The sequence below is a fragment of the Ectothiorhodospira shaposhnikovii genome, assembly GCF_016584105.1.
Taxonomy (GTDB): domain Bacteria; phylum Pseudomonadota; class Gammaproteobacteria; order Ectothiorhodospirales; family Ectothiorhodospiraceae; genus Ectothiorhodospira; species Ectothiorhodospira shaposhnikovii.
In genome coordinates, this window is record NZ_NRSM01000018.1 from 1 (window position 1) to 57223 (window position 57223).

At 63.2% G+C, this 57223-nt stretch carries 54 protein-coding genes (1 of these 54 cut by a window edge); 33 read left to right on the top strand and 21 right to left on the bottom strand.

Going from position 1 to position 57223, the window contains the following annotated elements:
- The first annotated feature begins 75 nt into the window (after window positions 1-75).
- The 4 genes from CKO35_RS11095 to CKO35_RS11110 are packed head-to-tail and all read left to right on the top strand — an operon-like array spanning window position 76 to window position 4537.
- The gene (locus CKO35_RS11095) at window positions 76-585 is read left to right on the top strand and encodes a GNAT family N-acetyltransferase (protein ID WP_338031787.1); all 510 of its coding nucleotides are present in this window, start codon (window positions 76-78) and stop codon (window positions 583-585) included.
- Window positions 586-621: 36 nt separating this feature from the next.
- On the top strand, window positions 622-1563 hold the full coding sequence (locus CKO35_RS11100; RefSeq protein WP_200176045.1) for an AAA family ATPase: 942 nt from the start codon (window positions 622-624) through the stop codon (window positions 1561-1563).
- Window positions 1563-2552 carry a DUF58 domain-containing protein gene (locus CKO35_RS11105; protein WP_200176047.1) on the top strand — a complete coding sequence of 330 codons (990 nt, stop codon included), beginning with the start codon at window positions 1563-1565 and terminating at the stop codon, window positions 2550-2552. Before CKO35_RS11100 ends, CKO35_RS11105 begins: the two co-directional genes overlap by 1 nt.
- Window positions 2549-4537, top strand: a complete 1989-nt coding sequence (locus tag CKO35_RS11110) for a transglutaminase TgpA family protein (RefSeq protein WP_242467150.1) — start codon at window positions 2549-2551, stop codon at window positions 4535-4537. The genes CKO35_RS11105 and CKO35_RS11110 overlap by 4 nt, the downstream gene beginning before the upstream one ends.
- Before the next feature lie 104 nt (window positions 4538-4641).
- On the opposite strand, the gene iscU is transcribed toward CKO35_RS11110, so the two are convergent.
- From iscU to CKO35_RS11130, 4 genes are all read right to left on the bottom strand, one after another.
- Window positions 4642-5067 (bottom strand): Fe-S cluster assembly scaffold IscU, encoded by a 426-nt coding sequence (gene iscU, locus CKO35_RS11115; protein ID WP_200176048.1) that lies wholly within the window; start codon window positions 5065-5067, stop codon window positions 4642-4644.
- 36 nt (window positions 5068-5103) lie between these two features.
- Window positions 5104-6324 carry an IscS subfamily cysteine desulfurase gene (locus tag CKO35_RS11120; RefSeq protein ID WP_200176049.1) on the bottom strand — a complete coding sequence of 407 codons (1221 nt, stop codon included), beginning with the start codon at window positions 6322-6324 and terminating at the stop codon, window positions 5104-5106.
- Between the two features lie 10 nt (window positions 6325-6334).
- Window positions 6335-6820, bottom strand: coding sequence for an Rrf2 family transcriptional regulator (locus tag CKO35_RS11125; protein WP_200176050.1), 486 nt, complete (start codon window positions 6818-6820; stop codon window positions 6335-6337).
- 158 nt (window positions 6821-6978) lie between these two features.
- A complete protein-coding gene (locus tag CKO35_RS11130; protein ID WP_200176051.1) occupies window positions 6979-7449 on the bottom strand; it encodes a DUF1249 domain-containing protein in 471 nt (156 codons plus the stop codon).
- 126 nt (window positions 7450-7575) lie between these two features.
- Here CKO35_RS11130 and CKO35_RS11135 point away from each other — a divergent pair, with 126 nt between their 5' ends.
- The gene (locus tag CKO35_RS11135; protein WP_200176052.1) at window positions 7576-9210 is read left to right on the top strand and encodes an alpha-D-glucose phosphate-specific phosphoglucomutase; all 1635 of its coding nucleotides are present in this window, start codon (window positions 7576-7578) and stop codon (window positions 9208-9210) included.
- Window positions 9211-9352: 142 nt separating this feature from the next.
- Here the strand turns inward: CKO35_RS11135 and epmA are convergent, their stop codons facing one another.
- Entirely contained in the window at window positions 9353-10303 is a 951-nt protein-coding gene (gene epmA / locus CKO35_RS11140; protein ID WP_338031788.1) for an EF-P lysine aminoacylase EpmA, read from the bottom strand.
- Entirely contained in the window at window positions 10300-10863 is a 564-nt protein-coding gene (gene efp / locus CKO35_RS11145; RefSeq protein WP_008931599.1) for an elongation factor P, read from the bottom strand. The genes epmA and efp overlap by 4 nt, the downstream gene beginning before the upstream one ends.
- Window positions 10864-11004: 141 nt before the next feature.
- On the opposite strand from efp, the gene epmB reads away from it, so the two are divergent.
- The 3 genes from epmB to CKO35_RS11160 all read left to right on the top strand — a co-directional run bounded on the left by epmB (window position 11005) and on the right by CKO35_RS11160 (window position 16283).
- Entirely contained in the window at window positions 11005-12045 is a 1041-nt protein-coding gene (gene epmB, locus CKO35_RS11150; protein WP_200176054.1) for an EF-P beta-lysylation protein EpmB, read from the top strand.
- 92 nt (window positions 12046-12137) lie between these two features.
- Window positions 12138-13931 (top strand): hypothetical protein, encoded by a 1794-nt coding sequence (locus CKO35_RS11155; RefSeq protein WP_200176056.1) that lies wholly within the window; start codon window positions 12138-12140, stop codon window positions 13929-13931.
- Between the two features lie 252 nt (window positions 13932-14183).
- Window positions 14184-16283 (top strand): EAL domain-containing response regulator, encoded by a 2100-nt coding sequence (locus CKO35_RS11160; RefSeq protein WP_200176057.1) that lies wholly within the window; start codon window positions 14184-14186, stop codon window positions 16281-16283.
- A 144-nt stretch (window positions 16284-16427) separates the two neighbouring features.
- Here CKO35_RS11160 and htpX read toward each other — a convergent pair whose 3' ends face one another.
- From htpX to parE, 4 genes are all read right to left on the bottom strand, one after another.
- Window positions 16428-17318 (bottom strand): protease HtpX, encoded by an 891-nt coding sequence (gene htpX, locus CKO35_RS11165; RefSeq protein WP_200176059.1) that lies wholly within the window; start codon window positions 17316-17318, stop codon window positions 16428-16430.
- 134 nt (window positions 17319-17452) lie between these two features.
- The gene (parC, locus tag CKO35_RS11170; RefSeq protein WP_200176061.1) at window positions 17453-19705 is read right to left on the bottom strand and encodes a DNA topoisomerase IV subunit A; all 2253 of its coding nucleotides are present in this window, start codon (window positions 19703-19705) and stop codon (window positions 17453-17455) included.
- A 37-nt stretch (window positions 19706-19742) separates the two neighbouring features.
- Complete coding sequence (locus tag CKO35_RS11175) at window positions 19743-19976, bottom strand: hypothetical protein (protein WP_200176063.1); 234 nt, start codon at window positions 19974-19976, stop codon at window positions 19743-19745.
- Between the two features lie 54 nt (window positions 19977-20030).
- Window positions 20031-21923 (bottom strand): DNA topoisomerase IV subunit B, encoded by a 1893-nt coding sequence (gene parE / locus CKO35_RS11180; RefSeq protein WP_200176065.1) that lies wholly within the window; start codon window positions 21921-21923, stop codon window positions 20031-20033.
- A 293-nt stretch (window positions 21924-22216) separates the two neighbouring features.
- Between parE and trxA the strand changes: the two genes are divergently transcribed.
- The gene (gene trxA, locus CKO35_RS11185; protein WP_200176067.1) at window positions 22217-23080 is read left to right on the top strand and encodes a thioredoxin; all 864 of its coding nucleotides are present in this window, start codon (window positions 22217-22219) and stop codon (window positions 23078-23080) included.
- 52 nt (window positions 23081-23132) lie between these two features.
- On the opposite strand, the gene CKO35_RS11190 is transcribed toward trxA, so the two are convergent.
- The 5 genes from CKO35_RS11190 to CKO35_RS11210 all read right to left on the bottom strand — a co-directional run bounded on the left by CKO35_RS11190 (window position 23133) and on the right by CKO35_RS11210 (window position 27610).
- The gene (locus CKO35_RS11190) at window positions 23133-23870 is read right to left on the bottom strand and encodes a DsbC family protein (protein ID WP_200176069.1); all 738 of its coding nucleotides are present in this window, start codon (window positions 23868-23870) and stop codon (window positions 23133-23135) included.
- Between the two features lie 145 nt (window positions 23871-24015).
- Window positions 24016-24921, bottom strand: a complete 906-nt coding sequence (gene xerD, locus CKO35_RS11195) for a site-specific tyrosine recombinase XerD (protein WP_200176071.1) — start codon at window positions 24919-24921, stop codon at window positions 24016-24018.
- A gap of 3 nt (window positions 24922-24924) precedes the next feature.
- Window positions 24925-25719, bottom strand: coding sequence for a slipin family protein (locus tag CKO35_RS11200; protein WP_200176073.1), 795 nt, complete (start codon window positions 25717-25719; stop codon window positions 24925-24927).
- Window positions 25716-27218 carry an NfeD family protein gene (locus CKO35_RS11205; RefSeq protein WP_200176074.1) on the bottom strand — a complete coding sequence of 501 codons (1503 nt, stop codon included), beginning with the start codon at window positions 27216-27218 and terminating at the stop codon, window positions 25716-25718. The genes CKO35_RS11200 and CKO35_RS11205 overlap by 4 nt, the downstream gene beginning before the upstream one ends.
- A 5-nt stretch (window positions 27219-27223) precedes the next feature.
- Window positions 27224-27610, bottom strand: coding sequence for a PilZ domain-containing protein (locus CKO35_RS11210; RefSeq protein ID WP_200176076.1), 387 nt, complete (start codon window positions 27608-27610; stop codon window positions 27224-27226).
- Window positions 27611-27784: 174 nt separating this feature from the next.
- Between CKO35_RS11210 and CKO35_RS11215 the strand changes: the two genes are divergently transcribed.
- Complete coding sequence (locus CKO35_RS11215; RefSeq protein WP_200176078.1) at window positions 27785-28306, top strand: RDD family protein; 522 nt, start codon at window positions 27785-27787, stop codon at window positions 28304-28306.
- Between the two features lie 6 nt (window positions 28307-28312).
- On the opposite strand, the gene lptG is transcribed toward CKO35_RS11215, so the two are convergent.
- Window positions 28313-29374, bottom strand: a complete 1062-nt coding sequence (lptG, locus tag CKO35_RS11220; RefSeq protein ID WP_200176080.1) for an LPS export ABC transporter permease LptG — start codon at window positions 29372-29374, stop codon at window positions 28313-28315.
- Complete coding sequence (gene lptF, locus CKO35_RS11225) at window positions 29371-30483, bottom strand: LPS export ABC transporter permease LptF (RefSeq protein ID WP_200176082.1); 1113 nt, start codon at window positions 30481-30483, stop codon at window positions 29371-29373. Before lptF ends, lptG begins: the two co-directional genes overlap by 4 nt.
- A gap of 155 nt (window positions 30484-30638) precedes the next feature.
- Here lptF and CKO35_RS11230 point away from each other — a divergent pair, with 155 nt between their 5' ends.
- The 4 genes from CKO35_RS11230 (at window position 30639) to cowN (ending at window position 35920) form a co-directional block, all read left to right on the top strand.
- Window positions 30639-32132 (top strand): leucyl aminopeptidase, encoded by a 1494-nt coding sequence (locus CKO35_RS11230; RefSeq protein WP_200176084.1) that lies wholly within the window; start codon window positions 30639-30641, stop codon window positions 32130-32132.
- A gap of 22 nt (window positions 32133-32154) precedes the next feature.
- A complete protein-coding gene (locus CKO35_RS11235; RefSeq protein ID WP_200176086.1) occupies window positions 32155-32577 on the top strand; it encodes a DNA polymerase III subunit chi in 423 nt (140 codons plus the stop codon).
- Between the two features lie 62 nt (window positions 32578-32639).
- The gene (locus CKO35_RS11240) at window positions 32640-35402 is read left to right on the top strand and encodes a valine--tRNA ligase (protein WP_200176093.1); all 2763 of its coding nucleotides are present in this window, start codon (window positions 32640-32642) and stop codon (window positions 35400-35402) included.
- Window positions 35403-35617: 215 nt separating this feature from the next.
- Window positions 35618-35920 carry a N(2)-fixation sustaining protein CowN gene (cowN, locus tag CKO35_RS11245; protein ID WP_200176095.1) on the top strand — a complete coding sequence of 101 codons (303 nt, stop codon included), beginning with the start codon at window positions 35618-35620 and terminating at the stop codon, window positions 35918-35920.
- Between the two features lie 68 nt (window positions 35921-35988).
- Here cowN and CKO35_RS11250 read toward each other — a convergent pair whose 3' ends face one another.
- Together CKO35_RS11250 and CKO35_RS11255 are read right to left on the bottom strand one after the other, a co-directional pair.
- Window positions 35989-37578, bottom strand: a complete 1590-nt coding sequence (locus CKO35_RS11250; protein WP_200176102.1) for an ABC-F family ATPase — start codon at window positions 37576-37578, stop codon at window positions 35989-35991.
- A gap of 235 nt (window positions 37579-37813) precedes the next feature.
- Window positions 37814-38728, bottom strand: a complete 915-nt coding sequence (locus tag CKO35_RS11255; RefSeq protein ID WP_200176104.1) for a LysR family transcriptional regulator — start codon at window positions 38726-38728, stop codon at window positions 37814-37816.
- Window positions 38729-38816: 88 nt separating this feature from the next.
- On the opposite strand from CKO35_RS11255, the gene wrbA reads away from it, so the two are divergent.
- Window positions 38817-39416, top strand: a complete 600-nt coding sequence (wrbA, locus tag CKO35_RS11260; protein ID WP_200176106.1) for an NAD(P)H:quinone oxidoreductase — start codon at window positions 38817-38819, stop codon at window positions 39414-39416.
- Window positions 39417-39538: 122 nt separating this feature from the next.
- Here wrbA and CKO35_RS11265 read toward each other — a convergent pair whose 3' ends face one another.
- Window positions 39539-40621, bottom strand: a complete 1083-nt coding sequence (locus CKO35_RS11265) for a ChuX/HutX family heme-like substrate-binding protein (RefSeq protein WP_200176107.1) — start codon at window positions 40619-40621, stop codon at window positions 39539-39541.
- A gap of 408 nt (window positions 40622-41029) precedes the next feature.
- On the opposite strand from CKO35_RS11265, the gene CKO35_RS11270 reads away from it, so the two are divergent.
- Genes CKO35_RS11270 through CKO35_RS11355 form a run of 18 tightly spaced genes read left to right on the top strand, consistent with a single transcriptional unit; the run spans window position 41030 to window position 57200 of the window.
- On the top strand, window positions 41030-42952 hold the full coding sequence (locus CKO35_RS11270) for a methyl-accepting chemotaxis protein (RefSeq protein ID WP_200176109.1): 1923 nt from the start codon (window positions 41030-41032) through the stop codon (window positions 42950-42952).
- Window positions 42953-42981: 29 nt separating this feature from the next.
- Window positions 42982-44586, top strand: coding sequence for a chemotaxis protein CheW (locus CKO35_RS11275; RefSeq protein ID WP_200176110.1), 1605 nt, complete (start codon window positions 42982-42984; stop codon window positions 44584-44586).
- 52 nt (window positions 44587-44638) lie between these two features.
- Complete coding sequence (locus CKO35_RS11280; protein ID WP_200176112.1) at window positions 44639-45727, top strand: chemotaxis-specific protein-glutamate methyltransferase CheB; 1089 nt, start codon at window positions 44639-44641, stop codon at window positions 45725-45727.
- A 28-nt stretch (window positions 45728-45755) separates the two neighbouring features.
- Window positions 45756-46382, top strand: a complete 627-nt coding sequence (locus CKO35_RS11285) for a HEAT repeat domain-containing protein (protein ID WP_200176113.1) — start codon at window positions 45756-45758, stop codon at window positions 46380-46382.
- Window positions 46383-46387: 5 nt separating this feature from the next.
- A complete protein-coding gene (locus CKO35_RS11290) occupies window positions 46388-47233 on the top strand; it encodes a CheR family methyltransferase (protein ID WP_200176116.1) in 846 nt (281 codons plus the stop codon).
- On the top strand, window positions 47230-47607 hold the full coding sequence (locus CKO35_RS11295; RefSeq protein ID WP_200176117.1) for a response regulator: 378 nt from the start codon (window positions 47230-47232) through the stop codon (window positions 47605-47607). Before CKO35_RS11290 ends, CKO35_RS11295 begins: the two co-directional genes overlap by 4 nt.
- Entirely contained in the window at window positions 47604-50279 is a 2676-nt protein-coding gene (locus CKO35_RS11300; protein WP_200176119.1) for a chemotaxis protein CheA, read from the top strand. The genes CKO35_RS11295 and CKO35_RS11300 overlap by 4 nt, the downstream gene beginning before the upstream one ends.
- Window positions 50279-50521, top strand: coding sequence for a hypothetical protein (locus CKO35_RS11305; RefSeq protein ID WP_200176126.1), 243 nt, complete (start codon window positions 50279-50281; stop codon window positions 50519-50521). Before CKO35_RS11300 ends, CKO35_RS11305 begins: the two co-directional genes overlap by 1 nt.
- Window positions 50522-50525: 4 nt before the next feature.
- Window positions 50526-50900, top strand: a complete 375-nt coding sequence (locus tag CKO35_RS11310) for a response regulator (RefSeq protein WP_200176132.1) — start codon at window positions 50526-50528, stop codon at window positions 50898-50900.
- A gap of 9 nt (window positions 50901-50909) precedes the next feature.
- On the top strand, window positions 50910-52184 hold the full coding sequence (locus tag CKO35_RS11315) for a methyl-accepting chemotaxis protein (RefSeq protein ID WP_200176134.1): 1275 nt from the start codon (window positions 50910-50912) through the stop codon (window positions 52182-52184).
- Window positions 52185-52224: 40 nt separating this feature from the next.
- Window positions 52225-53094, top strand: coding sequence for an STAS domain-containing protein (locus CKO35_RS11320; protein ID WP_200176135.1), 870 nt, complete (start codon window positions 52225-52227; stop codon window positions 53092-53094).
- A complete protein-coding gene (locus tag CKO35_RS11325; protein WP_200176137.1) occupies window positions 53091-53483 on the top strand; it encodes an STAS domain-containing protein in 393 nt (130 codons plus the stop codon). The genes CKO35_RS11320 and CKO35_RS11325 overlap by 4 nt, the downstream gene beginning before the upstream one ends.
- Entirely contained in the window at window positions 53476-53886 is a 411-nt protein-coding gene (locus CKO35_RS11330) for an anti-sigma regulatory factor (protein WP_200176139.1), read from the top strand. The genes CKO35_RS11325 and CKO35_RS11330 overlap by 8 nt, the downstream gene beginning before the upstream one ends.
- A 1-nt stretch (window position 53887) precedes the next feature.
- Window positions 53888-54355, top strand: coding sequence for an anti-sigma regulatory factor (locus CKO35_RS11335; RefSeq protein ID WP_200176141.1), 468 nt, complete (start codon window positions 53888-53890; stop codon window positions 54353-54355).
- Window positions 54352-54936 carry a SpoIIE family protein phosphatase gene (locus tag CKO35_RS11340; protein ID WP_200176148.1) on the top strand — a complete coding sequence of 195 codons (585 nt, stop codon included), beginning with the start codon at window positions 54352-54354 and terminating at the stop codon, window positions 54934-54936. Before CKO35_RS11335 ends, CKO35_RS11340 begins: the two co-directional genes overlap by 4 nt.
- Window positions 54905-56026 (top strand): sensor histidine kinase, encoded by a 1122-nt coding sequence (locus CKO35_RS11345; RefSeq protein WP_242467151.1) that lies wholly within the window; start codon window positions 54905-54907, stop codon window positions 56024-56026. Before CKO35_RS11340 ends, CKO35_RS11345 begins: the two co-directional genes overlap by 32 nt.
- 17 nt (window positions 56027-56043) lie before the next feature.
- The gene (locus tag CKO35_RS11350) at window positions 56044-56415 is read left to right on the top strand and encodes a response regulator (protein ID WP_200176149.1); all 372 of its coding nucleotides are present in this window, start codon (window positions 56044-56046) and stop codon (window positions 56413-56415) included.
- Window positions 56412-57200 carry a ParA family protein gene (locus CKO35_RS11355; protein WP_242467152.1) on the top strand — a complete coding sequence of 263 codons (789 nt, stop codon included), beginning with the start codon at window positions 56412-56414 and terminating at the stop codon, window positions 57198-57200. Before CKO35_RS11350 ends, CKO35_RS11355 begins: the two co-directional genes overlap by 4 nt.
- Before the next feature lie 4 nt (window positions 57201-57204).
- On the opposite strand, the gene CKO35_RS11360 is transcribed toward CKO35_RS11355, so the two are convergent.
- On the bottom strand, window positions 57205-57223 hold the 3' end of the coding sequence (locus CKO35_RS11360; RefSeq protein ID WP_200176160.1) for a BMC domain-containing protein. The gene runs 596 nt beyond the window's last position; 19 of the gene's 615 nt are visible here — the last part of the coding sequence; its start codon lies beyond the right edge, outside the window — the gene reads right to left on this strand; its stop codon occupies window positions 57205-57207.

A 57223-nucleotide genomic window follows, 5' to 3' on the forward strand; every position in this document is an offset into this window, starting at 1 on the left:
CACAGGTGGATATTATGTGATATATGGTTAGGAGGCAACAAAACAACCAGCTTTTCCGTTGAGAAAGTGAAATTTGTGAATGAACGCCAAGGTAGAGATCAACCAGATATTCCGGTTACCCAAAACTATCTGGCCACCTACACGGCCTCCCCGAAAAGTGTCGTGGTGCTGGTCCGTGACGGTGACAGGATCGTCGGTGCCTCCACCGCCCTGCCCCTGACGCACGAACCGGAGAACGTGATTCGCCCCCTGCGTCAGCACGGCTACGATCCGGCGCGGGTCTTCTACCTGGGGGAATCCGTGCTGCTGCCAGAATACCGGGGCCAGGGGCTGGGCGTGAGATTCTTCCAGGAGCGGGAGGCCCACGCCCGATCCCTGGGCGGTTTCACCCACGCCACATTCTGCGCAGTCTATCGGCCAAAAGACGATCCCCGTCGTCCTTCCGACTACACGCCACTGGATGAGTTCTGGAAAAAACGGGGCTATCGCAAGCAACCCAGTCTCACCACCCTCTTCTCCTGGAAGGACCTGGGTGAGAAGAAGGAATCGGAAAAGACCATGGTCTTCTGGGTCAAGTCCCTCTAGCGCTTTCTGACTGATAACGGAGGGCCGGAGCTGCCCATGAACAAGACCCAGCCGGATACCGCCACGGGCGCAAACATCGATGCCATCCTGGCGCAGTTGAATACAGTGATCTTCGGCAAACCCGGCCCCATCCGACTGGCCCTGGCCTGTCTGCTGGCCCGGGGTCACCTGCTGGTGGAAGACCTGCCCGGGGTCGGCAAGACCACCCTGGCCCATGCCCTGGCCCGCACCCTGGGGCTGCAGTTCCAGCGCATCCAGTTCACCAGCGATCTGCTGCCGGCGGACATCCTCGGCGTCTCGGTGTTCAGCACGGAGCGCAAGCGCTTCGAGTTCCATCCCGGTCCGGTCTTTTCCCAACTGGTGCTGGCGGACGAGATCAACCGCGCCACGCCCAAATCCCAGAGCGCCCTGCTGGAGGCCATGGAGGAACAACAGGTCACCATCGAGGGCACCACCCGGCGTCTGCCGGAGCCGTTCTTCGTCATCGCCACCCAGAATCCCCAGGAACAGATCGGCACCTTCCCCCTGCCCGAATCCCAGATGGACCGCTTCCTGATGCGCATCCATCTGGGGTATCCGGACGCGGCGGCCGAACGTGCCCTGCTGCGGGGGCGGGACCGCCGTGAGCTGGTGGAGGAACTCCCCGCCCAGGTGGATGCCCCTGCCCTGCTGGCGCTGCAGCGACAGGTCACGCAGGTTCATGTCTCCGATGCCCTGCTGGACTACCTGCAGGCCATCGTCGCCCACACCCGCCGACCGGGGGTGTACCGGATGGGGCTGTCGCCACGGGCGGTGCTGGCACTGCTGCGCGCCGCCCAGGCCTGGGCCCTGGTGGATCACCGGGATCATGTCATGCCGGAAGACATCCAGGAGGTCCTGCCGCCGGTGGCCGGGCATCGACTGCACCTGAGCGAATCCCCCGGCCTGGCACCGGAACAAGTCACCCGGCGTCTGATCGAGGCCGTTCCGGTCCCGTGATGAAGGCCCAGGTACTGGATCGTCGGCGGCTGAGGGAACGGGCCATCGCCTGGATCACCCGGCGCCAGCTGCCGGAAGGCCGGACCCTGCGGCTGCACCGGCGCTGCATCTACATCCTGCCCACCCGTCAGGGCTACACCTTTGCCCTGATCCTCCTGGTGATGTTGCTGGGGGCCATCAATTACAGCAACAGCATGGCCTTCATGCTGACCTTCCTGCTGGCGGCCCTGGGTGCCAATGCCATGTGGCATACCCACAGAAACCTGCTGGGGCTGCGGGTCACCCGCCGACCGGCCCAGCCGGTCTTTGCCGGCCAGACCGCCCAATTCGTCTACACCATGGAAAACCCCAGTCGGGTGCCCCGTCGCGGCCTGCTGCTGGAGACCCTGGATGGCACACCGGTGCCCTTTGATGTCGGCGCCCGGGATGAAACCCAGGTCACCCTGGACCTGCCCGCCCGGCGCCGGGGCGTGTTGCGACCCGGTCGCCTGCGACTCCATGGCCGCTATCCCATGGGACTGTTCCGGGCCTGGTCCTGGCTGCATTTCGATGAATCCGTGCTGGTGTACCCCAAGCCCCTGCCCATGGATCAGGCGCCCCCCTTTGCCGGGCAGGATGAAGGCGAAAGCCGGGAACGGACCGATCCCGCCGGAGAGGAGTTTGCCGGTGTCCGGGGCTATCAGCCGGGAGACTCCCCCCGCCATCTGGACTGGAAGGCCCTGGCCCGTACCGGTGATCTTTACATCAAGCAGTTCGGCGAGGTGAGCGGCGGGCAGGTCTGGCTGGACTGGGACCAGTTGCCGGCGGGCGATCTGGAGATCCGGCTGTCCATGATGTGTCACCAGGTCCTTCAGGCCCAGGCTCAGGGACTGCGCTTCGGCCTGCGCATGCCCGGCCTGGAGCTGGAGCCGGACACGGGCGAGGCCCACCAGCGACGCTGCCTGGAATACCTGGCCTGCTTCGCCCTGCCGGCGGACGCCTGTCCATGAGCGTCGCCCCCATGAGGCTGGAAGACCGGCTGCCGGTCCGTTCCGGCGCCCTGCTGTGGGTGATCGCCGCCATCGGCGTGGCCATCGTGCCCCACCTGTTCAATCAACCCGTGTGGGTGGTGCTGACCACGGTCCTGGCCCTGGCCTGGCGCGGCGGCGTCCATCTGGGCCGACTGCCCATGCCCTCCCGCTGGATACTGGTGCTGCTCACCCTACTCATGACCGGCCTGGTCCTGGGTCGCTACGGCACCCTCTTCGGCCGCGACGCCGGCGTGGCCCTGCTGGTCCTGATGACAGGCCTGAAACTGCTGGAAACCCGCACCTACCGGGATGCCATGCTGGTGGTGTTCCTGGGCTATTTCGTCATCATCACCAACTTCTTCTACTCCCAGGAGATCCCGGTCGCCCTCTACATGCTGGTGGCGGTGTTCGCCACCACCGCCGCCCTGGTCAGGCTCAATGCCGGTGAAGGGGTACAGCCGGCAAGGGAGTCCTTCGGACTGGCCGGTCTGATGCTGGGCCAGGCGGTGCCGGTGATGATCATCCTGTTCCTGCTCTTTCCCCGTCTGCCCGGCCCCCTCTGGGGCACGCCCCAGGACAGCACCACCGGCGTGACCGGCCTGTCCGACAGCATGTCCCCCGGTTCCATCAGTGAACTGCTGCAGTCCGACGCCCCCGCCTTCCGGGTTTCATTCACCGACGAGCCGCCCGCGCCGGCACAGCGGTACTGGCGCGGGCCGGTATTCGCCCATTTCGACGGGCGCACCTGGCGGGCGGGCCGGGAGACGGAAATCGACGCCCTGCCCCTGCTGCCGGATACCGATGGCATGGTGACCTACACCCTCAATCTGGAGCCCCACGAACGCCGCTGGCTGCTGGCCCTGGATGTCCCCGTCGCCGTGCCGCCCGATGCCCGCATGACCGGGGATCACTACCTGGTGGCCGACCGCCCGGTACGGCGTCTGGTGCAGTACAGCCTGGCCTCGCGGACGGATCTGATCCTGGAACCGGAACTGACCGAGACCCGGCGCCGCCAGGCGCTGAGCCTGCCGGCTCGCGCGGCCCCACGGGCGCAGGCACTGGCGCAGACCTGGCGGACACAACATGAAGAAGACGACGCCCTGATCCAGGCCGCCCTGCGGCACTTCAACGAAGAACCCTTCTTCTACACCCTGTCCCCCCCCAAACTGGAGCGGGATCCGGTGGATCAGTTCCTGTTCGAGGTCCGGGCCGGTTTCTGCGAACACTATGCCAGTGCCTTCGTGGTGCTGATGCGGGCCGCCGGCATCCCGGCACGGGTGGTCACCGGGTACCAGGGCGGCGAATACAACCGCCTGGGCAATTACCTGCTGGTGCGTCAGTCCGATGCCCACGCCTGGGCCGAAGTCTGGCTGGAAGGACGGGGCTGGGTGCGGGTGGACCCCACCGCCGCGGTCGCTCCGGAACGCATCGAACAAGGGATCCGGGTCGCCCTGTCGGGGGATCTGGATGCCCCGGACTTCATCCGCCGCAGCCTGGACTGGGGCATGGTGAGGCTGCAGTGGGAGCTATGGCGGGACAGCATCGACTACTACTGGAGCGGCTGGGTACTGGCCTTCGGTCCCGAACGACAGGAGGAACTGCTGGAGCGGCTGGGCCTGGGACGCCTGGACTGGCGCGGGATGATCACCCTGATGGTGATACTCATCGGCGCGGTGGTACTGGTGTTCGCGGCCCTGTTCCTATGGCGCAATCGCCTGCCGGTCGCCGACCCGCTAGCCGTGGTCTATCGGCGTTTCTGCCGTCGTCTGGCCGGGGCCGGACTGACCCGCGCCCCCCATGAACCGCCCATGGACTTTGCCCGACGCATCGCCCGGGAACGCCCGGATCTGGCGGAACCGGTGGCGGCCTTCACCCGGGAATACGTGGCCCTGCGCTACGGCGCTGCTCCCGACCCGGAACGTTTCGGGCAGCTGCGCGGGCTGTTGCGGCGGATCAATCCCTGATCGAAAAAAACCCGCCGTTGCCGGCGGGTACAAAGCCCAATGGGGAGGGAAGCAGACAAGCCCACGTCCCTGTGAGCCGGGCTTTGTCGGGGGGATGCCGGCGGTCATGCCGACAGTCGTTGGGGTTCCTCATGATCGGCGGGATGGCCCTGGACCGACTTCTTGCGAAAATCCGCGATCGCGGCCTTGATGGCGTCCTCGGCCAGGACCGAACAGTGGATTTTCACCGGCGGCAGGGCCAGTTCCTCGGCAATCTGGGTGTTCCTGATGGCGCCAGCCTCCTCCAGGGTTTTCCCTTTCACCCACTCGGTGAGCAGGCTGGAGCTGGCAATGGCGGAACCGCAACCGTAGGTCTTGAACCTGGCGTCCTCAATGACACCGGCATCGTTGACCCGGATCTGCAGTTTCATCACGTCACCGCAGGCCGGTGCGCCCACCATGCCGGTGCCCACGTGGGGGTCTGCCTTGTCCAGAGAGCCCACGTTGCGGGGGTTTTCGTAGTGGTCGATGACTTTGTCGCTGTAGGCCATGTTCGATTACCTCTCGAATGGGTTGTCCCGGGTGGCTCAGTGGGCCACCCACTCCACGGTCTTGAGATCCACCCCTTCCTGGTGCATTTCCCAGAGGGGGGACAGCTCGCGCAGCTTCTCCACCGCCGATTTGACCAGGGCGATGGTGTGGTCGATTTCCTCCACGGTGGTATAGCGGCCCACGGAGAAGCGGATGGAACTGTGGGCCAGCTCATCATCCCGCCCCAGGGCACGCAGCACGTAGGAGGGCTCCAGACTGGCGCTGGTGCAGGCGGAACCGGAGGAGACGGCGATGTCCTTGAGGGCCATGATCAGGCTCTCCCCTTCCACGAAGTTGAAGGAAACATTGAGATTGCCGGCCACCCGCCGCTCCAGGTCACCATTGAGATAGACCTCGTCCATGCCGGACAGACCTTCCCAGAGCCGGTCCCGCAACATGCGCAGACGCTCGTTCTCCGCCCCCATCTCCTCGCGGGCGATGCGAAAGGCCTCGCCCATGCCGATGATCTGATGGGGCGCCAGGGTGCCGGAGCGCATGCCGCGCTCATGGCCGCCCCCGTGCATCTGGGCCTCCAGCCGCACCCGGGGCTTGCGACTCACGTACAGGGCGCCCACGCCCTTGGGGCCATAGGTCTTGTGGGCCGAAAAACTCATCAGATCCACGGGCAGTTTCGACAGGTCCAGAGGCACCTTGCCGGTGGACTGGGCGGCGTCCACATGGAACAGGACACCCCGGGAGCGGGTCAGGTTGCCGATGGCCTCGATATCCTGGATCACACCGATCTCGTTGTTCACATGCATCACGGAGACCAGCACCGTGTCGTCACGCAGGGCCGCCTCCAGCTTGGCCATGTCCAGCAGGCCGCTGGGCTCCGGGTCCAGGTAGGTGACTTCGAACCCTTCCCGCTCCAGTTGCCGGCAGGTGTCGAGCACCGCCTTGTGCTCGGTCTTGACGGTGACGATGTGACGTCCCTTCTTCTGGTAGAAATGGGCCGCCCCCTTGATGGCCAGGTTGTCTGCCTCGGTGGCGCCGCTGGTCCAGACGATCTCCCGGGGATCGGCCCCCACCAGGGCGGCCACCTGCTCCCGGGCCTCTTCCACCGCCTTTTCCGCCTCCCAGCCGAAGCTGTGGGAACGGGAAGCGGGGTTGCCAAAGGCACCGCCCACGGTCATGAACCGGAACATCTTTTCAGCCACCCGCTCGTCAACCGGTGTGGTGGCGGCATAATCCAGGTAGATGGGCCTTCTCGATGACATGGGGATCTCCTCAAGCGGCGGAGCGACGGAAAATGAAATGCTGGTGGGCATGGCGAGGATGCTGCTGTTCCTGGCGCCGGGCGATCTGCTGAACCTCGGGACGGTTGGCGAACTGGTCCAGGGTGATCCCGTCCAGGAACGCAAACAGTTGCTGACTGAGTTCATCCCAGAGCTGGTGAGTCAGGCAACGCTGCCCGTCGTGGCAGTCACCGGTACCCAGGCAACGGGTCATCTTCACGTTTTCGTCCACCGCCATGATGATGCTCGCCACGGTGATCTCGTCGGCGGGCTGCGCCAGGCGATAGCCGCCGCCGGGACCCCGCACCCCCTCCACCAGGCCATGCTTGCGCAGCTTGGCGAAGAGCTGTTCCAGGTAGGACAGGGAAATCCCCTGGGTCTGGGAAATATCCGCCAGGGTGACAGGGCCGATTCCGTCATGGATGGCCAGATCCAGCATGGCGGTCACCGCGTATCGACTCTTGGTAGACAGTTTCATGGATGCCCCCTTTCTTAAGATTGTCAGGCTTGAGAATTCCCGACTCAAAAAGTCAGGTTTAGAGGCAGTCTTACAAAACCTAGCGGAGGAGTCAAGAATTTTTTCCGACGGAGTCAGGGTGGGAACCATGCCTCTCGAAGGCATGAGATCTTCGCGGCTCAGAGAGAGCCGGGACCCTCGAACCGATGGCCCTGATGCAGGCAATAGCCGAGCCATTTATAGAGGAAGCGGTTGAAACGCCAGCGGTACTCCAGGGCCTGCCAGTCCGGATGATCCCCCAGACTGATCTCCTCGCCGGAACGACGACAGGCACATCCCATCACTTCCACCTGGCGGGCATCGTGGTAGACCCGAAGATGCAGATTGGGGCTTTTGCGGTGATGCCGCCCCTCGTCGCCATCAAAGTGATAGGTCAGTATCACCGTGGTGGTATAGGGGCAGCGCTCGATCACCTCCAGATGAAGGTCCATGGCCCCCTCAACCCGGGAAACCAGCGCACCCTGCTGTGACCTCAATTCGGGAAAAAGTCGGCGCAGGCGGATGTAATTGGCCTCATACAGGTCCATCAACGCCGCAAAACTGCGGGGCCGGGGATCCAGATAGGCGGGTTTGCGGGCCTCAAGCAACATGGCCGGCATATTACCAAGGAGAACACTGGGAAAGCCATCAAGCCGAGACCCTCCGCGCCCCGATCGGGACAGACGAACGCGTATTTGGTAACTTCAGCGATTCAAGCCACTCAATGCCACGAGCCCATGAACATCAAGCTGGTTGCCACCACCCCCTTTCAAGACCAGAAACCGGGCACCTCCGGCCTGCGCAAGCAGGTGCGCGTCTTTCAACAGCCCCACTACCTGGAAAACTTCGTCCAGGCCGTCTTCAACACCCAGACCGCCCTTCGGGGCGGCACTCTGGTGCTGGGGGGGGATGGCCGCTACTTCAATCGGGAAGCCATCCAGATCATCCTGCGCATGGCGGCGGCCCACGGGGTGGCCAAGGTCATTGTGGGGTGCGGCGGTATCCTGTCCACCCCGGCGGCATCCTGCCTGATCCGCCGCTACCGCACTCAGGGCGGGCTTATCCTTTCCGCCAGTCATAATCCCGGCGGCCCCCATGCCGACTTCGGCATCAAGTTCAATACGCCTAACGGGGGACCGGCACCGGAAAAGGTCACCAACGAGATTCACGCCGCCACCCTGACGCTGACCGAGTACCGGATTGCCGATATCCAGCATGTGGACATCGATCACCTGGGCACCAGCAAGCTGGGCGCCATGGAGATTGCCGTGGTGGATCCGGTGCAGGATTATGCGGCGCTGATGCAGAACCTGTTCGACTTCGACCGCATGCACACCCTGTTCAACAGCGTCCCCTTCCGCATGCGTTTTGATGCCATGCACGCGGTGACCGGTCCCTATGCCCGGCGCATCCTGGAAGACATGCTCGGCGCACCGCCGGGCACGGTGATGCGGGCCGAACCGCTGGCGGATTTCGGGGGACATCACCCGGACCCCAATCTGGTCCATGCCCATGACCTGGTGGAGGTCATGAATGGACGCAACGGCCCCGATTTCGGTGCCGCCTCCGACGGGGACGGGGATCGCAACATGATCCTGGGGCGTCGCTTCTTCGTCACCCCCAGCGACAGCCTGGCGGTGCTGGCGGCCAATGCCCACCATGTACCCGGTTATCGCGGCGGCATTGTGGGCATTGCCCGTTCCATGCCCACCAGTCAGGCGGCAGACCGGGTGGCGGAGCATCTGGGGATCGAGTGTTTCGAGACCCCCACCGGCTGGAAGTTCTTCGGCAACCTGCTGGATGCAGGCCGTGTCACCCTGTGCGGTGAGGAAAGTTTCGGCACCGGTTCCGACCATGTGCGGGAAAAGGACGGGCTGTGGGCGGTGCTGTTCTGGCTCAACCTGCTGGCGGTGCGCCGCGAATCGGTGGAAAGCATCGTCAAGTCCCACTGGCGTCAGTTCGGGCGCAACTATTACACCCGCCATGACTTCGAAGAGGTGGAAGCCCAGCGGGCGGATACCCTGATGAACCGGTTGCGGGACCGTTTGCCGGCTCTGGCCGGCAAACGCCTGGGCAGCCACACCGTGAGTCTGGCGGATGACTTCGCCTACGAAGACCCCATTGACGGGTCCACCAGTCAGGGACAGGGGATTCGTATCCTGTTTGAGGGCGGGTCACGACTGGTGTTCCGACTGTCGGGCACGGGCACGGCGGGGGCGACCCTGCGGCTCTACGTGGAACGGTATGAGCCGGACCCGCAACAGCACGAACTGGAGACCCAGACGGCACTGGCGCCGCTGATTGCCATTGCCCACGATGTGGCGGGCATCCGGGAACATACGGGGCGCAAGGTACCTACGGTGATTACCTGATGGAACGGTGTCCTGAACCAGTCACTCCCCCATAGCCCCTTCGTCATTCCCGCGAAAGCGAGAATCCAGTGAAGGGCCGCAAACCCTGGGCTCCCGCTTTCGCGGGAGTGACGGTGAAGGAGATCACGGCGGAGCCCGGTTTTCAGGCGCGCTCCCAGTCAAAGGCAAGCACCTGCCGGATGTGGTCGCAGCCGCTCAGGCACATGAGCAACCGGTCCACGCCCAGGGCCACACCGGCGCAATCCGGCAGACCCTCGGCCAGAGCCGCCAGAAGATGATGGTCCACCGCCACCGCCGCTTGCCCGGCGGACCGGCGGCGGCGGTTGTCCGCCTCGAAACGGGCACCCTGCTCCACCGCATCCCCCAGTTCATGAAAACCGTTGGCCAGTTCCACCCCCCCCCAATACAGCTCGAAGCGCTCGGCCACCGCCGGGCTCTCCGGGCAGATCCGGGCCAGCGCGGCCTGACTGGCAGGATAATCATGGATGAAGGTCAGACCATCCGCGGGTAGCGCGGGTGCCACCACCATGGACATGATCAGGTCCAGCCATCCATCCCGTTCCAGTTCACCCCGCACATCCAGCCCAAGCGCCCGTGCCCTGTCGGCCAGAGCCCCGACATCGGCGTCCAGGGGATCAATGCCGGCATGGTCCACCATGGCCTGCCGGTAACTCAGCCAGGCGGTTGGACGGGACAACCGGTCACCGGCCAGGCCGCGCACCAGGGCATCCACTTCGGTCATCAGCCGATGGTGGTCGAACCCGATCCGATACCATTCCAGCAGGGTGAATTCCGGATTGTGAAAGCGACCGGCTTCCCCGGCACGAAAGACCCGAGCAATCTGATAGATATCCCCCGACCCGGCGGCCAACAGGCGCTTCATGGGAAACTCAGGAGAGGTATGCAGCCAGAGGGTAGCCTCCGGCAGGGTCACGGTCAGGCTCTCGATGGCGGGATCCGTGGCCCCCGCCCGGGACAGGCAGGGGGTTTCCACTTCCAGCACCCCCCGCGCACGGAAAAAATCGCGGATCGACCAAAGCAGATCCGCCCTACGACGCAACATCGCCGGAGCGGCGGAGGGATACCAGCTCACGCGCGGGAGACGTAGTCGCCGGTGCGGGTATCCACGCGGATCACATCCCCTTCGTTCACGAACAGGGGCACCTTGACCACGGCACCGGTCTCCAGCGTAGCCGGCTTGGTGCCGCCGGTGGCGGTGTCGCCACGGATACCCGGATCACACTGGGTGATCTTCAGTTCCACGAAATTGGGCGGGCTGACCGACAGGGGCACGTTGTTCCACAGAGTCACGGTGCACATGTCCTGTTCCTTGAGCCACTTCATGGCATCAATGACCGCTGCCTCGTTGGCGGCATACTGCTCGAAACTCTCCGGCATCATGAAGTGCCAGAACTCGCCGTCGGCGTAGAGGTACTGCATGTCCGTGTCCATGACGTCGGCGGCTTCCACCGAATCGCCGGACTTGAAGGTCTTGTCCAGCACGCGACCGGTCTTGAGGTTGCGCATCTTCACGCGATTGAAGGCCTGTCCCTTGCCGGGCTTGACGAACTCGTTTTCCACGATGGCGTACGGATCACCATCCAGCAGAATCTTGAGCCCGCTCTTGAATTCATTGGTACTGTACATTGCCATAACGATGCATCTCCGGATCGAGCTGGGCTCGAAGGGGTTTCCAACAGGGACAATCCCGGGTGGGCGGGGAATCTGGCAAACAGTCGGTCAAAACCGGCACAATGGGCTGGCCTGCCACGATCCACCCTGAAAAATCCGCCTATGATAACGCGATTAAATGTCCACCGTCAGTCGGCGGATTGGCAAAGAGCCCTCGCCCAGGCCGTGACCGATCCGGAAGAGCTGTTCCAGCGCCTGGCGCTGGACCCCGCCCTGCTCCCTGCCGCCCTGAAGGCCTCGGAACAGTTCCGGGTACGGGTGCCGCTGGGCTACCTGGGGCGCATGACGCCCGGGGATCCCAATGATCCCTTGTTGCTACAGGTACTGCCCCTGGCCGAAGAATGTCTGGAAATCCCAGGTTTTCAGTGCGATCCGGTGGGGGACCTTGAATCGATGCCGATTCCGGGACTGCTGCACAAATATCATGGACGGGTGCTGCTGGTGACCTCCGGAGCCTGCGCCATCCACTGCCGTTACTGCTTCCGGCGACATTTTCCCTATCGGGATGCCTCAGCCATCCGTGAAGCCTGGCCGCAGATCCTGATGTATCTGCGAACCCATGAAGAGGTGCGCGAAATCATCCTGAGCGGTGGCGACCCGCTCACCCTGAGTGATGACAAGCTGGCGGCAATGGTTTCGGATCTGGCCGGCATCCCCCACCTGCGTACCCTGCGCCTGCACAGCCGTCTGCCGGTGGTATTGCCGGAACGGATCGACGACACCCTGCTGGGCTGGCTGACCGGCACCCGCCTGCGCCCGATCATGGTCATCCACGCCAATCATGCCAGGGAACTGGACGGCACCACCCGGGCAGCCATGGAACGCCTGGAACTGGCCGGAGTGCGCCTGTTCAACCAGACCGTGCTGCTGCGGGGAATCAATGATGACGCCGACGCCCTGGCGATGCTCAATCACGCCCTTTTCGATAGTGGCGTACAACCCTATTACCTGCATATGCTGGATCCCGTCCAGGGGGCGGCGCATTTCGCCGTCACGGAGGAACATGCCCTCACCCTCATGAAGCAATTGTCCCGGCAGCTTCCCGGCTACCTGATCCCCCGCCTGGTCAGGGAAGTCCCCGGGCACGACAGCAAGACACAAATTGCGCATTCACCCCATGCCGTCGAAGGTTTTTCGCTTTAGGGACAGGAAAGACTGGAAAAACAGGAGTAAGCTCCCTTAAATTAGTGAACCACGTCACAAAAAACCAGTCTCACTGCCCAGATGTCTGACCCATGAAAGAGCGAACCGAGATGCTGGTCGAACCCTTCACGTTGAAAATCGCGGGTAATGTGTTCCCATTACAACCGAAAAAGATCAAGCGCTGGCTCCAGGCACTTCCCCTGGGCAACATGGGGGAAACCACCCGACAGCTGTTAGAGGCGATCAAGACCCTGAACGGTCGGGTCATGCCGCCCGCGGATCGTTTTGAAGTGATGGAACTGATGCATCCCTCCCTGCATCTGGTGCTGGATCATCTGGAACGCCATTTCATCAACCGCTCCCTTCCCCTGCCTCCGAGAAGCCTTCAGATCGCCCATGTCGCGGAGGAATTGCAGGCGGAATCCAGCGCGGCATACCTGCGGGTCATCAGGGATGCCCGTGGTCTGAAACGGCATGGTCTCTCCTCCCGCCATCTGGCAAATGCCATTTATCAGGGCATGCGGTCCCTGAGCGCCCAACAGCTGCACGCCGCACGACTGTATCTGCCTGTCCCCATAGGGACTTGGCAAGCCATGCACGAACTGCTGGTGGAAGCCGAGCGCCACAATCTCCTGCATCATCCCGTCACCGATGACCAGCTCAAGGTAAACACGCCCGAGCGGGCCTACCTGCAGGCAGCCCTGCTGGCGCTGGCCGCCCCCCTGACGCTTCGTCAGGGAGAGTCGGACCTGCTGTACCACCATTTTGAAACCCAGTCCGCACTGTGCAACATCAGCCGCGACGCGCTTCCCGACAACGCGGGCATGCTCTACACAATCAACCTCTGCAGGGACGCCCCCCCCGAATACGTTGCGCAGGATGAACTGGACGATCCCGAACAATCCCGCTTCCTCCAAATCACGCCCCTCATCCGGCAATTGCGGGACATGGTTCGCACCGGCAATACCCAGCTGCTGAACAGCGACCTAACCCACAGGGTCCTGGTTGCCTTGACGAACACCTCTCGTCGGCGGTTCAGCCGGGCCGGCCAGTCCGGAGAGATTGATGTCGCCACCGGCCTGAACAGCATCTATCAATGTGTTTCCCAGAAAATGCAGGCACAACTGGGCAACGGAGACCATGCACAGGATGGATATCCATCCCTCTCTCTGCAGGAAATCGATGGTATCCCCAGCGCTACCGAGCAGGGCATGTCGGTTCATTATCTTGCGGATATCCCGAGAGATACGGGCTCTGAGGCCTGGGACACGGTTGCCAGGGGCAACCTGCTGACCAATGGCAACCACTTCTCCGACAACGGTTTCGATGAATCCCGGCAACCCGGGCTCATTCCACAGCCCTGGTCGCTGGTGGATACCAGTGCGGGAGGATTTCGCCTTAGATGGAAAAAACCCCAGGCCGGGCGGGCCCAGGTTGGAGAACTCCTGGGGCTGAGAGACCACGATGGTACGCGAGTCCGCTGGCAACTGGGGGTGGTGCGGTGGATGATGTTTCACCCTGAAACCGGACTTGAAATCGGTGTTCAGATCCTGGCGCCCCGCAGCCTGCCCGTGACGATCAAGCGATCCCGACGCCGCATTGCCCACGGAGCTGCCTTGGAAGGCCTGGTATCTCCCACCATCCAGGTCTTGCAACAACCGGCCAGCCTGTTCTGCCCTGCCGGCGTTTTCCAGGCGGGGGAAGAGGTGGCCGTCAACCTTGCTGGCAGGGCCCTGCCAGTGATACTCACCCATAAAATGGCCTTTTCCAGCCGTTTTGAACAGTTCAGTTATGAACCGGCCCCGGATGATCGCAAGGCGGGAACGGCAGGAACGGCAGGAGATGAACGGTCGGCGACGACGGACATCCCCTGGTCAAGCATTTAGGGATGTCTTCAATCTGTCATTCCCGCCAGGCGGGAATCCGCTAACGGACTGAAAAATCCATGACTCCCGCAAAAGCGGGAGTCATGGTTCAAGTACTGCTCGTTGCTTGCCCAGACCTCCCCCAAACCCAAGGCGCGCCCCAGAAATGGGGATGGTTGGCCTTATCCACCAGCTTGTCTATATAATCAGGGCCAGTTATTCACGCCGGTGAGTAACCCGGCTTCGATCCCGTGTTCTCAGGACAGGCACTGAATGGACAACCTACTACGCCTACTCATCATCGATGACGACCTCAATGATGCCGAGATGGTGGTCAGCACCCTCAAGTCTGCCGGTTTGGCAGTCAGAGCGGAACGGGCCGAAGATGAAGAGGACCTTCTTGGAAAGCTGAAAAATCACACTCCGGATGTGATCATCTGCGCCCTTGGACATCCCAGCCTGTCTCTCGACAAGGTCATCCAGAGCAGCCGGCAAATGGGGCGTCATGCCCCGGTGGTAGCCGTCGCCACCAGCCCGGAAACCGACATTGTCGAATGTCTGGAATCCGGCGCCCATGACATGGTTCCCAAGAACCAGCTGGACCATCTTCGTCTGGTCGTGATACGGGCACTCACATTTCAGCATCAGTGGCGCTCCCTCAAGACGCTCGAATCCGCCCTGAGGGAGTCGGAACGGCGAAGCAAGATGCTGCTGGAAAGCTCCAGGGACGCCATTGCCTATGTTCACGAAGGCATGCATCTGTACGCCAATCCCGCATATCTTGAACTGTTCGGTTTCACCGACATGGATGAGATCGAAGGCATCCCCATCATGGACATGGTCGTTCGCGAGGACCAGCCAAGACTGAAGGAGCTGTTGCGCAAGTATGATCAGGGCCAGGACATGGAACTGACTGCCGACACGACCTCGCAGCCGCAGTCCATGCAACTGAAAAACCTTTCAGGTGAAAATTTTTCCGCACAGATGGATTTCAGTCACGCCATCATTGACGGGGAACCCTGCATCCAGATCATCATCGGTGCCGGCAAGGGCGAGAACACCATCGAGTTGGAAAAGAAACTCAACTACCTCTCCCAACGAGATCTCATCACCGGCCTGTACAACCGCCAGTATTTCCTCGAACGTGTACAACAGGCCCTGGGGCAGGCAACCCAGGGCAAGTCCAATGCCACCCTCATCGAGCTTGCCGTTGACCAGTTCAACAACATCCGGGATCTGGTCGGGGTCGCCGGAGCGGATCTGGTGCTCAGCGACCTGGGCAAACTGCTGGAGGATGCCTGCGGATCTTCCGACATCGTGGCCAGACTCGAAGGACAGGCCTACGGCATTCTCAGCCCACGCTGGGAAATGCAGGAGATCGCCCAGTTCACCCAGGACCTGCTCGGCCAGATCTCGCAACACCTGTGCGAGGTGGAAGGCCGTTCCATCAGCTTTACCGCCTCAATCGGTGCCGTGCAGATCGATGAAAATGCCCCGGATATCGATGAACTACTTTCCCGGTCACATAAAGCCTGTGAAGAAGCAGCGGCATCCGGGGGCAATCGAACAGTCATCTACCAGCCTCAGGAAGGCGAGATGACCCAAAAGCAGCTTGATGAAACCTGGTCAGGAAGAATTCTGGACGCGATGCAAAGCAACCGCCTGATCATGTTCTTCCAGCCCATCATCAGTCTTCATGGTGAAGCCGGTGAACGCTATGAAGTCTCCATGCACATGCTGAATGAATCGGGCGAGGCCATAGACCCCAACGAATTCATGCCCAGCGCCGAACGCACAAGCATGGCTCGGGATCTGGATCAGTGGGTCATCAGCCAGGCCCTGGGCACCCTGGCGACACAGCGCAAGGCCGGCAAAGACACCATTTTCTTCATCAGGCTCACCCGAAGCACCCTCCTGGACCCGGGCATGGCACCCTGGATAGCGGATCAGTTCAAGGAACACCGGCTGCCGGCGGAATGCGTGGTATTCCAGATCAAGGTTGGCACGGTTGTCGCCCATCTCAAGCAGACCCGTGACCTGGTCAAGTCGCTCAAGAGCATCCATTGCCAGTTCGTGCTCGATGACTTCGGCATCGGGCTGAATCCCTTCCAGATCCTGCAACATATCCCGGCCGACTATCTTAAGGTTGATGCATCATATACGGAAAATCTGCTCAAGAACCTTGAAGATCAGGACGTGCTGAAGCACCTCACGGATACGGCCCATGCCCAGGGCAAGATGATCATTGCCCAGCAGGTGGAAGACGCAGCCACACTCTCCGTACTCTGGGGAATGGGCGTCAACTTCATTCAGGGCAACTTCCTGCAACCACCCTCCGGCGCCCTGGAATACGACTTCTCGTCCATGGGCTGAAAAGTCGGGCATGTAAACCGACTCTCCCTCTTCTTCACGGGAAAAAAAGATGATGAGGGGCCTTGGCAACAAGCCGTGGCTTAGGCCCCCTCATCCCCTGCCCCTCTCCCCCGAGGGGAGGAGAAGGGAGGGGCACAGTGGAGGTCAGCGACCGCCGGCCTTGAGGGCCATGATGCGCTCTTCCAGCGGGGGGTGGGTCATGAACAGCTTCTTGATCCCCTGCCCCATGCCGCCACGGATGCCGAAAGCCTGCATCTGGTCGGGCATCTGGCTGGGCTGCCCCTGGGCGGCACGCAGACGCTCCAGAGCGGCGATCATCTTCTCGCGGCTGGCCAGTTTGGCGCCCCCTTCGTCGGCACGGAATTCCCGCTGACGGGAGAACCACATGACGATGATGGAGGCCAGGATGGCCAGGATGATTTCCGCCACGATGGTGGTCACCCAGAAGGCCGGGCCGTGGCCTTCCTCGTTCTTGAACACCACCCGGTCCACAAGGTGACCGATGACGCGGGCCAGGAAGATCACAAAGGTGTTGATCACCCCCTGAATCAGGGCCAGGGTAACCATGTCGCCGTTGGCTACGTGAGCCACTTCGTGCCCCAGAACAGCCTCCACTTCATCCCGGTTCATGTTGTGCATGAGGCCGGTGCTCACGGCCACCAGGGCATTGTTCCTGCTCATGCCGGTGGCGAAGGCGTTGGGGTCCGGTGAATCGAAGATGCCCACTTCCGGCATGCCGATACCGGCCTGCTGGGCCTGACGGCGCACGGTCTCCACCAGCCACTGCTCCGTCTCGGTGCGAGGCTGCTCGATGACCTGCACGTTCATGGTCTTCTTGGCCATCCACTTGGAAATGGCCAGGGAGATGAAGGAACCCCCGAAGCCGAAGACGGCGGCAAAGACCAGCAGATTGCTCAGGTTCAGGTTGGTCCCTGATTCATCCAGGATGCGCTCCACTCCCAGAATCCGCAGGGTGATGCTTAACACCACGATGATGGCCAGGTTAGTGGCCAGGAACAGGGCGATGCGCTTCATGCTGTCTCCATGATCTGAAGTTGGGGTTTGTCAATGACAGGGTCCGGCGTATTAGATGGGGTTTGGCATGAAAAATTCAAGCACAAAGCTTCAGTCCGGCACATGCAGGGCATTACCCGGCTTTCGCTGGGCCGCTAAGGGATCACGGCATTGAGGGCATCCACCTTCTGGAATCCCCGGGGCAGCTTTTTGCCACGGCGCCCCCGCTCGCCCAGGTATTCCTCCAGCTCGGCGCCCTTCACCGCCTTGAACTTCTTGCCGGCCACCACATTGAGTACCTCGCCCTCCGCCACCAGGGCCGGTTCCACCATCCATTCCTCCCTCGCCTTGAGGCGGGCCGTGGGGATGTTGATGATCTTGTTGCCCTTGCCCCGGGCCATGCGGGGCAGGTCCGACAAGGGCGTGACCAGCAGGTAGCCGTCACTGGTGGCCGCCGCCAGACGCTGACGTTCCGGATCCCGAACCCGCACCGGCGGCAGCACGTTGGCCCCCTCCGGCACGGTCAGCACCACCTTGCCCGCCCGGTTGCGGGAGAGCATGTCTTCCAGTGTGCAGATAAAGCCGTAGCCATGATCGGTGGCCAGCAGGTAGAGATCTTCCGGCGCCCCCATCATCACCCCGACGAAGCGGGAACCATCCGGTGGCGACAGACGTCCGGACAGGGGCTCCCCCTGCCCCCGCGCCGACGGCAGGGTATGGGCGGCCAGGGCATAGGTGCGACCGGTGGAATCGATGAATACCGCCGGCTGGTTGCTGCGCCCCAGGGCGGCGGTCAGAAAGCCGTCACCAGCCTTGTAACTGAGTCCGGCGGCATCCACTTCATGTCCCTTGGCGGCGCGTACCCAGCCCATGCGGGAGAGCACCACGGTCAGGGGCTCCGAGGGGATCAGGGCCGACTCGTCCAGGGCCTGGGCAGCGGCCCGCTCGACGATGGGAGAGCGACGATCGTCACCGAACTTCTCCGCGTCGGCGGCGATCTCGTCACGCACCAGGTTTCTGAGCAGTTCGCTGGAACCCAGGATGGCCTGTAGCTGGTCACGCTCCCGGGACAACTCGTCCTGCTCTCCCCGGATCTTCATTTCTTCCAGCCTGGCCAGATGACGCAGCTTGAGTTCCAGGATGGCTTCGGCCTGGGCATCGGTGAGCCCGAAACGCTCCATCAGTACCGGCTTGGGCTCATCGTGCTCGCGGATGATGCGGATCACCTCGTCGATGTTCAGGTAGGCGATCAGCAAACCCGCGAGGATGTGCAGCCGTTTCTCCACCTTGTCCAGGCGCCATTGCAGGCGACGGCGCACGGTCTCGATGCGGAAGGACAACCACTCGCTCAGGAGCTGGACCAGGTTCTTCACCTGGGGTCGCCCATCCAGACCGATGACGTTCAGATTCACCCGGTAGCTGCGCTCCAGGTCCGTGGTGGCGAACAGGTGGGCCATGAGACCCGGGATGTCCACCCGGTTGGAACGGGGCGTGATCACCAGCCGGGTGGGGTGCTCATGGTCCGACTCATCCCGCAGGTCCTCCACCATGGGCAGCTTCTTGGCGTTCATCTGGGCGGCGATCTGTTCCAGCACCTTGGCCCCGGAGACCTGGTGAGGCAGGGCCGTGATGATGATGTCGCCGTTTTCCCGCTCATAGCGGGCACGCATGCGCAGACTGCCGTTGCCGGTGCGGTACAGGGCCACCAGTTCCCGACGGGGGGTGATGATCTCCGCCTCGGTGGGAAAGTCCGGCCCCTGGACATGGCGGCACAGGTCCTCCAGCGAGGCCTCGGGATGGGCCAGCAGGTGGATGCAGGCGGCGGCCACTTCCCTGAGATTATGGGGCGGGATGTCCGTGGCCATGCCGACGGCGATGCCGGTGCCGCCGTTGAGCAGCACGTTGGGCAGGCGGGCCGGCAGGACCCGGGGCTCTTCCAGGGTGCCGTCGAAGTTGGGCACCCAGTCGGCGGTCCCCTGCCCCAGTTCCGACAGCAGCAACTGGGCATAGGGGGAAAGCCGGGCCTCGGTGTAGCGCATGGCGGCAAAGGACTTGGGATCGTCCGGCGAGCCCCAGTTACCCTGGCCGTCCACGAAGGGATAGCGTGAGGAGAAGGGCTGGGCCAGCAGCACCATGGCCTCATAGCAGGCGGAATCACCATGGGGATGGAACTTGCCCAGCACGTCCCCCACGGTACGGGCGGACTTCTTGTGCTTGGAAACGGCAGACAGGCCCAGCTCGCTCATGGCGTAGATGATGCGCCGCTGCACGGGCTTGAGCCCGTCCCCCACATGGGGCAGGGCCCGGTCCAGGATGACGTACATGGAGTAGTCCAGGTACGCCTTCTCCGTAAAGGTCTTGAGCGGCAGGCGCTCGACGCCTTCCAGGTTCAGATCGTAATTGCTCATGAATGTCCGTCGATTGCGGGCAAGGAATGGGGAAGCTTCAGTCCTCTTCGGACTTCATGTCCCGCAGGTACAGCCAGCCCATGGGGATCATCAGCAGATAGCCGCCCACGGTGAGTATCCAGGCGTAGCCCGGGAAGCGCCAGGCCGGGGGATACATCCCCCCCATACCGGCGGTGGCCAGTTCCATGATGCCCACCATGGCCATGATGATGCCCGCGAAACTGAGCAGGATCAGCGCCAGGCGCTTTCCGAATCCGATGGGTGTTGCCATTTCAAGCTCCTGTTTCCGTGTGAGTCCCGCACTGGGTGCGGCACTCTGAATCACTCAGATCACTTCGGCCAGGTGGCCCTTGCTCTCCAGCCAGCCCTTGCGGTCCGCCGCCCGCTTCTTGGCCAGCAGCATGTCCAGCAGGGCATCGGTCCCGTCCCCGTCATCCAGGGTGAGCTGGACCAGACGGCGGGTATCCGGGGCCATGGTGGTCTCCCGCAGCTGCAGCGGGTTCATCTCGCCCAGGCCCTTGAAGCGGGTCACCGCCACCTTGCCCTTCTTCTTCTCCGCCGCAATGCGTTGCAACATCCCCTGCTTCTCCTCCTCGTCCAGGGCGTAGAAGATCTCCTTGCCCACGTCGATGCGGAACAGGGGCGGCATGGCCACGTACACCCGCCCCTGGGCCACCAGCGGACGGAAATGACGCAGGAACAGGGCACACAGCAGGGTTGCGATGTGGGCACCGTCGGAGTCCGCGTCCGCCAGGATGCAGACCTTGCCGTAACGCAGGTCCTTCAGGTCCGCGGAACCGGGATTCACGCCGATGGCCACGCTGATGTCATGAATCTCCTGGGAGCCAAGGACCTGGTCCGGGTCCACCTCCCAGGCGTTGAGGATCTTGCCCCGCAGGGGCATGATGGCCTGAAACTCCCGGTCACGGGCCTGCTTGGCGCTGCCGCCGGCGGAATCCCCTTCCACCAGGAACAGTTCGGTCCGCGCCAGATCCTGGGCCGCGCAGTCGGCCAGCTTGCCGGGCAGGGTCGGCCCCTGGGTCACCTTCTTGCGCACCACCTTCTTGCCGGCCCGCAACCGGCGCTGGGCCGATGAGATGGCCAGTTCGGCGATGCGCTCCCCCGCCGCCGGATGCTGGTTCAACCACAGGCTGAAACTGTCCTTGACCACGCCGGACACGAACGGTGCCGCCTCCCGGGAGGACAGGCGCTCCTTGGTCTGCCCGGCGAACTGGGGGTCGAGCATCTTGAAGGACAGGATGTAGGACACCCCGTCCCAGACATCCTCGGGAGCCAGCTTGACACCCCGGGGAATCAGATTGCGAAACTCGCAAAATTCCCGCACCGCGTCGGTCAGGCCGGTGCGCAGACCATTCACATGGGTACCACCCTGGGCGGTGGGGATCAGGTTCACGTAGCTCTCGGCCACGCCCTCGCCCCCCTCCGGCAGCCAGACCACGGCCCAGTCCACGGCGTCCGTGTCGCCGGAGATGCTGCCCATGAAGGGCTCTTCGGGAAAGATTTCCGCCCCCTGCAGTGCCTCCATGAGGTAGTCCTTCAGGCCCGCCTCGTAACACCAGTCACAGCGCTCGCCGGTGACTTCGTCATGAAAGGACATGGCCAGGCCGGGACAGAGCACCGCCTTGGCCCTCAGCACATGCTTGAGCCGGGGCACCGAGAATTTCGGGCTGTCGAAATATTTGGGATCGGGCCAGAAGCGCAGCATGGTGCCGGTGTTGCGACGGCCCACCTCCCCCACCACCTTCAGGTCACTGAGTTTGTGACCATCGGCAAAGGCCATGTGATGTTCCCTGCCGTCACGGCGAATCCAGACTTCCAGCTTCAGGGACAGGGCATTGACCACGGAGACCCCCACCCCGTGCAGGCCGCCGGAGAACTTGTAGCTCTTGTTGGAGAATTTGCCGCCCGCGTGCAGGGTGCCCAGGATCACCTCCACACCGGGCCGCTTTTCCTTGGGGTGCAGGTCCACGGGCATGCCGCGGCCGTCGTCGGTGACCGACAGGGAGCCGTCGCCGTGGAGCACCACGTCGATGCGTCCGGCGTGGCCGGCAAGGGCCTCGTCCACGGAGTTGTCGATCACCTCCTGGGCCATGTGATTGGGCCGGGTGGTGTCGGTATACATGCCCGGGCGCTTGCGCACCGGGTCCAGTCCGGAGAGGACTTCGATATCTGAGGCGGTATAGGAACTGGCGCTCATGCGCAATACTTCCGGCTGCAAAGGCGCGCCTAATGTATGAAACATCACAACAAGTTACAAGCGCGTGGCGGGAAGGCCCCTTGAAACAGAACGGCGGGTGCCCCAACAATGGGAAGGAAGCAGTGACCAATGCCTCTGCCGTCACTCCCGCGAAAGCGGGAGCCCGGAGCGTTCAGTCCTTGACTGGATTCCCGCTTGTGCGGGAATGACGTGACAGCCGATGGGCCTGTCAGCCTGGAACCCTCATCACAATGGGTCACCCACCCTACCTACAACCACAGGATCTTCTACCCATGAGCCTCTCCCCCTTCGTCGTCGATGTCACGGAAGCCAACTTCCAGCAAGTGGTGATCGAAGGTTCCCGCAAGCATCTGGTGCTGGTGGACTTCTGGGCCGACTGGTGCCAGCCCTGCAAGATGCTGCTGCCCCTGCTTTCGGCCCTGGCAGAGGAGCATGGCGGCACATTCGTACTGGCCAAGGTGAACAGCGACCGGGAACAGGGACTGGCCATGGAACACGGCGTGCGCAGCATCCCCACGGTGATCTTCTACCAGAACGGCAAGCCGGTGGATCAGTTCATGGGCATGCAGCCCGAATCCGCCATTCGCGCACAGTTGAAAAAATACCTGCCCGGCCCCGAGGCGCGGTTACAGGCAGAGGCCCGGACAGCCCTGGAGGCGGGTGATGCACCCCGGGCGGTGACACTGCTGGAGGAAGCATTGCAAAACCACCCTGACCGCCAGGCCCTCAAGATCGATCTGGCCGATGCCCTGATGCGGGCCGGGCGGGTGGATGAGGCGGAAACCGCCATCAAGACCCTGCCCATGGATCTCTATGAGCAGGAGGCGGTGCGCCAGATGGAAGCCCGGCTCCATTTTGCCCGGACGGCCGGGCAGCCGGAGAGCCTGTCGGGCCTGGAAAAAAGACTGGAAACCGAGCCCGACGATCCGGAAGCCCTGCACCGGCTTGGCTGCGCGCTGATCCTCAAGGGGGAACATCAGGCCGGGCTGGAGAAGTTGCTCCATCTCATGCGCAAGCACCGCAAGTATGGCGATGATGCCGGCCACAAGGCCCTGCTGGCGGCTTTCGAACTGCTGGGGGCCAGACACCCCCTGGTGAATGAGTACCGGCGCAGGATGATGGCACTGATGTACTGATCCCGGCAAAACCCCTCTCCCCGTGGGGAGAGGGGCGGAAGTACAGGGGGGATCACTGCCCTGCGGATTTCACATGCCGGATCATCTCCATGATGTCACCGGCCGGGCGATAGCCGGGGATCAGATCGCCACTTTCCAGCAGGATGGCAGGGGTGCCGTTGACGCCCATCATCTGCCCCATGATCACATGCTCCATGACCGGCGTTTCACAGGTCTTTTCTTCCACATTCTTGCCGTCCTTGACCTGATCCATGGCCTTGGCCCGGTCATCGGCACACCAGATACCCACCATCTTGCGGAAGGTGGGGCTGCCCTCGCCGGAACGGGGGAACATGGCATAACGTACCTTGACACCCTGCTCGGTCAGTGCCGGCACTTCTTCATGCAGGCGGCGGCAATAGGGACAGTCCACATCGGTGAACACGGTGATGACGTGTTCGGTTCGACCCTTGGGGGCATAGACCACCATGCCGGATTCATCCATTTCGGTCAGCATCTCCCGGCGTCCCAGGGAACGGGAGGCCGCCGTCAGGCTGCGGCGGGTATCCAGCTCCACCAGTTCACCATCCAGAACATACTGGCCATCCGCGCTGATATAGAACAACTGGGCCCCGTATCTCACCTCATAGAGTCCCTTCACCGGCGTTTCCTGAATACTGCTGGGTTCGGCATTGGGCACCAGCAGGGAGACCCGCTCCTTGAGCTGACTCAGGGTCTGTGTGTCGGCGCCGGCCATGGCAGGAATCGCCAACAGGGCGACAAGGACAAGGGGAAAACCGTATCTGTGCATGTAAAATGACTCTTTGGTGATGTTTGACTATCGCTGTAAACCGCAGCGCTGTCAGGGTATGACAAGGCAGGACAACATTCGATCCCCTGGCAACGGCATGAGATACATCAAAGGGGGGCCATGGTAGCGGGAACCGGCAGCGGGTTCACCCCCTGGGGTGATGGGTGGCGTGCAGGTCCTTGAGGCGTTCCGTTGCCACATGGGTATAGATCTGGGTGGTGGACAGGCTGGAATGGCCCAGCAACATCTGCACCACCCGCAGGTCTGCCCCGTGATTGAGCAGATGGGTGGCAAAGGCGTGGCGCAGGGTATGGGGCGACAGGTGCTTGTGAATCCCCGCGCTTTGCGCATGACGTTTGATCAGATACCAGAAGGCCTGCCGGGTCATGCCCTCTCCCCTGCGGGTGACGAACAGTGACTCCGACTGGCCATGCCCCTGCATCAGTGCCGGCCTGCCCTCTGCCAGATAACGCTCCAGCCAGTCCATGGCCTCCTCTCCCAGGGGAACCAACCGTTCCTTGCCGCCCTTGCCCTGGGTACGCACCACCCCATGACGACGGCTCACCTGTCCCAAGCGCAGCCCCACCAGTTCAGAAACCCGCAGCCCGGTGGCGTAAAGCACTTCCAGCATGGCCCGGTCACGCAGGCCGTTGGTGTCCTCCACGTCCGGAGCGGCCAGCAGGGCCTCCACTTCCGCCTCGGTGAGGGTATCGGGCAGCGGCCGTCCCAGTTTGGGGGCATCGATACGGGCAGTGGGATCGTCGCGGACCTGGCCCGCCTGGAGCAAAAAACCGTAGAAACGACGCAGGGTGGAGAGCAACCGTGCCATGCTGCGCGGCTTGGCCCCGGCCTCCAGGCGTTGCGCCAGATAGGCCAGCAACCATCCCCGATCCGCGCCGGTCAGGGATGCGCCTTCCGCCTCCAGGTACCGGGCCAGACCGCTCAGATCGGCCCGATAGGCCGTCAGGGTGTGCTGACTCAGGCCTTCCTGCATCCATAACGTATCAAGAAACCGGTCGATGACCGGCTGATCCTTGAGTCCTTCCGCCACGAATCAACCCTTGTTCTCGTCCTGCTGTTTCGACACCACCCGGGGCAGACCGTCCTCCACCAGCCCCTTGAAGGCGCTCAACAGATCCATCGGGAAGGGGAAGATCACGGTAGAGGCATTCTTGTTACCCATGTCGCCCATGGTCTGCAGATAACGCAACTGCAGGGCATGGGGACTTTTGGCAAGGATGTCGGAAGCCTCGGTCAGTTTCACCGCCGCCTGCAGCTCCCCTTCGGCGTGGATCACCTTGGCCCGCCGCTCGCGCTCGGCCTCCGCCTGGCGGGCAATGGCGCGGATCATGCTCTCGTTGAGATCCACATGCTTGATCTCCACGTTGGCCACCTTGATGCCCCAGGCATCGGTCTGGCTGTCCAGGATGCTCTGGATGTCGTCGTTGAGCTTGTCTCGCTCGGAAAGCATTTCATCCAGGTCGTGCTTGCCCAGCACGGAGCGCAGGGTGGTCTGGGCCAGCTGGCTGGTGGCGTTGTTGTAGTCCTCCACCTGGATGATGGCCTTGGCGGGGTCCACCACCCGGAAATAGAGCACCGCGTTCACCCGAACGGTGACGTTGTCCTGGGAAATCACGTCCTGGCTGGGCACGTCCAGGGTGATGACCCGCAGGTCCACCCGGACCATCTGTTGAATGCCGGGAATGACGATGATCAGCCCCGGCCCCTTGACCGACTGGAATCGTCCCAGAAAGAAGATGACGCCCCGTTCATACTCCGGAAGGATCCGGATGGACATCACCAGAAAGCCGAGAATCAGGCCCAGTGGGACCAATAGCGCGGTGATCATGATGTAGCAGCTCCTGTCGTGATGGTCTTGTCGGAGACGGGCTCGACGGTCAGCGTCAACCCGTCGATGGACTTGACATGGACGGTATCTCCCTTGGCCAGGGGGACATCGCAGCGGGCCAGCCAGGATTCGCTATGCACCCAGACCCGGCCGCTGCCGCCGGAGAAATTCTTCATGACGGTGCCGGTGGCGCCGATGAGTTCTTCCCGACCGGTGGTGACCTGGCGCCTGCGGATGCCCACCAGCTTGCCCAGCACCCACATCAGGAAGATGGCGGAGACCAGCGCCGTTCCAGCCACCAGGGGGAGGGAGATGTGCAGGTTGGCCTCATCCACCAGGATGATGGACCCCACCACGAAGGCGGCGATGCCGCCAAAGCCCAGGATGCCGAAACTGGGCAGGAAGGCCTCGGCAATCATGAAGACGATGCCCAGGAAGATCAGGGCCAGACCGGCGTAATTGATGGGCAGCACCTGGAAGGCATAGAGGGCCAGCACCAGACAGATGGCCCCCACCACCCCGGGGAAGATGTTGCCGGGATTGGCCAGCTCGAAGATGATGCCGTAGATGCCCACCAGCATCAGGATGTAGGCGATGTTGGGATTGGTGATCACTGCCAGCAGGCGTGTGCGCCAGTCGGGTGCCAGTTCCACCAGCTGCAGATTTTCGGTGTTGAGTTCACGTTCACCCACCTCCAGCTTCACCACCCGGCCATGGATCTGCCCGAGCAGATCCTCCAGGCTTTCGGCCACCACGTCGATGACGTTCTTTTCCAGGGCATCGCTGGCGGTCAGGCTCACCGCCTCGCGCACGGCCTCCTCGGCCCAGTCCGCATTGCGACCCCGCAGTTCCGCCAGTCCGCGGATGTAGGCCACCGCGTCCTCCAGCACCTTGCGTTCCATGGCCGTGGCGCCCCGGCGGGGCCGCGGCCTGGTTTCCTCCTCGGCGTCGGCCTCCCCGGCGACCGATTCCCGTGCCTCCTCATGGGTTACGTCGTCTGCCGTCACATCCAGGCGCCGGTCGGACTCGCCGCCGGGCCGCTCCTGGGGCTCGTCGGGCATGCCCGGCATCCCGCCCACCTGCACCGGCGTGGCCGACCCCAGGTTGGTGGCGGGGGCCATGGCGGCAATGTGACTGGCATAGAGCAGATAGGTGCCGGCACTGGCCGCCCTGGCGCCGGAAGGCGATACATAGGTGACGACGGGGACGGGCGAAGACAAGATGCCCTTGATCATGTCGCGCATGGCAGTGTCCAGACCGCCGGGGGTGTCCATGCGCACCACCACCACCTCGGCATTGCGCTCCCGCGCCTTTTCCAGTCCACGCACGAAATAATCACTGGTGGCCGGTCCGATGGCGCCCTCCACGTTCAGGATCAGGGCGATCCGTCCCTCCTGGGCCTGGCTCACGAAGGCCAACCCGCCGCCCAGGCACAACAGCAGGCACCATAGCATCAGCCGGGCCGGGAGTGATCGGGACGAACGGAAGGATCGGAGCATGGTTGTCACGACGAATGGACCTCGTACAGTGCGGCCAGGTCACGTTCCAGCAGGGATTTGTCACCCAGATTGAGTTCTACCAGACGTTTGAGATGCTGGGCGCTCTCCAGTTCCATCTGTGTGATCCGAAGCCCCAGATCCCGGCCGTCCAGGCGCTGAAACTGCACCATGAGCAGGATGTCCAGATCCTCCGCCAGGGGCACCCGCAGATAGGCGTATTCGCCCAGTCGCCGCTGCGACATGGGCCGGGGTGTTCGCACCAGCACCCCCTGCAGGGAAAGATCCACCAACTCCACCGGGGTCTCGTCCGGCGACTCCAGGGTCATATAGGCCACGCCCTTGAAGCTGACCCGATGAAAATGCCGCCGTTCCTGATTCTGTTCTTCGCTCATGGGGGCCTCATCGCATGCGCATCGCGGGGGATCCGGTCATCCACCGATCTCCCACGAGTATAAGACCGCGCCGGGTGCTTTGCTGAAAAGCCCACAGCCGGGGCTATAATGCCCGCCCATCCCGCGGCTTCATCAATTCCCCCAAAACACGCACCTTCGCAGCCGGAACTTGCCATGACCGACGCCCAGACACCCGCTCCCCTCCAGCCCATCGGCATCCTGCGCCGCCTGGCCTGCCTCATCTATGAGAGCATGCTGCTCCTGGCCGTACTCATGCTGACCGCGCTGGGTGCCACCCTGTTGACCGGTCTTACCGAGGAACACCCGCTGTTTCCGCTGTTCACCCTGTTCATCCTGTGCGTGACCTTTCTCTATTTCGGCTGGTTCTGGACCCGGGGAGGTGTTTCCCTGGCCATGCAGACCTGGCGCATTCAGCTGGTGGGCAGGCGGGGACAGGCCGTGACCTGGATGCACGCCATGCGCCGTTTCCTGGTGGCCCTGCTGCAGTGGGTGGTGATCCTGGCCGGTCTGCAGGCCTGGCGCACCGGCCTGTGGCCGGTGGCGCTGGGGGTGCTGGTGGCGGTGGCCGCCGGGCTGATCTGGACCTGGCGCCACCCGCAGAAGCTCATGCTCCATGACCTGCTCTCGGACACCCGCCTGGTACGCCTGCCGGATCACAAGAAAACCGGGGGCTGAGCAGGGCTAACGCACCCGCCGCAAGGCCCACAGGGCCACCAGCAGGAATACCGTCAGCGGCAGCACGGCGCTGAGGAAGGGGGGAATCCCGTACACCAGCCCCATATGGTTGAGGGTCCGGTTGAGCAGGTGGAATCCCACCCCGATCAGGATGCCGATGAACAACCGCTGTCCCGCCCCGCCGGTGCGCAGGGAACCGAAGATGAAGGGTATCGCCAGCAGCAGCATCACCAGACTGGACAACGGGGTGGTAAAGCGGGTCCAGAAGGCCAGCTCGTAGGGAGCCGACTCCAGGTTGTTATCCCGCAGATAGCTGATATAGCGGGCCAGCGCCCAGGCGGACATCTGCCTGGGCTCCACCACGATGACGTCAAACAGCTCGGGGGCCAGCAACCGGTCCCACCGCTCCGTGGCCACCCGTTCCGCCTGGACGCCCGTGGGCGAAACACGGCTTCGCACCACGTCCTCCATGACCCAGGCGCCCTCCCGGTAACGGGCCTGACCCGCCTGGACCGACTCCACCAGGCGTCCGGTATCGTCGAACCGGTAGATGCGCAGATCCTGCAACCGCAACCCCGGCATGATGGTGCGGACATTCAGGAACCGGTCGCCATCCCTGGCCCAGAGGCCGCCACTGCCCACATGGACCTGATCGGAATGGGAAAAGGTGCGCAGACTCTGGGCCTGGCGCTCCGCGGCCGGTGCCACCACCTCCCCCAGCAGCACCGCCGCCAGCATCATGACCAGTCCGGCCTGCAACACGGCCTTGACGATACGGGAAACAGACAATCCGGCCGCCCGCATGGCGGTGAGTTCGCTGTTCTCGGCGGCGGTACCCAGGCTCAACAGGGTGCCCAGCAGCACCGCGGTGGGAAACAGCTCATAGAGCCGACGGGGAATGGTAAGGGCCGTGTAAGTCACGGCCTGGATCCAGCCGTAGGCCCCCTGCCCCACATCATCCAGTTCGCCGATGAAGGTGAAAGCCACATCCAGCGCGGTCAGCACCAGCAGGGCCAGCAGGGTACCGCCAACCACCTGCCGGGCAATATAGAGGCGCAGGATCATCATGCCGACACCTCCCGGCGGCGCCAGACGATCATCATCAGCCAGCGCAGGCCGTAGCGATGCAGCAGCAGATAAACGAGCATCCCCCCCACCAGGGCATGCACCCACCACATGCCCAGCCAGGGCGGAGACACCCCGTCCGCGTACCAGGACTGGGCCATGATCTGCAACTGGGCATAGACCACGTAAACCGCCACCCCCAGGGCCAGCTTGGCAAAACGCCCCTGACGGGGCGAGGTATAGGACAGCGGCAGGGCCACCAGAGCCAGCAGCAGCATGGAGATGGGCGCGGCCAGCCGCCACTGCAGCTCGGCCCGGTAATCCAGACGGTCAGAACCCCACAGCGTCAGGGTGGGCACGTTATCCGTGCGGTTGCGCACCGACACGGCATCGGGCTCGGGCATCCTCACCCCATGGGTCTTGAATTCGATGATGCGAAAATCCAGATCCCCCGGACTGCCCTCGTAGCGGAAACCGTCCCGCAGCACCAGGAAACGCTGCCCCGACACCGGGTCCACCTGCTGGGTGGCGGTGCGCGCCACCACCACCTCGGTCCGGTCAGCCATGCGGCGCTGGATGAAGACGTTGTTCATGGTGCGGCGCTCGTCGGAGAAAGACTCCACGAACAGCACCACACCGCCGAAACCGGCGCGGGTGAACCGGCCCGGCGTGACCCCCATGAGATCGGAGCGCTGACTCGCCTCGGCACGGATCTGATCCACCATCAGGGAGGTCTGGGGCGACACGAACAGGGACAGGAAGGCCAGGATCAGGGTCAGCGGCAGGGCCAGGATGAGAATGGTCCTGTACAGACGCCCATACCCCACCCCGGAGGCCATCAGGGCGGCCATCTCGCTGTCCTTGTAGAGCCGGCCCAGGGAGAGCATCAGCGCCAGAAACAGTGAAACGGGCAACAGCAGGATCAGCCCGTTGAACGTGCCCAGGATCAGGATGGGGGGCAGCACATCGCCGGGGATGCGGCCCTCGGCCGCCTCCCGCAGCAGCCGGGCCAGCACGCCGCCCATGATGATCAGCAGCAGCACCAGGGTCACGGCAAGCTGGGTGAACAGCATCTCCCGGACCAGATAACGGTCGAGCACCTTCAGGCGCATGCCGTCACCGCGGCCCCGGCGCCCCGGGCGCCTGTTGGTGAAGAGAACGGATTTTCCATAGAATGGATAAACTCTTGTCAGTCATGGGCAGGCTGATGAGCACGGCCCTTGCCCTGCCCTCACCATCCCCCACCCAGTTTCTCCCGAGGAACGGCATGGAATTCACAGTCGAAAGCACCCATCCCGCACAACAGCGCAGCGCCTGCATCATCGCAGGGGTGTTCGAGCGCCGGAAGCTCTCCGCCGCCGCCAAGGCCCTGGACGAGGCCACCGGCGGCGCCATCAGCGCCCTGGTCAAGCGGGGCGACATGGACGGCGAGCGCGGGCAGTGCCTGTGGCTGCATCACGTCCCCAATGATCTGGCGGACCGGATTCTGCTGATCGGCTGCGGCAAGGAACGGGAGTTCGGCGAAGCCGCCTTCCGCCAGGTCACCGCCGCCATGGTGGGCGCCCTGCGCCGGACCGGTGCCGACCAGGTGCATAATTATCTCACGGATCTGCCGGTCAAGGGACATGACCTGGAATGGAAGCTGGTGCAGAGCGTGCTGGTGGTGGAAGACGGCCTTTACCGATTCGATGAATTCAAGAGCGGCAAGAAATCCGACCTGGTCGCCCTCAAGCGCATGGTCCTCAACGTGGCGGACGCCAAGGACCTGGAAGCCGGCGCCAATGCCATGGCCCGGGCCTCCGCCACCGCCCTGGGCATGGCCCTGACCCGGGATCTGGCCAACCGTCCCGGCAACGTCTGCACCCCCACCCACCTGGCGGAACAGGCCCGACAGCTCAAAAAGGCCTACAAGGACCTGAAACTGGAAGTGCTGGACGAGGAAGAAATGGAGAAGCTGGGCATGGGCGCCCTGCTGGCGGTCTCCCGGGGGTCCGAACAGCCGGCGAAACTCATCGTCATGGACTATCGGGGCGGTAAAAAGAGCGACAAGCCGGTGGTCCTGGTGGGCAAGGGCATCACCTTCGACACCGGCGGCATCTCCATCAAACCCGGCGAGGCCATGGACGAGATGAAGTTCGACATGGGCGGCGCGGCGGCGGTCATGGGCACCATGAAGGCCGTGGCCGAACTCCGCCTGCCCATGAACATCATCGGTGTCATCGCCGCCGCCGAAAACATGCCCGACGGCAAGGCCACCAAACCCGGCGATATCGTCACCACCCTCTCGGGACAGACGGTGGAGATCCTCAACACCGACGCCGAGGGCCGGCTGGTGCTGTGTGACGCCCTGACCTATGTGGAACGCTTCGACCCGGACGTGGTGGTGGACCTGGCCACGCTCACCGGCGCCTGCATCATTGCCCTGGGCCATCAGGCCTCGGCGGTGCTGGGCAACCACGGCCCGCTCATCAACGAGTTGCTGGCCGCGGGCAGGCACAGCGGCGACCGGGCCTGGGAAATGCCCCTGTGGGATGAATACCAGGAACAGCTCAAGAGCAACTTCGCCGATATGGCCAACATCGGCGGCCGGCCGGCCGGCACCATCACCGCAGCCTGTTTCCTGTCCCGGTTCACCAAGAAGTACAAGTGGGCCCACCTGGACATCGCCGGGGTGGCCTGGAAGAGCGGCAAGGAAAAGGGAGCCACCGGACGTCCGGTGCCGCTGCTGATGCAGTTCCTGGCCAGCCGGGTGAAGGACTAGACGGCGCCCCGCGGCTCACACCATGACCCGAGTCGATTTTTACACCATCAAGAGCGACCAGCCCCAGGCCCGCCTGGCCATCACCTGCCGGCTGATCCACAAGGCCTTCGGGCTGGGGCACCGGGTGCACGTGCACACCGGTTCCCCCGGCCTGTCACGGCAACTGGATGAGCTGCTGTGGACCTTCCGGGACGATGCCTTCATCCCCCACGGGATCAACCCCCAGGATCCGGACATGCCGGTGAGCATCGGCCATGACCGGGTCCCGCCCACGGCCCGGGATCTGCTGCTGAACCTGGCCGACACCGTGCCCGAAGGCTACGAAGGCTTTGCCCGAGTGGCGGAGATCGTCAACGAGGACCCCGTGGTGAAACAGGCCGGGCGCGACCGCTTCCGCTACTATCGGGAACACGGCTGCGACCTGCACCACCACCCGCTGGGATGACCACTCCCACCGAAAAGCATCATATAATCCGCCACTTTCGCCCGCACCCAGACACAGGCACCATGGACAAGACTTACGACCCCCACGCCATCGAACAAGCCATCTACCAGCAATGGGAGAGCCGCGGCTGGTTCGCCCCCGCGGGCGAGGGCACGCCCTACTGCATCATGCTGCCGCCGCCCAACGTCACCGGCACCCTGCACATGGGCCACGCCTTCCAGGACACCCTGATGGACACCCTCATCCGCTACCACCGGATGCGGGGCGACAACACCCTCTGGCAGGGCGGCACCGACCATGCGGGCATCGCCACCCAGATGGTGGTGGAACGCCAACTGGCCCGGGACGGCCAGTCCCGCCATGATCTGGGCCGGAAGGCCTTCCTGGAGAAGGTCTGGGAATGGCGGGACCACTCCGGCAACCAGATCCAGCAACAGCTGCGTCGCCTGGGCACCTCCATCGACTGGCACCGGGAGCGCTTCACCATGGATGCCGGCCTGTCCCGGGCGGTAACCGAGGTCTTCGTGCGCCTGTACGAGGAAGGCCTGATCTATCGCGGCAAGCGCCTGGTGAACTGGGACCCGGTGCTGCACACCGCCGTTTCCGACCTGGAGGTCATCTCCGAGGAAGAACAGGGCAAACTCTGGCACCTGCGCTACCCCCTGAGCGACGGCTCCGGTCATCTGGTGGTGGCCACCACCCGCCCGGAAACCATGCTGGGGGATACCGCCGTGGCGGTGAATCCGGAGGATGAACGCTATCGCCACCTCATCGGCAAAACCGTCACCCTGCCCCTCACCGGCCGCGAAATCCCCGTGATCGCCGACGACTACGTGGACCCGGAATTCGGTTCCGGCTGCGTGAAGATCACCCCCGCCCACGATTTCAACGACTACGCCGTGGGTGGCCGGCACGATCTGCCCATGATCAACATCTTCACCGTGGATGCCCGCATCAACGATGCCGCGCCCGAAGCCTACCGCGGACTGGACCGCTACGACGCCCGCCGACAGGTCATCGCCGACCTGGAGGCCCAGGGCCTGCTGGAGCGCATCGACGACCACAAGCTCATGGTGCCCCGGGGTGACCGCAGCGGCGCCGTCATCGAACCCTTCCTCACCGACCAGTGGTACGTGAAGGCCGCGCCCCTGGCCGAACCCGCCATCCGGGCAGTGGAGGACGGCCGCATCCGCTTCGTGCCCGAGAACTGGAGCAAGACCTACTTCGAGTGGATGCGCAACATCGAGGACTGGTGCATCTCCCGCCAGATCTGGTGGGGTCACCGCATCCCCGCCTGGTACGACGAGGCCGGCAACATCTACGTGGGCGAGGACGAGGCCGCCGTGCGCCGCAAGCACCGGCTGGGGGACGAGGTACACCTGACCCAGGACCCGGACGTACTGGACACCTGGTTCAGCTCCGCCCTGTGGCCCTTCTCCACCCTGGGCTGGCCGGAGCAGACCCCGGAACTCAAGACCTTCTACCCCACCGCGGTACTGGTCACCGGCTTTGACATCATCTTCTTCTGGGTGGCCCGCATGATCATGATGGGCCTCAAGTTCATGGGCGACGTGCCGTTCCGGGAAGTCTACGTCACCGGCCTGATCCGTGACGCGGAAGGCCAGAAGATGTCCAAGTCCAAGGGCAACGTGCTCGACCCCATCGACCTCATCGACGGCATCAGCCTGGAAGACCTGCTGGCCAAGCGCACCACCGGGCTGATGCAGCCGCAGATGGAAAAGCGCATCGCCCAGGCCACCAAAAAACAGTTCCCCGACGGCATCCCCGCTTTTGGCACCGACGCCCTGCGCTTCACCCTGGCGGCCCTGGCCTCCAGCGGCCGGGACATCAAGTTCGACCTGGGCCGCATCGAAGGCTACCGCAACTTCTGCAACAAGCTGTGGAACGCCGCCCGCTACGTACTCATGAACACCGAGGGCCAGGACACGGGCCTCGGCGACGACGCGGTGGAACTGTCCCTGGCGGATCGCTGGATCACCTCCCGCCTGCAGGACACCATCGCCGAGACCCATCGCCAACTGGGGGAATACCGCTTCGACCTGGCGGCCAAGGCCCTGTACGAGTTCACCTGGTACGACTACTGCGACTGGTATCTGGAGCTGTGCAAGCCGGTGCTCACCGGCGAGGACAGCAGCGAGGCCGCCCGCCGCGGCACCCGCCGCACCCTGGTGCAGGTACTGGAAACCCTGCTGCGCCTGATGCACCCGGTGATGCCCTTCATCACCGAGGCCATCTGGCGCCAGGTGGCCCCGCTGGCCGGCGTCACCGGCGACACCCTCATGCACCGCCCCTACCCGGTGGTGGACGAAGCCCTCAAGGATGCCGGCGCCGAGCAGGAAATCGAGTGGGTGAAGACCTTCATCCTGGGCATGCGCCGCATCCGCGCCGAGATGGACATCTCCCCCGGCAAGCCCCTGCCGGTGCTGCTGGACAACTGGAAGCCGGAAGACCAGGCCCGTTTTACCGCCAACCAGGGCTTCATCCGGTTCCTGGCCAGACCCGAGTCGGTACAGTGGCTGGAAGGCGCCGAGGCCCCGGAATCCGCCATGACCCTGGTGGGCGAGATGCGCCTTTTGATCCCCCTGGCGGGCCTGATCGACAAGGACGCGGAGATCGCCCGTCTGGAAAAGGAGATCGCCAAGGTGCAGAAGAACCTGGCCCAGTGCGAGGGCAAGCTCGCCAATGCCGGCTTCGTGGAGCGCGCCCCGGCGGAAGTGGTGGCCAAGGAGCGGGAGCGGGTGGCCGAGATGGGAACGACCCTGCGGGAGCTGGAAACCCAGCTGGAGAAGATCCGGCGGCTGTGAGACCGTAGCGCTGTCAAAGCCCCTCTCCCCCAGGCGGGAGAGGGGCTGGGTGAGGGCCCCAACGCCCGGCGATCTGTCACGTTCCCTACAATCCCCCACACATCCTGCGCCCTGCCCCGAAAATTCCCTCATATTAACAGTCACTTACAAACCCATAGAAACTGGCTCGCTCCTTGCTTGATACTCAGCACAATACCGATTCAAGGAGCCCGTTAGTGACCCGTCCCAATCTCCATCCCGACGCCGCCAACGCCCGCTACATCAGTTTCAAGGACCTGGACTGCGACGGCAACGCCCGCCTGGTCATGAGCCTGATCGAGGAATACACCGCCGATCCGGCCCAACAGTCCCCCTTCTGGGAATACTTCCTGGGCAAGCGCAACCCGAAATCCGGTCCCAAACCGGACGACCTGTTCCTGATCCACGCCAACATCAATCAGATCCGCGAACTGTTCGAGGCATGCGGCGATGAAGACGCCCAGGCCCTGCTCACCTGGGTGGAAGAGGCCTGCTGCTGAGGCAGCGTCCACCCCGAGCCTGAAGGCCTGAGTAATACACGCGGGGGGCCATCAACAGTGAAAGACGCCTAGACCGCCACGCCCAACTCACGCAGATAATCATCGTAGGTGCCATTGAAATCCGTGACGCCGTTTTCGTTCAGTTCGATGATGCGTGTTGCCAGGCTGGAAACGAACTCCCGGTCATGGCTGACGAAAATCAGCGTGCCGGGGTAGTTCTCCAGGGCCAGGTTCAGCGCCTCGATGGATTCCATGTCCAGGTGGTTGGTCGGTTCGTCCATGATCATCACGTTGGGTTTCTGCAGGATCAGTTTGCCGAACAGCATACGGCCCTGCTCACCACCGGAAATCACCTTGACCGATTTGAGGATGTCATCGTTGGAAAACAGCATGCGGCCCAGGGTGCCGCGCACCAACTGATCGCCGCCGAGGGTCCACTGCGCCATCCAGTCGATCAGGGTCTCGTCGTTCTTGAAGTCGTCGGCGTGTTCCTGGGCAAAATAGCCCAGATCAGCGCTTTCAGCCCATTTGACCGTGCCGCTCATCGGCGGCAGTTCATTCACCAGGGTGCGTAGCAGTGTCGTCTTGCCGATCCCGTTGGGGCCGATGATCGCCACGCGCTCACCGGCCTCGATGTGCAGACTCAGGTTCTTGAACAACGGTTCGCCGTCGAAACCCTGGCTGACCTTGTCGAGGATCACGGCCTGGCGGTGCAGCTTCCTGTACTGATCGAAACGGATGAACGGGCTGACCCGACTCGAAGGCTTCACCTCATCCAGCTGGATCTTCTCGATCTGCCTGGCGCGGCTGGTGGCCTGCCTGGACTTGGAGGCGTTGGCCGAAAAGCGGCTGACGAAGGTCTGCAACTCGGCGATCTGCGCCTTTTTCTTCGCGTTGTCGGACAGCAGACGCTCGCGGGCCTGGGTGGCGGCCGTCATGTATTCATCGTAGTTACCGGGGAACAAGCGCAGTTCGCCGAAGTCCAGATCCGCCATGTGCGTGCAGACGCTGTTGAGAAAGTGGCGATCATGGGAAATGATGATCATGGTGCTGTTACGCGAGGTCAGAATCCCTTCCAGCCAGCGGATGGTGTTGATATCCAGATGGTTGGTCGGCTCGTCCAGCAGCAGCACTTCCGGATCGGAAAACAGCGCCTGGGCCAGCAGGACGCGCAGCTTCCAGCCGGGCGCGACCTCGCTCATGGGCCCGCTGTGCTGTGCCAGCGGAATACCCAGGCCGAGCAGCAGCTCACCGGCACGGGCTTCGGCGGTATATCCGTCCATTTCGGCAAATTCGGTTTCCAGTTCGGCCACCTTCATGCCGTCTTCTTCGCTCATTTCCGCCAGGGAATAGATGCGGTCGCGCTCGGCACGCGTCTTCCACAGCGCCTCGTGCCCCATGATCACGGTGTCCAGCACGCTGTACTTTTCATAGGCGAACTGGTCCTGGCGCAGCTTGCCCAGGCGCACGTTCGGCTCAAGCATCACCTGGCCGCTGGAAGGTTCGAGATCGCCCCCCAGGATCTTCATGAAGGTGGACTTGCCCGAGCCGTTGGCGCCGATCAGGCCGTAACGGTTACCCCGGCCAAACTTGACGGATACGTTCTCAAAGAGGGGCTTGGCCCCGAACTGCATGGTGATATTGGCGGTGGAAATCAAAAGAAATGTCCTGGGGGAAAAGGATGGTGTCGTCGCCGAACGGCGATGAGGGCCCGAAAACCGGACTGAGCATGGTACGGGCTCCGGCCCGTTATTGACAGGGTGCAAGCGAAAAGCGTTCAGGTGGCGGGGACAATCGGGCGGCGATCAGCTCGCCCCGATAATCATTGATGATATGCGCCCAACTTGAGGCAGAGTTTCTTGCTCATGATGGTGCGCCTCGACAAAGGATTCCCTACACCCCACCTTCAAACCGCGCCACCAGATAATCAATCAACGCCCGCACCCGGGGCGGCAGCCAGCGTCGGTCGGCATACACGGCATATACGGTCAGTGTCGGTGCGTGCCAGGCATCCAGGCAGGTGACCAGCCGGCCCCGCGCCAGGGCATCGGCGGCCAGGAAGCGGGGCATCAGCACCAGGCCCAGTCCAGCCTCGGCGGCGGCCACCAGTACCTCGCCGTTGTCCGATCGCACCGAACCATGTACCCGGACCACCTGTTCATCCCCCTCGCCGCAAAACCGCCAGTCATGGCCGGCGGGATCGTTGGTGTATACCAGACATTCATGATCCGACAGGTCACGGGGATGGGCTGGGGTGCCCCGTTCCCGCAGGTAGCCGGGACCGGCGCACAGCACCAGGTCCACCGTGGCCAGCGGCCGGGCCACCAGGGTGGGATTGAGCTGGGAAGCAATACGGATCGCCAGATCGAACCCGTCCTCCACCAGGTTCACGATGCGGTCGTTGAAGGTCACATCCAGTGATACCTGGGGATGTTGCCGTTTGAAATCGGCCAGGGCCGGCGCCAGATGGCGAATACCGAAACTGACCGGCGCCGAAAGACGCAGACGCCCCCGCACTGTGTCGGTTTCAAGGGCCAGATCCTGCTCGGCCTCGTCCACCAATTGCAGGATGCGTACCGCCCGCGGATAAAAGGCATTGCCGGCTTCCGTGAGGGACTGGCGCCGGGTGGTGCGCTGTAGAAGTCGCGTGCCCAGATGGCGCTCCAGCTTGCTCACATAACGACTGGGCTGCCCCCGGGCCAGACTCAGCCGCTCCGAGGCGGCGCTGAAGCCGCCGCATTCCACCACGGTCACGAAGACCCGCAGGGCGCGCACAAGGTCAAAGTCCGGCAGATTGATGTTTTTCATGCATCAATATTATGCCGATAGCCGGGTTTATCAAGCACGGTAGAAGGGTTTCAATCAAGGCACACATCCCTCTTTCAAGGAGATCACCATGAGCAAGGTCCTGGTCCTGTATTACTCCATGTACGGTCACGTCGAGACCCTGGCCCAGGCCATTGCCGAAGGGGCACGCAGCGTGGAAGGCACCACCGTGGACATCATGCGCGTGCCGGAGCTGATGAGTGAGGAAGATGCCCGCAACGCCGGTGCCAGGCTGGATCAGACGGCGCCGGTGGCCAATCCGGAAGATCTGGCCAACTACGATGCCATCATCTTCGGCACCCCCACCCGCTTCGGCAACATGGCCTCCCAGATGCGCAGCTTCCTGGATCGTACCGGCGGCCTGTGGGCCCAGGGCAAGCTGGTGGGCAAGGTGGGCAGCGTGTTCACGTCCACCGGCACCGGCGGCGGCAGTGAAACCACCATCACCTCCTTCTGGCATACCCTGGCCCATCACGGCATGGTGATCGTCGGCGTTCCCTACGTGATCCCGGAAACCACCGACATTTCCGAAGTGCGGGGCGGCAGCCCCTACGGCGCCGCCACCATTGCCGGTGGCGACGGCAGCCGCCAACCCAGTGAGAAGGAACTGACGATTGCGCGATTGCAGGGCAGCCACGTGGCACGCATCGCGGGGAAAATGCAGGGCTGACACCAGACGGGAATATCGCGGCAGCTGAGCCGGTCTGCCGCGATTCCACCTGATTCCGTTTCACGACAATGAAGCCTTGTCCGTACGCGGGAACGACAACGGGAAACGCACCCGTGTTTCTCCTAAAGCCGGTCCAGTGACCCCATCAGGTTTCTCCAGAGCGGATCATCGGGTTGTCCCCTGCCTGATTTACCCAACAACTGCATCACCAGTTGACCATCCCTGGAATACCATTCAAGGGAGTGGGTCGTGCCCTGTCGGGATGGCCGGCATACCACCCAGACCTCGGAAATACCCGACTGACACAGATGCAGGCGAAACCGGGGGTCCAGCACGCGCCACCAGCCATCCCCCTGGAAACAGCGGTTCAGAAGACCGGCATGGACCTGCACCGTCGCCGGATTGGCAACGGAAACCATCACCTGCAGGGCGTCATCACGCACATATTCCAGTATCGTGAAACCGTTATCCCTGGCCACCGGAAAAGCCCTTTCCCGCCCGGCCAGACGCAGTGCGTTCAATCGCGACAGCCCGCATTGTCTGAGCAGTGCCTCGAAGTCGTGGCTGTCCAGCAGGTTATCCCAGCCATCGCGCAGGGTCGTGATGTCCACCCTGGGAATCCCCTGGGAAACCGGATGATCAGGTTCCTGGAACAGCGACGGGGAAAAGCGCCAGGATTCCATACCAAGCCGATGTCGGCTGACCATGCGCTCGAACGCCTTTACGTCCGAATCCGCGGACAGATGAATGGTGTGAACCGCTGCACCGCTCCGGTCAAAAAAAGCCAGGCTCCGGCACGTTTCCCCAACCGACTCCTCCACCACGGCCATGGCGTGGTGCCAATGGGACAGCGTGAGATGCAGACTGATATCTGCGCTTTCCAGCCGGGCGCCACCGCCCATGAAACGCACATTGCCATAGACCCCCGTTCGCTCATGAATGGCATGGGCGTTTCGCGTCACCCCCACCACTGGCCCCAGTGATTCCAGCGCAGGCAGCAACGTCGCCCAGTCAGGCTGCAAGGGGATGACACCTTCATCCCGCCGGGCCAGCAGCAACTGCGCCTCGGTCACCCCCAGTTGCCGGGCCGCATCATGGAGGGACAATGCCGATGCATCCTGTTGCTGCAGGGCATACCAGGCACCGAGCAAATCCCGGGAACCCGCCATTTTCGGTTGAAGCGGGAATGAACAGACATAGGACATGGGGCCCTCCCCGGCCGACTTCACGGCCCGGATCATTCAACAGGAAGCGACATGGAAACGGCCTGGCTGGCGGGTCGAACAGGACGACGGCGGGCTGAGTCGTGGCTGGCGGGCAGGGATCACCCCGGCCAGAAAACAAAATGATAACCATTAACATCGACATATCAACCCGGTAATCGTACGGATTTAGGTCATGACAATGCCTGGCTGAAGAGGTGGCAGAGCCAACACCGGCAAAACCATCCCGAAGGCTTCCGGGTTAAAGGGAGCCGCCTGAGAATTTGATCAAAATCACCCGGCAGGCATCCAGAGTCGCGCCGTCCCGCCGATAACGGGTATAGAATCGTCAAAGCGTAACAATTTGCGCCCCCCCTCCTTTTGGCTGCTCACCCACTCCAGGAACGCGCCATGGCCCTCGTAAAAAAGACTCCCAGCACGTCGCCCTCATCCCCGGGTGGCGAGGATTCCCGTACCCACGCCGCCGCGGCCCGCGAAGCGGAAGCCCAGCGCAAACGAGCCCGAACCCTGGCCAAGCAGCAGCAGGCCGCCGAGCGCATTGCCTCGGCCACCGCCCAGCTGGCCTCCGGCATCAATGAGGCGGCCTCCGCCGCCGAGGAACTCAAGCGGGCCTCCGACCAGATCGCCTCGGGGGCCGAAGAGGCCTCCGGCGCCGCCCAGGAATCCCTGACCGCCTTCAAGCAGGTCAACCTCGCCCTGACCCGTCAGCTGGAAAACGCCAACAACGCCCAGACCAGGGTGGAGTCTCTCAAGGAACTGGTCACCGGGGTCAGTGGCGAGATCGAGGGGTTCATCACCAATGTGGGTGTCAGCGCCCAGCGCCAGAGCGAATCGGTGAAGATGGTCAGCGAGCTGGAACAGCAGGCCGCCAATATCGGCGACATCGTCAAGGCCGTGGCCCGCATCGCCGATCAGACCAACCTGCTGGCCCTCAATGCCGCCATCGAGGCGGCCCGCGCCGGCAAACATGGCAAGGGCTTTGCCGTGGTCGCCGACGAGGTCCGCACCCTGGCGGAAACCTCGGAAAAGAGCGCCAAGCAGATCCAGGATCTGGTCGCCCAGATACAGAACGACGTCAAGCAGATCTCCGAAGGCATCAATACCTCCGCCGGCAAGGTGCGACAGGAGGTGGAAAACGGCAAGCAGATCACCCAACAGCTGAACCAGGTCCGAGACGATACCGCCGTGATCACCAGCGGCATCCAGGAGATCGCCACCGGCGCCCAGCAGTCCGAGACCGCCGCCAGGCAGGCCCTCAAGGGTACCGAGGAGATCGCCACCGCCGCCGAGGAGCAATCCGCCGCCGCCGAGGAATCCGCCAAGACCGTGGCGGAGCAGACCCAGGCCCTGGGGGAATGCGAACAGGCAGCCCAGAGCCTGTCGGAACTGTCGGAGGAGTTGCGCAGTTCCACCGACATCAGCAAGAGTGCCGAAGAGGTTGCCTCTGCCGCTGAACAGCTGTCGTCGGCGGTACAGGAAATCAATCGCTCCGGGGCGCAGATCATGGCGGCGCTGGATCAGATCCGCAAAAGCGCCCAGTTGCAGTCCTCCGCTACCGAAGAATCCGCCGCCGCCGTGGCCCAGATCGAACAGGGCGTGGAGACCGCCCAGCAACGGGCAACGGCAACGGAAGAGAAGATCCGCCAAATCACCCAACTGCTCAAGACCAACCAGCAGAGCGTGGAAGAACTCATCCGGGGGGTCGCCGAATCCGCGGATGCCTCCAGGGAGAGCCTGCGTCAGATCAAGAACCTGGAACTGGTGTCACGGCGCATCGACAAGATCGTGGATGCCATCACCACCGTGTCCATCCAGACCAACATGCTGGCGGTCAACGGTTCCATCGAAGCCGCCCGGGCCGGCGAGTTCGGCAAGGGCTTCGTGGTGGTGGCCACGGATATCCGCAACCTGGCCCATGACTCGGCGGAGAATGCCGACCGCATCAAGGATCTGGTGAAGTCAGTGCAGGATCAGATCGACACCGTCTGGCGCGACCTGGAGGAAAACATCAACGCCGCCAATACGGAGGCGCAGAAGGCCAGGAGCATCACCGCCGGCCTGCAGACGGCGGAAACCGACGTGGCCACCGTACAAAAGAGCGCCCGTGAAGTTCTCAATGCTGCCACCGAGATTGCCACCGCCATCGGTCAGGTGAAAACCGGGGTCGAGCAGATCGCAGCCGCCGCCGAGGAGGCGGAAAAAGCGGCCGCCGAAGCGTCCTCGGCGGCCAGCCAGCAGGCCCAGGGAGCCGAAGAACTGGCGGCGGCCATCGAGGAAATCGCCTCACTGGCCGATGAACTGCAAAGCGTCTGACCTCAGCCACCGTATTGCGGGAGATCGTCATGACCAATGAAACGGTCGCATCGTCCCCCCCGGGCGGGGGTGATACCCATTCAGCGAACCCGGATCAGGAGTCCGACGTTCGTCAATTCGTGATCTTCATCTGCGGCAGCGAGGTGTTCGGGGTGGACATGGCCCCGGTACAGGAAATCATCCGCGTGCCCGAGGTCGTCCGCGTCCCCATGGGCCCGCCCGCCCTGGAGGGACTCTCCAACCTGCGCGGCAAGGTGCTGCCCATCATCAGTCTGCGCCGCCTGTTTGACTTTGAACGCCGTGACAACGATGACGCCTCCCGTGCCCTGGTGATCGACCTGGGACAGCCTCTGGGCTTCGTGGTGGACCGGGTCAGCAGCGTGGTGGCGGCGGAACCGGAACAGATCGAGGACGTCACCACCCTGAGCACCACGGTGAATACCGAGATGCTGTCCGGCCTGCTCAAGAATGTCGGTGGTTTTCCCATGATCATGGTGATGGACTTCAAGCGTCTGATCAGCACGGAATTTGCCGACATCTCCCGGATGGCACAAAGTACCGCGGCCCGAACCCTGGCCCAGGAACAATTCGGCAATGAGGACGACGGGGACGACGTGCAGGACGAACTCCAGCTGGTCAGCTTCGAGGTGGCGGAACAGGAGTACGCCATTCCCATCGAACACACCCAGGAGATCGTCCAGTTCCCCAGTCAGATCGTGAAGGTGCCCCGCTCCGAGGCCCATGTACTGGGGGTCATGAGCCTGCGTAACCGTCTGCTACCCCTGGTATCCCTGCGCTGCCTGTTCGAATTGCCCGACCGTGGCGCCGATGAACAAAGCCGCATCGTGGTGGTGCGGCTGGGCACCATCACCGTGGGGCTGGTCATGGACAGTGTCAATGAGGTCCTGCGGGTGCCCCTGGCCGCCGTGGAAGCCATGCCCGCCATGCTCTCCAGCACCGGCAATCTGGGGGAAATCTCCCGCATCTGCCGTCTGGGACAGGACGGCAGGCGCCTGGTCTCCATCATTTCCCTTGAGCACTTGTTCCGGCACTCATCCATTCAGGAGGCGGTCAACACCGTGAAAGACATGCAGGAAGACGATCCGGACGTCCTGGACAGCCTGGAACAACAGGACGACGACGAGGAACAGGTGGTGGTGTTCCGCCTCGACAAGGAAGAGTTCGGGGTACCCATCGACAGCATCCAGGAGATCGTGCGGATCCCCGAGGAACTCACCCGGGTACCCAAGGCCCCCCACTTCGTCGAGGGCGTCATCAATCTGCGCGGCGCGGTGCTGCCGGTCATCGACCAGCGTCGGCGCCTGGGCCTGCCCGCCACCGAGCGCAACGACCGCCAGCGCATCATGGTCTTCCTGCTGGACGGCATGCGTACCGGGTTCATTGTCGATTCCGTGGCCGAGGTACTGAAAATTCCCCGCGCCGCCATCGAATCCTCTCCCCGGCTTTCAGAGGAGCAGTCACGCCTGATTGGCCGGGTCGCCAACATGGAGAAGCAGAAGCGCCTGATCCAGTTGATCGATCCTTCGCACCTGATCGCCCGGGAACAGCGCGAAGCCCTGGCCGGCCTGACCGAGCAACGGAACGACGAACAGCAGGACGCTCAAGGCACATAGCGTCGCCTGAACTTCGCCGCCCCTCAACATCCACAGAGACTCAGACCAGACCGTGATCAAGCTGCTGATCGTCGATGACTCCGCGCTGATGCGCCGCCAACTCAAGGCCATATTCGTGGCGGAAGGCGATTTCCAGGTGGAAATGGCCCGCCACGGTCAGGAGGCGGTGGAACTCAACCGCACCTTCGCGCCGGACGTCATCACCCTGGACATCAACATGCCGCAGATGGACGGTCTGACCGCCCTGTCCCTGCTCATGGCGGAGCGCCCCGTGCCCGTGGTGATGGTCTCTTCCCTCACCGAAAAGGGCGCCATCGCCACCCTGGAGGCCCTCAACCTGGGGGCGGTGGACTACATCCCCAAGCCGGGCGGTACCATTTCCCTGTCCATCGCCGAAGTGGAGGCGGAAATCATCGCCAAGGTGCGGGCCGCGGCCGGGGCGCGTCTCAGAAAATCCCGGGGTCTGGCGGCCCGTATCCGCGGCAACCTGTCCGTCGGCGAAGCGACCAAACCTTCCCCCCGGCCCAGCGCCAGCGCCCCGCCCAGGGGGGAAGAAGCGGACGGTGACGGTCTGGTCATCGTTGGCGTCTCCACCGGCGGCCCCCGTACCCTGGAAGAGATCCTGCCCCTGCTGCCGGCGGATTTTCCCTGGCCGGTCCTGGTGGCCCAGCACATGCCCCCCAGCTTCACCCGTCCCTTCGCGGAACGCATGAACACTCTCTGCGCCCTTGAGGTGCTGGAACTGCGTCGACCACTGGAACTGATCCCGGGGCAGATCCATATCGGCCGGGGCGGCGCCGACATCCTGGTCACGCGGCGCAATGACCGGCTCATGGTCAGTGCCCGCCCGGAATCACCGGAGATGCTCTGGCACCCTTCCGTGGAACTGCTGGGGCGCTCGGTGCTGCAACACTGCAACCCGCGCCGGGTGGTGGGCGTCATGCTCACGGGCATGGGCCATGACGGTGCCGAGAGCTTTACCGAACTCAAGCGCCGGGGCGGCCGCACCATCGCCGAATCCGAACAGTCGGCGGTGGTCTTCGGCATGCCCGCGGAACTCATCAAGCGCGGCGGCGCCACCACCGTACTGCCGGTGGAAAAGATCGCGGAACAGATCATCAGATGGGTCAATGCCAGCTGACTCACCCTCTTAACCCAAGGATTGCATCATGGCGTTGAAAAAGGGACAGCCCACCCCGCCCAGCCATCATCCCGGCGAACGTCGGGAACCCAGAAACTTGGAAACCCTGCTGCAGACACTGCTGGACGAAGATGCCATGAAACGCCGCTGGGCTGCCCGTGACCTGGCGGAACATCCGGCGGCTGCCGTGGCCCTGATCACACGTCTCAAACACGAGACGGATGCCACGGTGCTGCAGGTGATCATCACCTCCCTGGGCTGTATCGCCAATGACGTCGCCATTGGTGGGCTGATTGACTGCCTGTATTCGGAACATGCCCTGCTGCGCAACACCGCCATTGAGGTTCTCAAGGAACTGCCGGGGCCGGTAGCGCCCCATATGGGAGAACTTCTGCATAACCCCGATCCGGATGTGCGCATCTTCGCCGTGAACGTGCTCGAATCCCTGCGGCATCCCCAGGTGGAGGAATGGCTGCTGGAGGTCATCCTCAGGGACGAGCACGTCAATGTCTGCGCCACCGCCGTGGACCTGCTGGGTGAGGTGGGCAGCCCGCAGTCCCGGGATGCGCTGCGGACACTCAAACAACGTTTTCCGGAGGAACCGTATATCCAGTTCGCCGCCGATCTTGCCCTCAAGCGCATCGGAGCCGGGTGATATCCATGCAGAAACCCACCGCCATCAGCGACGAGGATTTTCAGAAGTTCCGGGAATTCTTCTATCGCAAGACCGGCATGCTGTTCGAAGACGGCAAACGTTATTTCGTGGACAAGCGCCTGCTCGAGCGCATGGCCGCCACCGCCAATGAAAGCTTTCGCAACTACTTCACCATGCTGCGCTTCCAGGCCTCCGGGGCCGAACTGCAGACCCTGATCAATGCCATGACGGTGAACGAAACCTACTTCTTCCGCGAGGAGTACCAGTTTCGCTGTCTGGTGGATTCCATTCTCCCCGAACTCGTGGCCCGCCGCTCATCCTCGCGGCCCATCCGCATCTGGTCGGTGCCCTCTTCTTCCGGGGAGGAACCCTACGGTATCGCCATCTACCTGCTGGAACACTGGCCGCTGCTCGAACAGTGGGACGTGGAGATCATTTCCTCCGATATCGATACCCAGGTTCTGGAGCAGGCCCGCAAGGGACTGTATGCCAGCCGGGCAATCCAGCACCTGCCCACCAATCTGCTGAAAAAATATTTTCACCGGGCAGGCAGCCATTACCAGATCAGCCAAAGCCTGCGAGAAGCGGTGGAATTCACCCGGGTGAATGTCCACGATGCCGCTGACATGCGCAGCCACCGGCAGTTCGATGTCATCTTCTGCCGCAATCTGCTGATCTATTTCGATGACCTGTCCCGCAAGAAGACCGCTGAGTCCTTCTTCGATGCCCTCAATCCCGGTGGTTTCATCTGCCTTGGGCATTCCGAATCCATGAGCCGCATCTCCTCGCTGTTCCAGATCCGGCGCTTTCCCGAAGCCATCGTATATCAGAAACCCCTGGAGGCGAGATGAAACGCATTCTCGTCATAGACGACGCAGCCACGGTCCGGCTCTATCACCGTGAAATCCTCGAACAGGCCGGCTTTGCCGTCATCGAGGCCATCAACGGACTGGAGGCCCTGGAAAAACTGGAGATGGAAGGCCCCTTCGACCTCTACCTGGTGGATATCAACATGCCCAAGCTGGACGGCTACGGCTTTCTCAAGGCACTGCGCGAGAAGGACATCCCGCAGGCGCCAGCCATCATGATCTCCACCGAGTCGTCGCCCCGGGACCGCGAGGCCGCCCTGGTCGCCGGCGCCAACCTGTACGTCGTCAAGCCGATCAGGCCCGAACAGCTACTGCCTCAGGTACGGGGCCTGCTTGGAGAGGGGCATCCGTCATGAATCCGTTACTGGATCAGTTCATCAGTGAATCAAGGGACGCCATCCAGTCCATCGGCGAACGGCTCATGCAGCTGGAAAACACGCCGGATGATCATGAACTCATGGATGAATTGTTCCGACTGGTCCACACCCTAAAGGGCAATAGCGGACTGTTCGACTTTCCCGAGATGACCCGTGTACTCCACGGTGCCGAGGATCTGATGGATACGGTCAGGGATGGCCGGCTCGGCTATTCCCGGTCGCTGGCGGATCAACTGCTCGAAGCCATGGATTTTGTCTCGGGGCTGCTGGACGAGATCCTCGCCGGCGGTGACGGCAATCTGCCCGCCGATGCCGAACGCACCGCGGCCGCCACGGCACTGACCCATTCCCTGCGCCAGCTGATCACCACCCGGGCCGGACCGGCCGACCCCGAAACACTGGCCGCCGACCCCTTGACGGCACCCATCCCGGCAACACCCTCCCCCGCCGATGCCCCGGCCAACGTCACAAGCCCACTGGCGCAGATACCCGAAACCGCCCGCATGGACGCCTGCCGACGGATATTTCAGGGACAGCCCTGTTCGTGGCTCAGCTACCAGCCCGAAGAGGAATGCTTTTTCAAGGGGGAAGACCCGTTTCATCAGATCACCCAACTGCCCGCCCCCCTCTGGCGCCGGATCAGCGCCCGGGAGCCCTGGCCAAGTCCGGACACCCTGGATGCCTACCGCTGCCTGCTGCACTTTGAATCCATCGTCCCGATGGACCTGCAGGAACTGACGGATCACTTCCGCTACATCCCGGATCAGGTGGAACTCACCGCCCTCGAACCGGCAATGCTGGCCATACCCATCGGGGATGACCATGACGGCATCCCCACCGCGGACTATCTACAGACCGCCACGGCGCATCTTCGGTCCGGTAACCATGAAGGTCTGATTCAGGCCAGCCGCCTCCTGCTGGAACTGTCATCCCCCGGACTGCGGGTGGCCTCGGCGCTACGCTGGCTGCTGCTGGTGCTGGAAACCCGGCCGGACGATGTTCCCCTGCTGCAACAGTTGCTGGACAACATCCACCCCGGCGTGGCTGTCGGTGATGACGCCGACACCGCAATCCCTGCCGCCCCATCCCCCCCCGTAACGGGCGCGCAGGGCATGGCCGATCCCATCGTCGGCATCATCGAAACCCAGGCCGAAATACTCGCCCTGAACGACACTCCCCCCTGGCTTTCGGGAAGACTGCAGGCTGTCGCTGCCAGCCTGCGGGCCGCCTTCACCCTCCAAGGGCAACTCAAACGCCTTGAAGGCCTGGATGAGGCCCTGCAGACCGCCATTACCCGGCACACGTCAGTCCCCCTGGCCCACTGGCTGGCCGAACACGTCCCGGCCTCGGCCTCGGCCTCGGCACCCGTGACAGAACCGGCGACAACAGATTCCCCCGCACCGATTCCCTCCGGCATCGCTGCCGGTGCAGGGGAAACCCGCAAGTTCGGCCGCCGCATGGAAGATGCCTATGCCGGCCCCAGCGCCATCAAGGTGGATCAGGCCAAAATCGACCGCCTGATGAATCTGATCGGCGAAATGATCGTGGCCAAGAATGCCCTGCCCTATCTGGCCGCCCGTGCAGAGGATGTGTTCGGGGTGCGGGAACTGGCCCGGGAGATCAAGGGGCAGTACGGCACCATCAATCGCATCGCCGATGAAATGCAGGACGCCATCATGCAGGTCCGGCTACTGCCGGTGTCCTTCGTGTTCCAGCGCTTCCCCCGGCTGGTCAGGGATACCGCTCAAAAACTGGGCAAGGAAGTGCGGCTGGTGCTGGAAGGGGAATCCACCGAAGCGGACAAGAACGTCATCGAATCCCTGGCCGATCCCCTGGTCCACATCCTTCGCAACAGCCTGGATCATGGTCTGGAGACCCCGGATGAACGTCGCGCCGCCGGCAAGCCGGTGGCGGGCCGGCTCGCCATCAGCGCCCGCTCCGAATCGGATCGGGTGGTGATCGAAATTGCCGACGACGGCCGCGGCATTGATCCCGCGATGATCCGCCGCAAGGCCTATGAAAAGGGTATTATCGACGAACAGGCCCTGGAACGGCTGACAGATCAAGAGGCTCTGAATCTGGTCTTCGCCCCGGGCTTCTCCACCGCCAGCCAGGTGTCCGACCTGTCCGGGCGGGGCGTGGGCATGGACGTGGTACGCACGGCGGTGGCGCGGGTCAACGGCAGCATCGACCTCAATAGCCGACCGGGCGCAGGGACCCGCCTGCGGCTCTCCCTGCCCCTGTCCATGGCCGTGACCAATGTCATGATCATCGTTTCCGCCAGCCAGCGTTTCGGTGTTTCCATGGATGCGGTGGCGGAAACCGTGCGGGTGGCACAGGCAGACATCCAGCGCATCAAGCACCAGATGACCACGGTGTTGCGCGGCCGCGTGGTGCCGCTGGTGGCACTCAACGACCTGCTGGCCCTGGACGAAGCCCAAATTCCCAACGAAGATGGTGAGATGGCCGTGGTGGTGGTACGCATCGAGAACGATCTTCTCGGCATCATGGTGGATGACTGCCGCGAGACCGTGGACATCATCCTCAAACCCCTGGCCGGGTTCCTCGGCAACCTGCGAGGCTATGCCGGCTCCGCCCTGCTGGGAGATGGCTCGGTCCTGCTGGTGCTCAATCCCCGGGAGTTGCTGTGATGGGCATTGAAATCGATGACAACACCTTCCGGGTCACCGACATGCTGGGTGTCGAGGATGCCGAGGCCCTGCTCGACTGGCTGATCAAGCATCCCGAGGGCACCCTGGAGCTGGCCGGCTGTACCCACCTGCATGCCGCCAACCTGCAGGTCCTGATGGCCACCCGCCCACGAATCTGCGCCTGGCCCGAAGACGCCCTGCTGGCAGACTGGCTCAGACACGCACTCAATCAAGAGGAATGACGCCATGCCCAAGACCATCCTTGTGGTGGATGACTCAGTCACCATGGTCATGAGCCTGAAAACCAGCCTGCAGATCGCCGGCTTCACCGTGGAAACGGCCCACGACGGCCAGCAGGCCATGGACAAACTCAAGTCAGGCGTCAAGCCGGACCTGATCATCACCGACATCAACATGCCCCGCATGGGCGGGATCGACTTCATCCGCAATGCCCGCGCCTTGCCCGGCATGCGCTTCACCCCCATCCTGGCCTTGACCACGGAAAGCCAGCAGGCCAAGCGGGACGAGGCAAAAAAACTGGGCGCCACCGGTTGGTTGCTCAAGCCGGTGAGCGGTGCCGACCTGGTCAAGGTCATCAAGCAAGTCCTGCCCGGAGCCTGAGGACAATCCATGACGGTCCTGACCGAGCAGCGCCGGAAACTGGCCGAAGCCTCCCTGCAACAGGCACGCACCCTGCGTCGCAACATGGCCGTTTCCACGGTGCTGGGCTCCCTGCTGCTATCCCTACTGGTGTATCACGCCCATGCCTGGACGGAGCGGCTGTCGCAATGGCTGGGCATCAGTGAAGCGGCGATACTGGCGATCATGGTGGCCATTGTCCTGCTGGGCACCAACTTCCTCGCCGGACTGGTGTTCTTTCGCACCAACTATCGCAACGCCGGTTCCCTGAGTCGTACGCTGGAGGCGCTGGACGATGAACTGGCCAAGGCCGAGACACAACTGGAGGCCAGTCGGGATTCCATGCATGCCACGGTCGACATGGACCAGGCCTTTCAGGATTGTCTGCGGCAGAACCTGCGGGACAGCGAGACCTCCACCCTGGGCATCATCGAACGCACCGGCCGGCTCAACGAGGCGGCCGGAAAGCTTCTGGACTATCTGCACCACTCCAGCGCCAACGCCGCCACCATGGCGGTGGACATCCAGCAGGGCGTGGAGGACATGAACAGGATTGCCAGCTTCGTGCGCGAACTGCCGGACAAGATCCGTCAGGATGCCGAGGTGATTCACCATATCCTTCGGGAAGTCAAACAACTGGAAGGATTGGCCGCATCCATCAAGGAGATCAGCCAGCAGACCAACCTGCTGGCCCTCAACGCCGCCATTGAGGCCGCCCGCGCCGGAGACTCAGGGCGCGGATTTGCCGTCGTGGCCACCGAGGTACGGGCCCTGGCCAACCGTGCCTCGGCGGCGGCCGACACCATCGAATCCGGCCTCAATCAGGCCCTTGGAGCGGTGGAGGGCAGCCTGGCCAACAGCAACCTGGGCGATTCCCGTCACCATCTGGAAAACGCAACCCAGGTGGTCGATGCCGTCCAGGCGTTGCAACACAGCTACGAGGACATGCGTCAGTTCTACAAGACCCTGTTCTCCGTGGTCACCCGGCACAATACCGAACTGGCGGAGCAGATCGCCGACATGCTGGGGCTGATGCAGTATCAGGATGTTGAAGGACAACGATTGAGTCGCATGACCGACACCCTGGCGGAGCGCTGCCGGCTCTATGCCGGGGTGGAGCAGTCCCCCACGGGCTTTGCCCACCTCCCCGAGGCGTTGAGACAACTGCTGACCCATTACCTGGAAAATGAATCCCGTCACAGTCATCCCGACCATCAGAATCAGACAACCACCGCCGATGCAGGACCACGCATTGAGCTATTCTGATGCCATGCATCGGTATGTCGTGACCCAAGCGAGAATGCCCATGACCGTTTCCCTGCCGCAATTCCTGCAAGCCCATCGGGACGAGATGCTCGCCGAATGGCTTGCTGAATGGTCGTCCTCCAGTGCCGTCGGCCTGGCGGCCACCTCATCCACGGCGCAGACCCGGCATGTCATGCAGACACTGTTTGACGAAATCCTGTCGCAACTGATGGTGGCCCCGCAGGATCCCCCCCCCGGTCTGGATGAGCATGCGCCCCTGTGCAAACACCTGCGACATCTGGCCGCCGAACAGGCCCGTCACCCGGAAGTGGCCACCGATCCCATGCGCATGATGTTCAGCCTCCGGCATCTCCTGCTGCGTCATGTCTCGACCTGGATCCGGGAGGCAGGAACAACACCCGTGGCGGAACACCTTGTCCAGGTGAACCGCTACTTTGACCAGATCGCCCTGTTCGTCTTCAACAACATCATCAACCTGCGGGATCGCCACATTTCGGAACAAAGCCTGTCACTGATGGAGTTGTCCACCCCCGTACTGCGCCTGTGGCACAGGATCCTGCTGCTGCCGCTGGTGGGCATCATCGATACCGGGCGGGCCCGTCAGGTCACCGATCATCTGCTGGAGGCCATTGCCCGCCATGAAGCACGGGTGACGGTCATCGACCTGACCGGTGTTCCCATCATCGATACCAGCGTGGCCCAGCACATCATGAAGACCATCGACGCCGCCCGTCTGCTGGGCAGCCGGGTGGTGCTCACCGGCATCAGCCCGGAAGGTGCCCAGACCCTGACCAAGCTGGGCATCCGCTTCGGTGATGTCATCTGCCGTGCCACCCTGCGGGCCGGCATTGCCGAGGCCCTGCTGATCATCGGCAAGCGCATTACCGCCATGGAGGATCAGGCACGATGAGGATTCCCATCCTGCGGCTGGATCGCATCCTGCTGGTCTCCATCCAGGAAGACCTCACCGATGACGAGGCCATGCAATTCCAGTCCGACCTGGTCAACAGGGTCGCGGAGGTGGAAGCCCTGGGCGTGGCCGTGGACATCACCGCGCTGGATGTGGTGGATTCCTACATGGCCAGGGTCATCAATGATACCGCCAGCATGGTGCGCCTGCTGGGTGCGGAAGTGGTCATCTGCGGCATCCAGCCCTTCGTCGCCATGACCCTGATCGAGATGGGCCGGGACCTGATCGGTGCCGATTGCGCCTTCAATCTGGAACAGGGGCTGGAAATGCTCAGGGCACGCATCGTCCACCGTGGCGACACCCGTTTTACCGGGGACGAGGATGACTGAACCCCGGCCGCCCGCACGATTCGCCATCGGAAACAGCAGTGATATCGTCACGGCACGTCAGGCCGCGCGCGCGCTCAGTGCTCATCTCGGCTTCGGCAAGGCCCATCAGACCCGCCTGGCCACGGCGGTTTCCGAACTGACCCGCAACGTGATTCAGTACGCTGGCGAAGGCAGCTGCCTCATCGAAGACCTGTCGGATGACCAGGAACGGGTGATCCGGATCTCCATTGAAGATCACGGCCCCGGTATCCCGAACCTGCCCCTGGCCATGGAAGACGGCTTCAGCACCAGTGGCGGCCTGGGCGCCGGACTTCCTGGAGCCCGCAGACTGGTGGACGACTTCCACGTCAGTTCCGCGCCGGGACTGACGCGGGTGGTCATTGCCATCCGCAAGCCCGCCTGACATGCCCGGCGATCCCTCACTCCACGCCCCTCCCCATCCGGGCCATTGCAGCCTGGCCATCCCGATCACCGGGGAACGGGATGTGATGCATGCGGCACGAAAGGCCCGGCAAATGGCCGAACACCTGGGGTTCAGCCGCGCTCAGGCTTACCACGTGGCCACGGCCACCTCCGAACTGACCAGCAACATGGCGGTACACGCCGGCGGGGGCACCCTTCATCTGCGGCCGCTCATCGACACGGACGGCACGGTTACCGGCCTGGAACTGAAGGCGGAAGATCAGGGGCCGGGCATCGCCGATCTTGAACTGGCCATGACCGATGGCTACAGCACGGCAAGACGTCTGGGCTGCGGCCTGCCGGGGGCCAGCCGCCTGATGGACGAGTTCAGCATCCGCTCCACCCCGGGGCAGGGTACCCGCATCAAGGCGATCAAATGGCGCCACTCCCGGCCCGCGGACAGATCATGAAACCATGCCGTGACAATCTGGGCCAAGCCCTCAGGCCGATGGCGGGAGAAACACTCTGCGGTGACCAGATCGGCTGCTGGCGGCAGGGCGAGGTATTGCACATTGCCCTTGCCGATGGGTTGGGACATGGCCCCGAGGCCCACCATGCCGCATGCAGCGCCATGGAGCATCTGATGGCACTGGGATCGTTGCCCCCCTCCCGGCTCATTAGTCAGTGCGACACCCTGTTGCGGGGCACCCGGGGCGTTGCCCTGGCCATGGCACTGATCGATGGCCAGGGAGAACTGACCCACATTGCCGTCGGCAATATCCGGGCACTGCTGTTGCGAGAGGGCAAGGTGACAAGACTGGGAGGAACCCGGGGCATTGTCGGTGCCGGTTTCCATCGCCTGTACGCGGAACATCACCCACTGCAACCGGGTGACTGGCTGGTCATGTTTTCCGACGGAATCAGGGAAGATGTGCCCATCATGGATGCCCTTAAGGATGCCACGCCGACGGACCAGACCGCCCGGACACTGTTGCAGCGCTGGGCACGGGACAACGACGATGCCTCCATCCTCCTCTACCGGCATGAATGAATCCGCCGCCCTGGATAGTGATGACGACATCACGGCGCGCTACACCCGGCTGCTGCTGCGGGCCGCCCTCACCAATGACCCACTGACCACGGAGCAGGCCCTGATCGATGCCGCCGCCCTTGGCCGGGACATGGTGAAGCGCGAGTTCCCCCTGGAGGAAGTCAGCGAGGTCCACCATGCCGCCCTGGTGGCGCTGGCTGAAGCGCACCCCGAGCTGTCACTGATCGCGGTGGCGGACAAGATCACGGCCCCGCTCATGGAGGCCTATATGGCCTATAGCCTGGCCTTTCGGGAACAACTGGAGCACCGCACCCACACCATCCTCAGCGCCCGACTTGATCAGATCCGGCGACTGGAAGCCATCGGCACCCTGGCCTCGGGCGTGGCCCACGAGTTCAACAATATCCTGGGCAGCATCATCGGCTTCAGCGAACTGCTCACGGACGAGGTGCAGCCCGATTCCAGCGGCGCCCGGTATCTGGGCCATATCCTTAAATCCAGCTTCAAGGCCCGTGACCTGACCACCCGGCTGCTGGATTTCGCCCGGTCCGTGCCCGAAACCCTTGAACCTGTCAATGTAGTTCCCGTCATCAGCGAGACCATCGAACTGCTGCGGGCCACCCTGCCCGTGCATATCCGGCTGATCATGGAAGAAGGGCCCGGACAGGCCTGGGTGATGGCGGAACACGGTCAGATCCAGCAGATCATCATGAATCTTTGCATCAACGCCGCCGATGCCATCCAGGGCCAGAGGCGGGACGGGCTGATACGGGTCGGCATCGACATTCGGCCACCTGCAACGGATCAGCCCGGCCCCATCGTCCGCCTGAGCGTCACCGACAACGGCGAGGGAATGACACCGGAGATCCAAGCACGTATCTTCGATCCTTTCTTCACCACCAAGCCCCCCGGCAAGGGCACCGGGCTGGGGCTGTCGGTCATCCATGGCCTGGTGACGGGCATGGGCGGTACGATCACCCTGGAAAGCGCCTCCGGTGCGGGCACCCGGTTCAGCATTGACCTGCCCGCCCTTGGCGGGCACACCCCGGGTCCGGGTCACACGGCTCCCCCCAAAGACCTGCCCCCATAACAGACACGGAAAAGACCATGACCACAATCCTGGTAGTTGATGACGACAACACTTTCCGGACCATGCTGCAGGAAATGCTGGGGAAGGAAGGGTTCCGCGTACTCGTTGCCGCCAGCGGCACCCAGGCCCTCACACTCCTGGAGTCCCAGTCACCGGATCTGATCATGACCGACATCCTGATGCCGGACGGCGACGGTATCGAACTGATCAACACCCTCAATCAGCGCAACAGCCCCATTCCCATCATTGCCATGTCCGGGGGGCGCCGTTCCATCAGCCTGGAATTCAACCTGGAGTCCGCCGAGCTGATGGGCGTGAAGGCCACCCTGCCCAAGCCCTTCACCCGTGAGGCACTGCGCCGGGTCCTTGGGGAAACCCTGCATCCATGAGCACGACGGGCAGGATGGGTCCCACCGTGCTGGTGGTCAGCAACCGCAAGGGAGGAACCGGCAAGACCACCACGGCGGTCAACCTGGCGGCGGAGTTCGCCGCAACGGGCCGACGCACGCTTCTGATCGACCTGGATACCCAGGGGCACTGCGCACTGGGTCTTGGCGTCACCCCCTCCCCCGGCCGACCCACGGTCCATCATCTCTTCCAGGACCAAGGCATCGGCCTGCTGGACGCACGGTATCACACCTGCTGTCTGGGACTGGATCTGGCCCCGGCCAATCCGGATTTCCAGCATGGCAGCGCGCCCGATGACGAGCAGGTGCTGGCACGGGCACTGGCAGATCCGGTGCTGGCCTCCAGCTACGACCAGGTTGTCATCGACTCGCCCCCGTCCCTGGATCATCTGCTGCTCAATGCCCTGGCGGCCGCCCACTGGGCGGTCATCCCGTTCATGCCGCACCCGCTGGCCGGTGAAGGGGTCCGGCAACTGTCGAAGGTCTTTTTCAAGGTGGCCATGCGCAGCAATGCCAACCTGCGTCTGATGGGGGTGTTGCCGGTGATGCTGGACATGCGGGTCCGGCAGCACCAGATCATCCGGAATCAGGTGGCCCGGCAGTTCGGCGAGGACCGGGTACTGGGCGGGATTCGCAACGACATCAAGCTGGCGGAATCCTTTGCCGCCGGGCGGCCCATCCGGCTGTATGCGCCCCGCAGTCGCGGCAATGAGGATTATCGCGAGGTGTTCCAGGCCATTGATCGGCGCATGCAGGGAACGGATTAAGACCTCAGATCCCCGCCGGATGC

What these genes read in the sequence shown, in the direction of transcription:
- CKO35_RS11290 (WP_200176116.1), top strand. Translation starts at nt 46,388, where the DNA reads ATGCAGAAACCCACCGCCATCAGCGACGAGGATTTTCAGAAGTTCCGG.
- wrbA (WP_200176106.1), top strand. Translation starts at nt 38,817, where the DNA reads ATGAGCAAGGTCCTGGTCCTGTATTACTCCATGTACGGTCACGTCGAG.
- CKO35_RS11190 (WP_200176069.1), bottom strand. Translation starts at nt 23,870, where the DNA reads ATGCACAGATACGGTTTTCCCCTTGTCCTTGTCGCCCTGTTGGCGATT.
- CKO35_RS11355 (WP_242467152.1), top strand. Translation starts at nt 56,412, where the DNA reads ATGAGCACGACGGGCAGGATGGGTCCCACCGTGCTGGTGGTCAGCAAC.
- CKO35_RS11210 (WP_200176076.1), bottom strand. Translation starts at nt 27,610, where the DNA reads ATGAGCGAAGAACAGAATCAGGAACGGCGGCATTTTCATCGGGTCAGC.
- CKO35_RS11285 (WP_200176113.1), top strand. Translation starts at nt 45,756, where the DNA reads ATGGCGTTGAAAAAGGGACAGCCCACCCCGCCCAGCCATCATCCCGGC.
- CKO35_RS11175 (WP_200176063.1), bottom strand. Translation starts at nt 19,976, where the DNA reads ATGGCAACACCCATCGGATTCGGAAAGCGCCTGGCGCTGATCCTGCTC.
- CKO35_RS11125 (WP_200176050.1), bottom strand. Translation starts at nt 6,820, where the DNA reads ATGAAACTGTCTACCAAGAGTCGATACGCGGTGACCGCCATGCTGGAT.
- CKO35_RS11120 (WP_200176049.1), bottom strand. Translation starts at nt 6,324, where the DNA reads ATGTCATCGAGAAGGCCCATCTACCTGGATTATGCCGCCACCACACCG.
- CKO35_RS11300 (WP_200176119.1), top strand. Translation starts at nt 47,604, where the DNA reads ATGAATCCGTTACTGGATCAGTTCATCAGTGAATCAAGGGACGCCATC.
- htpX (WP_200176059.1), bottom strand. Translation starts at nt 17,318, where the DNA reads ATGAAGCGCATCGCCCTGTTCCTGGCCACTAACCTGGCCATCATCGTG.
- CKO35_RS11350 (WP_200176149.1), top strand. Translation starts at nt 56,044, where the DNA reads ATGACCACAATCCTGGTAGTTGATGACGACAACACTTTCCGGACCATG.
- CKO35_RS11160 (WP_200176057.1), top strand. Translation starts at nt 14,184, where the DNA reads ATGGACAACCTACTACGCCTACTCATCATCGATGACGACCTCAATGAT.
- CKO35_RS11215 (WP_200176078.1), top strand. Translation starts at nt 27,785, where the DNA reads ATGACCGACGCCCAGACACCCGCTCCCCTCCAGCCCATCGGCATCCTG.
- CKO35_RS11305 (WP_200176126.1), top strand. Translation starts at nt 50,279, where the DNA reads ATGGGCATTGAAATCGATGACAACACCTTCCGGGTCACCGACATGCTG.
- CKO35_RS11130 (WP_200176051.1), bottom strand. Translation starts at nt 7,449, where the DNA reads ATGTTGCTTGAGGCCCGCAAACCCGCCTATCTGGATCCCCGGCCCCGC.
- CKO35_RS11345 (WP_242467151.1), top strand. Translation starts at nt 54,905, where the DNA reads ATGCCTCCATCCTCCTCTACCGGCATGAATGAATCCGCCGCCCTGGAT.
- efp (WP_008931599.1), bottom strand. Translation starts at nt 10,863, where the DNA reads ATGGCAATGTACAGTACCAATGAATTCAAGAGCGGGCTCAAGATTCTG.
- CKO35_RS11105 (WP_200176047.1), top strand. Translation starts at nt 1,563, where the DNA reads ATGAAGGCCCAGGTACTGGATCGTCGGCGGCTGAGGGAACGGGCCATC.
- iscU (WP_200176048.1), bottom strand. Translation starts at nt 5,067, where the DNA reads ATGGCCTACAGCGACAAAGTCATCGACCACTACGAAAACCCCCGCAAC.
- CKO35_RS11135 (WP_200176052.1), top strand. Translation starts at nt 7,576, where the DNA reads ATGAACATCAAGCTGGTTGCCACCACCCCCTTTCAAGACCAGAAACCG.
- CKO35_RS11235 (WP_200176086.1), top strand. Translation starts at nt 32,155, where the DNA reads ATGACCCGAGTCGATTTTTACACCATCAAGAGCGACCAGCCCCAGGCC.
- trxA (WP_200176067.1), top strand. Translation starts at nt 22,217, where the DNA reads ATGAGCCTCTCCCCCTTCGTCGTCGATGTCACGGAAGCCAACTTCCAG.
- CKO35_RS11200 (WP_200176073.1), bottom strand. Translation starts at nt 25,719, where the DNA reads ATGATCACCGCGCTATTGGTCCCACTGGGCCTGATTCTCGGCTTTCTG.
- CKO35_RS11255 (WP_200176104.1), bottom strand. Translation starts at nt 38,728, where the DNA reads ATGAAAAACATCAATCTGCCGGACTTTGACCTTGTGCGCGCCCTGCGG.
- parC (WP_200176061.1), bottom strand. Translation starts at nt 19,705, where the DNA reads ATGAGCAATTACGATCTGAACCTGGAAGGCGTCGAGCGCCTGCCGCTC.
- lptF (WP_200176082.1), bottom strand. Translation starts at nt 30,483, where the DNA reads ATGCGCCTGAAGGTGCTCGACCGTTATCTGGTCCGGGAGATGCTGTTC.
- CKO35_RS11340 (WP_200176148.1), top strand. Translation starts at nt 54,352, where the DNA reads ATGAAACCATGCCGTGACAATCTGGGCCAAGCCCTCAGGCCGATGGCG.
- epmB (WP_200176054.1), top strand. Translation starts at nt 11,005, where the DNA reads ATGATAACGCGATTAAATGTCCACCGTCAGTCGGCGGATTGGCAAAGA.
- CKO35_RS11100 (WP_200176045.1), top strand. Translation starts at nt 622, where the DNA reads ATGAACAAGACCCAGCCGGATACCGCCACGGGCGCAAACATCGATGCC.
- CKO35_RS11265 (WP_200176107.1), bottom strand. Translation starts at nt 40,621, where the DNA reads ATGTCCTATGTCTGTTCATTCCCGCTTCAACCGAAAATGGCGGGTTCC.
- CKO35_RS11205 (WP_200176074.1), bottom strand. Translation starts at nt 27,218, where the DNA reads ATGCTCCGATCCTTCCGTTCGTCCCGATCACTCCCGGCCCGGCTGATG.
- lptG (WP_200176080.1), bottom strand. Translation starts at nt 29,374, where the DNA reads ATGATGATCCTGCGCCTCTATATTGCCCGGCAGGTGGTTGGCGGTACC.
- CKO35_RS11155 (WP_200176056.1), top strand. Translation starts at nt 12,138, where the DNA reads ATGAAAGAGCGAACCGAGATGCTGGTCGAACCCTTCACGTTGAAAATC.
- CKO35_RS11230 (WP_200176084.1), top strand. Translation starts at nt 30,639, where the DNA reads ATGGAATTCACAGTCGAAAGCACCCATCCCGCACAACAGCGCAGCGCC.
- parE (WP_200176065.1), bottom strand. Translation starts at nt 21,923, where the DNA reads ATGAGCGCCAGTTCCTATACCGCCTCAGATATCGAAGTCCTCTCCGGA.
- CKO35_RS11320 (WP_200176135.1), top strand. Translation starts at nt 52,225, where the DNA reads ATGACCGTTTCCCTGCCGCAATTCCTGCAAGCCCATCGGGACGAGATG.
- CKO35_RS11295 (WP_200176117.1), top strand. Translation starts at nt 47,230, where the DNA reads ATGAAACGCATTCTCGTCATAGACGACGCAGCCACGGTCCGGCTCTAT.
- CKO35_RS11315 (WP_200176134.1), top strand. Translation starts at nt 50,910, where the DNA reads ATGACGGTCCTGACCGAGCAGCGCCGGAAACTGGCCGAAGCCTCCCTG.
- CKO35_RS11270 (WP_200176109.1), top strand. Translation starts at nt 41,030, where the DNA reads ATGGCCCTCGTAAAAAAGACTCCCAGCACGTCGCCCTCATCCCCGGGT.
- CKO35_RS11330 (WP_200176139.1), top strand. Translation starts at nt 53,476, where the DNA reads ATGACTGAACCCCGGCCGCCCGCACGATTCGCCATCGGAAACAGCAGT.
- CKO35_RS11310 (WP_200176132.1), top strand. Translation starts at nt 50,526, where the DNA reads ATGCCCAAGACCATCCTTGTGGTGGATGACTCAGTCACCATGGTCATG.
- CKO35_RS11335 (WP_200176141.1), top strand. Translation starts at nt 53,888, where the DNA reads ATGCCCGGCGATCCCTCACTCCACGCCCCTCCCCATCCGGGCCATTGC.
- CKO35_RS11110 (WP_242467150.1), top strand. Translation starts at nt 2,549, where the DNA reads ATGAGCGTCGCCCCCATGAGGCTGGAAGACCGGCTGCCGGTCCGTTCC.
- CKO35_RS11325 (WP_200176137.1), top strand. Translation starts at nt 53,091, where the DNA reads ATGAGGATTCCCATCCTGCGGCTGGATCGCATCCTGCTGGTCTCCATC.
- CKO35_RS11240 (WP_200176093.1), top strand. Translation starts at nt 32,640, where the DNA reads ATGGACAAGACTTACGACCCCCACGCCATCGAACAAGCCATCTACCAG.
- CKO35_RS11275 (WP_200176110.1), top strand. Translation starts at nt 42,982, where the DNA reads ATGACCAATGAAACGGTCGCATCGTCCCCCCCGGGCGGGGGTGATACC.